Source organism: Cupriavidus sp. FW305-27 (genome assembly GCF_058787995.1).
On record NZ_JBYTAG010000014.1, the window covers coordinates 1 to 53,360 of the forward strand.

Sequence of the window (53,360 nt, forward strand, 5' to 3'; positions counted from 1 at the left end):
GGGCTGAGCCCCGTGCAATACAGGACTCAGCCCTTGGCGGCCTAACTTACCCGTCCAACTTTACGGGGTCAGTTCACCTGCGCGGGCCATTTGCTTTTGGGGGGGGGCGCTATCCGTGCGGGGGTCGCGGCAGATCGGCCAGCAACTGGCGCCACCCGTCGGTGGCGCGCGCAAGCCAGTCCTTCACATTTTCCGCGCGGTTCGACAGCCCCAGGTGAGTGCCGGCTTCGCGCAGCGCGTCCAGCGGTGCGGTGGTGTCGATTGCCTGCGCACCGCTTTGCTTGCTCAGCTTCTCGCCGGTTTCGTTGACCACCACTGGCACGTGCAGGTACGCCGGCGTGGGCAGGCCCAGCAGGTGCTGCAGGTGGATCTGGCGCGGCGTGGAGTCGAGCAGGTCGGCGCCGCGCACGATATGCGTGATGCCCTGCAAGCCGTCATCCACCACTACCGCCAGTTGATACGCCCACAGCCCGTCCGCGCGGCGCAGCACGAAGTCGCCCAGCTCGGTTTCCAGGTCCTGGCACTGGCGGCCCTGCCAGCGGTCGTCGAAGCACAGGGTGGCGGCCGGGCCGTCCGGCACGCGCACGCGCCAGGCGCGCGGCAGCTTGCCGTTCAGGCCGTGGCGGCAGGTGCCGGGATAGCCCAGGGTCTGGTGCCGCTCGCGCACGTGCACCAGTGAGTCGGCGATCTCCTTGCGCGAACAGCCGCACGGGTAGAGCTGCCCGGCGGCGTCGAGGCGGCGCAGCGCATCGGCATAGAACGGCTCACGCCGGCTCTGCCATACCGGCGGCTCGTCCGGCGCCATGCCCAGGCGTTCCAGCGTGAGCAGGATGTCGTCGTCCGCGCCGCGCACGCAGCGCGGCATGTCGATGTCCTCGATGCGCACCAGCCACTGGCCGCCGTGCGCGCGCGCGTCCAGCCAGCTCGCCAGCGCGGTGACCAGCGAGCCCATATGCAGCGGCCCGGTGGGCGAGGGGGCGAAGCGGCCGCGATAGCCGGTCGCGGCAACCGTCGTTGCTGCCGTCGTTGCTGTCACTGCCATGAGACCTGCCCTCAGCCGGCGAAGTCGGGTTGCTGCAGCAGTGCCTGCGCCAGGCGCGGGTCTTCCAGCTTGCTGGCCCACCACTGCAGCGCCTTGCCGCGGTTGCTGGTGCGCCAGGCTACCTTGAAGTTGCCGGGCGCGCGCACCTCGACGGTCTCGCGCGCCTGCAGCACGCCGCTTTCGATATGGGGTTGCGCCATCGGCGCCGGCAGCCAGCCGCAGCCCAGCCCACGGATCTGTGCCTCGAGCTTGTCGCGCATGGTGGGCACCACCAGCACGTCTTGCCCGGCCAGCACGCCATGGGTACGCGCCGGCAGGTTGCGCGAGGTGTCGCCCACCGCGACGATGCGGTGCCTGGCGATCTGGATGGTGGTGAGCGGGCCTTCCTCGGTGGCCAGCGGATGGTGCGCGGCAACCGCGAACACGAACGGCATCGAGCCCAGTGGCCGGATCTGGAAGCCCTGCGTGCTGGGCGCATCGTAGGCGCCGCCGATCACCAGGTCGGCGCGGTTGTTGACCAGCGCATCCCAGGCGCCGCCCAGCACTTCCTTGGAAAAGCGCAGCCGGGTGGCGGTGTTCTCGGCGTAGAAGTCGTGGATCACCGGCAGCAGCGCGCGGAAGTTGATCAGGTCGTCGACCACGATGGTGAGGGTAGCCTCCCAGCCGGTGGCCAGGCGCTTGACGCGCCGTGCCAGGTCATCGGCGGCATGCAGCAGGTGGCGGCCCTCATCGAGCAGGGCGCGTCCGGCCGGCGTCAGCTCGGCGCGGTGGCGGCGCCGGTCGAACAGCAGCACGTCCAGGTCTTCTTCCAGCTTGCGCACCACGTAGGTCAGCGCGGAAGGGACCTTGCCCATCTCGTGGGCGGCGGCGGCAAAGCTGCCCTTGCGTTCGATGGCGTCGAGGACTTCGAGGGATTCTAGCGAGAGGGCCATGTTCAGAAATTCTGAATGACTGCTTCTAAGTCGATCCCCGTAAATATACGCCTCAAGCCCTAAACTTCCTAGCATCAAAGCGAAAACGTATGCCGCGACACGGTTACCAAGCCAGTGCTTGCGGGCAAACAGGCTCAAGGAGGGCCATCAAAATGATTGAAATCAGAAAGTCTGCAGAGCGTGGTTACGCCGATCATGGCTGGCTGAAGTCCTTTCATTCGTTCTCGTTCGCCGACTACTATGACCCGCGGCATGTGCAGTTTGGGCCACTGCGAGTGATCAACGAGGACCGCGTCGCGCCGGGCATGGGCTTTGGCACGCACGGCCACCGCGACATGGAGATCATCAGCTACGTGCTTGAGGGCGAACTGGCCCACAAGGACAGCATCGGCAACGGCAGCGTGATCCGCCCTGGCGATGTGCAGCGCATGAGCGCCGGCACCGGCGTGCGCCATTCGGAGTACAACCACGCCGCGCACGACACCACCCACTTCCTGCAGATCTGGATCATGCCGGCCGAGAACGGCATCGAGCCCGGCTACGAGGAAAAGCATTTCGACGCAGCCGACAAGCGTGGCAAGCTGCGCCTGGTGGCCAGCGCCGATGGTGCCGAGGGCTCGGTGGTGGTCCACCAGGACGTGCGCCTGTACGCCGGCCTGTTCGATGGCGACGAGGCTGCCACGCTGGCGCTTGCGCCGGGCCGCCGCGCCTATATCCACGTGGCGCGCGGTCGGGTGACGGTCAACGGCAAGGCGCTTGAAGCCGGCGACGCGGCGAAGCTGGAAGCCGAGGGCGAGGTCGCGCTGTCCGGCGGCGATGGCGCCGAAGTGCTGGTGTTCGACCTGCCCTGAGCATCGTTCATTGCCGCATGCGAGAGCCCGCCTTCGGCGGGCTTTTGCTTTTTGCATTGCGCGCCGGGCTCCGGCAGGTACCGCTGTGCTATCTTCTCGCTATGCATTGCGCCTGCGCCGGCACATCGCCGGCAAGCCCGGAAGGGCCAGGCGTGCCCTTGGAACACCCCGTACCAAGATGACCTTTGTTTCCATTCTCCTGGCGCTGATCGCTGAACAATTCCGCGCCCTGGGCCGCAACAACCCGATCCACGAGATCGTGCGCGCACTCGGCGACCGCGCGGAACACGCCTTCGACACCGGCCGCCCGCGCGATGCCGCGCTGGCCTGGCTGACCGTGGTCCTGCCGCTGACCCTGGCGGTGATCGTGGTGCACTACCTGCTGGCCTCGATCAGCGTGGCGCTGACGCTCGCCTGGAATGTGCTGGTGCTGTACATGACGCTGGGCTTTCGCCAGTTCAGCCACTACTTCACCGACATCCACGAGGCCCTCAACCGCGATGACGTCCATACCGCGCGCACGCTGCTGCACGAGTGGACCGGCCTGGACACCGTCGAGATGCCGGTCTCCGAGATCGTGCGGCACACGCTGGAGGCGGCCATCATCGCCGTGCACCGGCATGTGTTCGGCGTGTTCTTCTGGTTCCTGGTGCCGGTCGGCCCCGGCGGGGTGGTGCTGTACCGCACCGCCGAATACCTGAGCCGCCACTGGAACCTGCCCTCGACCGAGCGCAGCCCCGCGCTGGGCCGCTTTGCGGCGCGCGCCTTCTATTTGCTGGACTGGATTCCGTCGCGGCTGACGGCGATCGGCTTTGCCATCGTCGGCAACTTCGAGGACGCGGTCTACGCCTGGCGCAACCATGCGCGCAAGTGGAACGATGCCGTCAACGGCATCCTGCTTGCCAGTGGGGGCGGGGCGCTGGGCGTGCGCCTGGGCACGCCGCTGGCCGAGGATGATTCCACCGTGGTGCTGCGCGCCAGCGTGGCTGGTCCGGCCGTGGACTATGCGCCCGGCATGGAAGAGGAAAACGGCGGCCCGGAACCGGTGCCGCCCGAATTCGGCACCGAGCCCGGCGTGCGCACGCTGCAGTCGGCCGTGGGCCTGGTATGGCGCGCGGTGGTGCTTTGGATGCTGCTGCTGGCGATGCTGTCGCTGGCGCTCTGGGTCGGCTGACCAGCGTTAAAAAGGGGGCGGCGCGCTAGTCGCGGGCCGCGCCGCAGCGCCAGCAGGCCCCGAACTGGGCCTCGTGCCATTCCAGGCAGTGGCGGCATTGCCAGCTCGGCCCCGGCGCCGGGTTGGCGGCGGCATTGAGCACCGCCCACGCCTGCGCTTCCATCTCGTCATCGACCAGCCACACCTGTGGCGCACTCTCCCGGAACGGGATCTCGCCGGTCGCGCCGGCCAGCCAGGTATTGCGCAATTCCGCCCGGATGCCGGCCGCCCGCAGGACGTTCCGGCAATGGGCTGCATGGACGAGGGAAGTGGCGGACAGCAGCAGTTTCATGGCAGCGCACCGGGTAACCCAGGTGCGCTTACCTTACCACGGCTTCTGCTGGTTGGATTCGTGCAGCAACTGCATGTAGAGCTGGTGGCGGCGCTCGGAGATCGCTCCCGAGGCGACCGCGGCCAGCACGCCGCAGCCGGGCTCGTTGACGTGGTGGCAGTTGTAGAAGCGGCACCCGGTCAGCAGCGGGCGGAACTCCGGGAAGGCGCGCTCCAGCATGCCCTCGCTCAGGTGGTACAGGCCGAATTCCTGGAAGCCCGGCGAATCGATCAGCGCACCCTGATGGCCGTCCACGGTGCCCCATTCGGCCGGCAGGTGATAGAGCCGCGTGAAGGTGGTGGTGTGCTTGCCGGAGTCGAGCTTGGCCGAGATCTCGCGGGTCTGTGCATCCACGCCCGGGATCAGCAGGTTCAGCAGCGACGACTTGCCCATGCCCGATTGCCCGATCAGGATGCTGGCCAGCCCCGCCAGGCGCGGCTTGAGCGCGGCCAGCGCCTGCGCCGGGTCGGCGCGCACCGACAGCTCCAGCGTGTCGTAGCCCAGCCCGCGGTACAGCGCCAGGCGCCCTCGCGCTTCTTCGAGCCGGTCGGGCAGGTCGGTCTTGTTGAGCACGATCAGCGGCCGGATCTCCATGGCCTCGGCCGACACCAGCGCGCGGCCGAGCAGGTCTTCGGAGAAGCCCGGCTCGGTTGCCAGCACGATCACGACCTGGTCGATATTGGCGGCCAGCAGCTTGGACTTGAACTGGTCGGAGCGGTGCAGCAGGTTCTTGCGCGGCGAGGCCGCGGTGATCACGCACTGGTCGGCGGCGGCGCGTTCCACGCTGACATGGTCGCCCACCGCGCAGTCGCTCTTCTTGCCGCGCGGGAAGGCATGCATGCGCGTGCCGTCGCCCAGCTCGACCACGTAGTGGCGGCCATGGGCGGCGATGATCAGCGCGGATTCGGTGGCCGTGCCGGCATGGCTGCCGCCGCCGGCGTTGCGGTGACGCGTGGCGCGGCTCATGCGTGCGCCAGCAGGCGGTCGATCCGCTGCGCGGCGGGCGGATGCGAGTAGTAGAAGGCGCTGTAGAGCGGATCCGGCGTCAGCGTCGAGGCGTTGTCCTTGTACAGCTTCACCAGCGCCGACACCAGGTTGCCGGCATCGGTCTGGTCGGCGGCAAAGGCGTCGGCCTCGAACTCATGGCGGCGCGACGACAGGCTCGACAGCGGCCCCAGCAGGAAGGTGAACACCGGCAGCGCCAGGAAGAACAGCACCAGCGCCAGCGCGTTGTTGGACACGCCCAGGTTGGGCACCACGCCCAGCCCGGTGTAGAACCAGCTGCGCGTGGCCAGCCAGCCCAGCAGCGCCAGGAACACCAGGCTCAGCGCAAAGGTGACGACGATGCGCTTGGTCACGTGGCGGCGCTTGAAGTGGCCCAGCTCATGTGCCAGCACCGCCTCGATCTCGTCGCCCGACAGGCGCTCCAGCAGCGTGTCGAAGAAGACAATGCGCTTGGCCGCGCCGAAGCCGGTGAAATACGCATTGCCGTGGGCGCTGCGCTTGCTGCCGTCCATCACGAACAGGCCCTTGCTGGCAAAGCCGCAGCGCTTCATCAGGGCCTCGATGCGCTGGCGCAGCGATTCGTCGGTGAGCGGCTCGAACTTGTTGAACAGCGGTGCGATAAAGGTCGGGAACACCACCAGCAGGAACAGGTTGAAGGCCATCCACACCAGCCAGGTCCAGACCCACCACAGCGAGCCGGCGCGCTCCATCAGCCACAGCACCGCCAGCAGCAGCGGCAGGCCCAGCGCGCAGGCCACCACCAGCATCTTGGCCATGTCGGCCAGCCACAGGCCGAACGTCATCTTGTTGAAGCCGAAGCGCTGCTCGATGCCGAACTGGCCGTACAGCGAGAACGGCAGGTCCACCAGCCCGCCGATCAGCGCCACGCTGGCCACCAGCGCCACGCCATAGGCATAGCCTGGGCCGAAAGTGTCCAGCCAGGACTGGTTGAGCCACTGCAGCCCGCCCAGCATGGTGAAGCCGATCAGCACCGCGGCCCCGGCCAGCACCTCGAGCATCGACAGCCGGGTGCGGGCGATGGTGTAGTCCGCGGCCTTCTGGTGCGAGGCCAGGCTGATGGTGTCGGCAAAGCGCGGCGGCACCGCATTGCGGTGCTGCGCCACATGCCGGACCTGGCGGGCGGCCAGCCAGAGCCTGGTCAGCACCATCAGCACCAGGGCGGCGAGAAAGACAATCGTGAACATCGGCAAGAGCCTTGTTGTGGGTGCGGGCGCCCCGCATTGTGCGCGGCGGGCGTCCGTTGGAACCGCCGAGCCCCGGGGTGGGGCAGGCGGTGGTCCGGGATATCCGGAAAACACCCCGGCGCTGGTGCGCAAACGGCCATTCCGGACGGATATGCGAGAATTATAAATTGTTCGCGCCCGCCCCCGCCGCGGCCGCTTCCCTGAAATCCCTATCTTCCGCAGTCCCGATGACAAGCCAAGCCACCGCCAAATCCGTCAAAAGCGAAAACAACCTGATCTGGCTGGACATGGAAATGACCGGCCTGCAGCCGGATACCGATCGCATCATCGAAATCGCGATCGTCGTTACCGACTCCGAACTCAATATCCTGGCGGAAGGCCCGGTGCTGGTGATCCACCAGAGCGACGCCGTGCTCGATGGCATGGACAACTGGAACAAGGGCACCCACGGCCGCTCGGGCCTGATCGACAAGGTCAAGGCATCGACCCTGACCGAAGAGCAGGCCGAGGCCGAGCTGCTGGCCTTCCTCAAGCGCTGGGTGCCGGCCAGCAAGTCGCCGATGTGCGGCAACTCGATCTGCCAGGACCGCCGCTTCATGGCGCGCTACATGCCCAAGCTGGAGGCCTTCTTCCACTACCGCAACCTGGACGTGTCCACGCTGAAGGAGTTGTGCAAGCGCTGGGAGCCGGCCATCCACAAGGGCTTTATCAAGCGCCAGCTGCATACGGCGCTGGCCGACATCCTGGAATCGGTCGAAGAACTGCGCTACTACCGCACGCACTTTATCCGGCACACCGCGCCGGGCGCCGCACCGGCAGCGGACGCGCCGGCCGCCGACACGCCCGCGCAATAAGCGGGGCCGGCTGCTCCCGGAACAACAACCCACTGCAAGCGACGGGCCGCCCGCACGGGGCGGCCGCCGCCGGGGCGCGTCCCGCCCGCCTGCCCATGCTTGAGCGCATCGTCTCCATCATCACGCCGGTCATCCTGATCATCCTGGTCGGGTGGCTGTACGGGCGCAAGGCCCATCCGGACATGGCCGGCATCAACCGCGCCACGCTGGACGTGATCGCACCGCTGCTGGTGGTGTCGGCCTTCGTCAGCAAGGATTTCGTGCTGGCCGACCAGCTGGTGCTGCTGGGCTGCGCGGTGGCGGTGGTGCTGGGCTCCGGCGTGCTGGCGTGGGCGCTGGCGCGGCTGCTGAAGGCCGATCCGCGCACCTTCGTGCCGCCGATGATGTTCAACAACTGCGGCAACATGGGGCTGCCGCTGTCGGTATTTGCCTTCGGTCCGGCGGGGCTGGCGCCGGCGGTGGCGCTGTTCGCGGCATCGAACCTGATGCACTTCACCATCGGCATGAAGATCGTCAACCGCCATGCGTCGATGGGGCAGATCGCGCGCAACCCCATGGTGCTGGCCACCGTGGCGGGCGTGGCGCTGGCGCTGGCGCGGCCATGGTTCACGCTGCCGGATCCGGTATACCAGTCGGTCAAGCTGCTGGGCGACGCCACCGTGCCGCTGATGCTGTTTGCGCTGGGCGTGCGCATGAAGGACGTGAGCCTGCGCAACTGGGGCATGGGCCTGGTCGGCGCCGCGGCCTGCCCGCTGACGGGAATCGCGGTGGCGCTGCTGCTGGCGCAGTGGGTGCCGCTGACCGAATTGCAGCGCGGCCTGCTCTTTGTGTTTGCCGCGCTGCCGCCGGCGGTGCTGAACTTCCTGGTGGCGGACCATTTCCGGCAGGAGCCGGACCAGGTGGCGTCGATCGTGCTGCTGGGCAACATCGCCGCGGTGGTGTTCGTGCCGGTGGGGTTGTACCTGGGCTTGCGCTGAGGCGCGGGGAAGGGGAGCCCGCAGGCGCGCGCCTGCGGGGATTGGCGATTACGCCGCGGGCTTGGCCCGCACGGCGTTCTTCGGGCGCCAGGCCTTGACCACGGCCTCATCGGTTTCCATGTAGGGGCCGCCGATCAGGTCGATGCAATACGGCACCGCAGCAAAGATCCCTTGCGCCACGGCCTTGCCATCGGCATCGCGCAGGCCCTCCAGGGTCTCGCGGATGGCGCGCGGCTGGCCGGGCAGGTTGACGATCAGCGCGGCGCGGCTGGCGGTCTCGCGGATCACCGCCACCTGGCGCGACAGGATCGCGGTCGGCACGAAATGCAGGCTGACCTGGCGCATCTGCTCGCCGAAGCCGGGCATTTCCTTGGTGCCCACGGCCAGCGTGGCCTCGGGCGTCACGTCGCGGCGCGCCGGGCCGGTGCCGCCGGTGGTCAGCACCAGGTCGCAGCCGGCCACGTCGACCAGGTCGATCAGGGTGCGCGAGATCTGCGCCTGCTCGTCCGGGATCAGCCGCTCCACCGCCTGCCAGGGCGTGGTCAGCGTGCGCCCGAACCACTCGCGCAGCGCCGGGATGCCTTCGTCCTGGTAGGTGCCGGCCGAGGCGCGGTCCGAGATCGAAACGAAGCCGACAACGAGTTCATCGGGATGGTTGCGGACTACCGGCTGCGTGGTCTGGGTCATGCCTCGGGCTCCGGGGTAGGGGGTTGGTCCGCGGCGGCGCCGGCCTTGCCGTCCTTCGCATCCAGCGCCGTCTTGATCGCCTGGAACAGCTCGCGGAAATAGCGCGGCGGCTTGCCTTGCTCCTTTTCCTTGCGCGCGTTGCGGATGGTATTGCGCAGCGCCTGCACGTCGATGCCGGGGTGCTCGGCGAGGAAGCGCGTCAGCGCCGCGTCGTCGGCCAGCAGCAGCTCGCGCCAGCGCTCGATCAGGTGCATGCGGGCGGTTTCGGCCTTGCTGGTGCCCTTGAAGCCCTCCAGCGCTTGCCGGATCACCTCGACCTCTTCATCGTCGAGGCCGCGCATGATCTTGCCCACGAACTGCATCTGGCGGCGCTTGCCTTCGTGGCTGTTGATGCGGCGGGCCTGGTGGATGGCGTCGGCGAGCGCTTCGGGCATGGGCACGCGCGCCAGGCGGTCCTTGGCCAGGGCTTCGAGCTCGGCGCCAAGGTCCTGCAGGGCGGTCATTTCGCGCTTGCGCTGCGACTTGCTTTTCGGTTCGTCGTCTTCCGGTTCGGGCGCAAAGCCTCCGGGAAAGCGCGAGCCATTCGGATTACGGGAATTTCGCGTCATGCCCGGCATTTTATCTTGCTATGATTGCCGCTTGGACTTTTGATGACACCCGCCCAGCATGGACCAGATCGCAGAACAGACCGCGCACTTCACCTACACCCAGGCCCAGCTCAGCGAGATGGCCGCCGATGTGCTGCGCGTTGCACGCGAACTTGGGGCGACCGACGCCGCCACCGAGATCTCCGAAGGCAGCGGCCTGTCGGTATCGGTACGCAAGGGGCAGGTGGAAACCATCGAGCAGAACCGCGACAAGGTGGTCGGGGTCACGGTCATGATCGGCAAGCGCCGCGGCAATGCCAGCACCTCGGACTTCTCGCCGGCCGCGCTGCGCGCCACCGCCGAGGCCGCCTACAACATCGCCCGCTTCACGGCCGAGGACGATTGCGCCGGCCTGGCCGAGGAAGAACTGCTGGAACGCGCGCCGCAGGACCTGGAACTGTTCCACCCGTGGGCGCTGGACGCCGAGCGCGCCATCGACATTGCCACCCGCGCCGAGGCCGCCGCCTTCGCGGTGTCGCCGCGCATCCGCAACAGCGACGGCGCCAGCGTGTCGGCGCAGCATTCGCAGTTCGTGCTGGCGACCACGCGCGGCTTCTCGGGCGGCTACCCGTATTCGCGCCATTTCATCTCGTGCGCGCCGATCGCCGGCAGCGGCAGCGGCATGCAGCGCGATGACTGGTACTCGTCCAAGCGCTCGCCGCTGGCGCTGGCCGCGCCCGAGGACATCGGCCGCTACGCCGCCGAGCGCGCGCTGGCGCGGCTGCAGGCGCGCCAGCTGTCCACGCGCCGCTGCCCGGTGCTGTTCGAGGCGCCGCTTGCCGCGGGGCTGCTGGGCGCCTTCGTGCAGGCGGTGTCGGGCGGCGCGCTGTACCGCAAATCCACGTTCCTGTGCGATTCGCTGGGCCAGGCCGTGTTTGCGCCGCATATCCAGATCCATGAGCAGCCGCACACCCCCGGCGCCATGGGCAGCGCCCCGTTCGACGAGGAAGGCGTGCGCACCCGTGCCCGCGACGTGGTCCGCGACGGCGTGGTGCAGGGCTATTTCCTGTCGACCTATTCCGCGCGCAAGCTCGGCATGCAGACCACCGGCAACGCCGGCGGCTCGCACAACCTGACACTGACCAGCTCGCTGACCGAGCCCGGCGACGACTTCCCGGCGATGCTGCGCAAGCTCGGCACCGGCCTGCTGGTGACCGAGCTGATGGGGCAGGGCGTCAACTACGTGACCGGCGACTATTCGCGCGGCGCCTCGGGCTACTGGGTCGAGAACGGCGTGATCCAGTACCCGGTGGAGGAAATCACCATCGCCGGCAATATGGCCGAGATGTTCCAGCAGATCGTCGCCATCGGCGCGGACTCGCTGGTGCGCGGCACCAAGGAAACCGGCTCGATCCTGCTCGAGCAGATGACGATTGCCGGCACCTGAGCGGCGCGCGCCACCCAAAAAAAAGCAGGCCTGACGGCCTGCTTTTTTATTGCCCGCGCAACGGCTTACGACTCGTCCGACGGCGGCCGCTCGTACGTGACGAACGCATAGTCGAAGCCATTGGCCTCCGAATGATGCGTCTCGCGCGCGGTCTCCACCCATTGGGTGCGGTCGATTGCCGGGAAGAAGGCATCGCCTTCCACATCCGCATCGATCTCGGTCACCACCAGCCGGTCCGCGCATGGCATGGCCTCGGCGTAGAGCTGCGCGCCGCCGATCAGGAAGATCTGCTCCGCGCCCACGCACAGGCGCTGGGCATCTTCCAGCGAGGCCGCCACCTCGGCGCCCTCGATGCGCAGGTCCGGGTTGCGGCTGACCACGATATTGCGGCGCCCCGGCAGCGGGCGGCCGATCGAGTCCCAGGTCTTGCGGCCCATGATCACGGGCGCGCCCATGGTGGTACGCTTGAAGTGCGCCAGGTCTTCCGGCAGGCGCCACGGCAGCGTGTTGTCGCGGCCGATGGTGTTGTTGCGGGCGCGGGCGACGACCAGTGTCAGCAGCGTCATACGGCCACCGGTGCCTTGATGGCGGCGTGCGACTGGTAGCCGGCCAGTTCAAAGTCTTCGTAGCGGTAGTCGAAGATGCTGTCGGGCTTGCGCAGGATCTTCAGCTGCGGCAGCGCCAGCGGCTCGCGCGCCAGCTGGGTCTGCACCTGCTCGAAATGGTTGTTGTACAGGTGGCAGTCGCCGCCGGTCCAGACGAAGTCGCCCACTTCCAGCCCGGTCTGCTGCGCCATCATGTGGGTCAGCAGCGCATAGCTGGCGATATTGAACGGCACGCCCAGGAAGATATCGGCGCTGCGCTGGTAGAGCTGGCACGACAGCCGGCCATCGGCCACGTAGAACTGGAAGAACGCGTGGCAGGGCGGCAGCTTCATGCGCGGGATGTCGGCCACGTTCCAGGCCGACACGATCAGGCGGCGCGAATCCGGATTGGCGCGGATCTGCGCCACCAGGTCGGTGATCTGGTCGATATGTCGGCCGTCCGGCGTCGGCCACGAGCGCCATTGCGAGCCGTAGACCGGGCCCAGTTCGCCGTTCTCGTCGGCCCACTCGTCCCAGATGGTGACGCCGTGCTCCTGCAGCCAGCGCACGTTGGTCGAGCCCTGCAGGAACCACAGCAGTTCATAGATGATCGACTTCAGGTGCAGCTTCTTGGTGGTCACCACCGGGAAGCCTGCGCGCAGGTCGAAGCGCATCTGGTAGCCGAACACCGAGCGCGTGCCGGTGCCGGTGCGGTCGGCCTTGTCGGTGCCATGCTCGTACACATGGCGCATGAAGTCGAGGTACTGTTTCATCGGCGCGGGGCGGGATCGGGAGTGACGCGGGCACTGGTCCCGCAAAGCTGGCATTTTAAAGCAAAAGGGCCATCCCTCAGGATGGCCCTTCAGCGGCATGGCCGGGGCGGGTGCCCCGGCCATGCCTGGCACGGCTTGCCGCCTTAGTGGCTGCCGGCCGGTTGCTGCACGCGGCGCTTCTGCACCAGGTAGCCGGCGCCCAGCACGCCGCCGACGATCAGCACGTACAGGCCCCAGTTGACCACCGGGTTGGCTTCGAAGAACGCCTTGATCATCGGCTCGTGCACGATCATCTTGACTGCCGTGAACGCCAGCACGCCTGCGCCCAGGTAGATGATGATCGGGAAGCGGCTCATCAGCTTGAGCACCAGGCTCGAGCCCCACACCACGATCGGGATGCTGATCAGCAGGCCCAGCACCACCAGCAGGAAGCTGCCGTGCGCGGCGCCGGCCACGGCCAGCACGTTGTCCACGCCCATCACCGCGTCGGCGATGATGATGGTCTTCATTGCGCCCCACAGGGTCGAGGCGCCCGAGCCGTGCCCCTCGCCGTCGCCTTCGTCGGACAGCAGCTTGTAGGCAATCCACACCAGCGCCAGGCCGCCGATCAGCATCAGCCCCGGAATCTTCAGCAGCCAGACCACCCCGATCGTCATGGCCGAGCGCACCACCACGGCGCCGACGGTACCCCAGATGATGGCCTTCTTCTGCAGGTGGGCGGGCAGGTTGCGCGCCGCCAGGGCGATCACGATGGCATTGTCTCCAGCCAGCACCAGGTCAATGACGACGATGGACAGCAGTGCCGTCAGGAACTGCATCGTGAACAGATCGGTAAACCACTCCATGAACTCTCCTCAGGGTACAAATCAGCGCAAGTGCGCGTATCGGGTTCGCCTGGTTTCACGTAGCACGGGAGCGTGGGGGCGCCTTTGCAAACCATGAAGTCCAGGTTGCAAAGGTCTTGCTCGACCACTGGCGCGGTATGCACGCCGGTAGTCAGCACAACCGGGGACAAGGGTCCCGGAATGACGATTGTGCTAAGGGCATGGGCCCCGGAGCTACTCCCCTTTGAGGGACACGACCCGTTTCGGGGCCGCGCTGGGCGGGATTATAAACGAACTGCAAGGGATATGCCCCATTAGGAAAGATACTGACTCAAAGTTCTTGATGTGCTGCGTGCGGCGCATCCGGCGATCGGCGGTGCGCGATCCGCCGGATGGGCCTATCCTTTAGGTTCGGCTTCGCCCGATGCGTCCCGGACGGCACAGGGAGGCGTTGCGGAGACCGGCGCGCACGACATGCACAGCGCGGCCTTGGGGAATACGCAGTGAAGCAGTGACCATTCGCGACCACACAAGGAAACGACATGCCGGCTGTCCCGAATCCGCCGAATACCCCCTTCCAGAAAAAAGCCCCGCAGACACCTCTCCCACCCCTGAACCACCACAACGGCCATGCGGCCGCACCGCCCGCCCTGGTCGCGCTGGCCAATGGCCGCGCGCACCGGCAGCCGCCCCAGCCGGAGTTCGTGCAGCAGTACCGCGAGGACAGCGGCGCGCTGCGCGAGCAGGTGCTGGCCGGGCTGCGTGCCGGGCAGGCCGCCATCAGCCCCAAGTTCTTCTACGACGTGCTGGGCTCGCGCCTGTTCGAAGCCATCACCGACCTGCCAGAGTACTACCCGACCCGCACCGAGGCCGCGATCTTTGCCAGCGCGGCGCCCGCCATCGCCGCGCGTGCCGGCAGCGGCTGCGTGCTGGTGGACCTGGGTGCGGGCAATTGCGAAAAGGCTGCCAGGCTCTTTGGCACCCTGCGCCCGGCGCAGTACGTGGCGCTGGATATCTCCATAGAGTTCCTGCGCGCGACGCTGTCGTCGCTGCAGCAGCAGCATCCCGACATCCCGATGCTGGGCCTGGGCGCCGACCTGTGTGCGCCGTTCGATCTGCCCGCCAACGTCAGGCGCGGCAGGCGGCTGTTCTTCTATCCGGGCTCGAGCATCGGCAATTTCGCCCCGGTCGAGGCCCTGGCGTTGCTGCAGCGCATGCGCGGCGCGGCCGGGCGCGGCGACGGCGTGCTGATCGGGGTCGACCTGCACAAGGACGAAGCCACGCTGGTGTCTGCCTATGACGATGCGCTGGGCGTCACCGCCGCGTTCAACCGCAACGTGCTGCGCAACGTGAACCGCATCGTCGGCACGGATTTCTCGCTGGACGACTGGCGCCATGTGGCGAGCTTCGACCGCGCGGCCTCGCGCATCCAGATGCACCTGCAGGCGTGCTGCGACGTGCGCGTGCAGTGGCAGGGCGGCGCGCGCGAGTTTGCCGCCGGCGAACGGATTCATACCGAGGACTCCTACAAGTACCGCCCGGAGGACTTCACGCTCTTGCTGGAAGCCGCCGGGTTTGACGACCCGGTGTACTGGACCGACCCGAGCGGCTGGTTCGCCGTGTTCCACGCGCGCGGCTGATCCGCCCGCGCGGGCGCCATCCGGCGGGGATGGCAGGTAGTGTCATAATGACCGCGGCCGGCCTGGCGTGCGAGCGCCGGGCCAGCAGTTGCCTGCTTCGGTCACTGCCTGTCCACTGTTCACTCCCCTGCACGGACTTTCCCGATGAGCGGCTTTCCCATGCTTCCCGATCTCTACTTCACCGGCGGCAAGGCGACCTGGTCCGACCCGCGCCGGCTGCCGCGCGAAGGGCTGGCGCAGGCGCTGGTCGATGCGCGCAACCGCACGCTGGCGTGGCTGGCACCGTTCGGGCAGACGCGCCGCGCCTGGGACGTGCCGCATCAGTACGATGCCGATCCGCCGTTGTGGACGCTCGGGCACGTGGCCTGGCATGCGGAGTGGTGGTGCCTGCGCGGCGTGCGCCAGGTGGACCGCGGCGGCGTGCCGGTGCCGGTGGCATCTGAGCCGTCGCTGCTGGACGGCGCCGACGAGTGGTTCGACCCGGACCGCATCGGCCCCGACGAGCGCTGGGAGGTCACGCTGCCCGACGTCGCGGTGGTCAAGCGCTACGCCGGCCACGTGCTCGACGGCGTGCTGCGCCGGATTGCGCTGCTGGCCGACGACAGCGACCTGACCCTGTACCCGTACCGCCGCGCGCTGCTGCATGAGGATGCCCAGGGCGAAGGCGTGGCCGCGCTGTTGCAGGCGCTGGGCATGGCTCCCGCGGAGGCCATCGGCGCCGGTCCGGTGCAGCCTGCGGGGCATGGCGGCACCCTGCATTTCCCGGGCGGTCGCTTCACGCTCGGCTGGAGCGATCCCGACGGCTTTGCCTGGCCCGATGAGCTGCCGCCGCAGCCCACCTACGTGCCCGCGTTTGAAATGGACATGGCGCCGGTCAGCAACGCGCAGTTTCTCGAGTTCGTCGAGGACGGCGGCTACGAGCACCCGGCGTGGTGGTCGGCAGCGGGGCGCCAGTGGCTGATGACGCAGGAACGCTCGGCGCCGCGCTACTGGTCGCGCCATCCGGAATCGCGCGCCTGGATGGTGGAGCGCTTCGGAACGCGGCGCACGCTCAATCCGGATGAGGCGGTGCGCCATGTCACGCTGTACGAGGCGCAAGCGTGGTGCGTGTGGGCGGGGCGGCGCCTGCCGGCGGAATCGGAATGGGAGCTTGCCGCGACGCAGAACCGCGGCCTGCAGTGGGGGACGCTGCGTGAGTGGACTGCCACGCCCTATGAGCCGTACGCCGGGTTTGCCGCCGCGCCGTCAGACAGCGAGGTGGTGGGGCGCTTCGGCACGCACCAGGCGGTGCGCGGTGTGTCGTTCGCCAGCCCCGCGCGGCTGCGCCATGTGCGGGCAAGGTGGGCGCGGTTGCCGGAGGACGACCTGTCCTTCATCGGCTTTCGCACCTGCGCGCCGTAGCGGGCTGTACGCGACAACAAAAAAGAGCACCCGAGGGTGCCCTTTCTTCTGCCTGGCAGGTGCGCTTAGCGCACCACTGCATCAACGCTCGTAGCGCGAACGGCTGTTGCGGTTGCCGCTGCCATTGCCGCCGAAACTGCGATTGCCGTCACGGTTGCCGTCGCGGTTGCCGAAGCTGCGGCCGTCGCCGTTGCCACCGGTGTTGCCACGATAGCCGCCGCCAGTGCGGTCGCCGAAGCCACCACGGTTGTTGTCGCCAAAGCTGCGGGGGGCGGCGCCGTCGCGGTTGCCGAAACCACCGCGGTTGTCGTCGCCGAAGCTGCGGCCACCTTCGCGGTTGCCGAAGCCACGCGCACCGTCGTTGGCGCCGCGGTAGCCGGCGCCCTGGCCGCCCTGGCCCTGGCCACGGTAGCCGCCTTCACGATTGCCGAAGCCGCCGCGGTTGTCGTCACCGAACGGGCGTGCGCCTTCCGGGCGGTTGCCGAAGCCGCGGCTCTCGCCGCTGAACTTGCGCTCGCCGAAGCCGGTGCGGCTTTCGCCGCCGCCGAACTTGCGGTCGCCGAAGCTGCGTTCGCCGCCACGGTAGCCGCCGCCATTGCCGCGGAAGTCACCACGGCCGCCACCCGGCTTGCCGCCGAAGTTGGAACGCGGCTTGGGCGAACGGCGCGGCTCCAGGCCTTCGATCACCGAAGCGTCGATGCGCTGGTTGGTGAAGCGCTCGATGCGCTTCCACTGGAACATGTCGTTGTGGTTCACCAGGTTGATGGCGGTGCCCGAGCGGCCCGCGCGGCCGGTACGGCCGATGCGGTGCACGTAGTCCTCGGCCTGCTTGGGCAGGTCGAAGTTCACCACGTGGGTGATATCGGGCACGTCGATGCCGCGCGCGGCCACGTCGGTGGCCACCAGCACGCGCAGGTTGCCGCGGCGCAGCGCGGTCAGGGTGCGGTTGCGCGCGCCCTGGGTCATGTCGCCGTGCAGCGCGCCGGCCGAAAAGCCGGTGTCGGACAGGCGCTCGGCCAGCGAATCGGCATCGCGCTTGGTCGCGGTGAAGACGATGGCTTGCTTGAGCGTCGCGTCGCGCAGCAGGTGGTCCAGCAGGCGTTCCTTGTGCGACATGTCGTCGGTGAAGTGCAGGCGCTGCTCGATATGGCTCTGGTCGGCGCGGGCCGCGGCGATCTCGATGCGCTGCGGGTCGCGCAGCTGGCGCGAGGCCAGCTGGGCAATGCGCGCATCCAGCGTGGCCGAGAACATCAGCGTCTGGCGCGTGGCCGGGGTGGCATTGACGATGGCGTCGATGTCGTCGGCAAAGCCCATGTCGAGCATGCGGTCGGCTTCGTCGAACACCAGCATCTGCAGGGCCGACAGGTCGATGCGGCCGGCGTCGATATGGTCGAGCAGGCGGCCCGGCGTGGCCACCAGGATGTCAGGCATCTTGGCCAGCGCGGCCAGCTGCTTGGGGTAGGGCATGCCGCCCAGGATGCTGGCGCAGACGATGCGGCGCAGGTTGCGGCCGTACTTGGCGGCGGCCTCGGTCACCTGCAGGGCCAGTTCGCGCGTCGGGGTCAGCACCAGCAGTGCGGGCTGCGCCGGCGACGGGCGGGGGCGCTTGCCCTTCATGCGCTTGGCGGGCTCGGTCGCGCGCTGCGGCGCCGGCATTTCGCTGATGCGCTGGATCGCGGGCAGCATGAACGCGGCGGTCTTGCCCGAGCCGGTCTGGCTCGAGACCAGCAGGTCGCGGCCGGCCAGGAAGGCCGGGATGGCCTGGGCCTGCACCGGCGTGGGCGTGTTGTAGTTCAGTTCGGAGAGGGCGCGCAGGATGGCCGCATCGAGGCCAAGCGTGGCGAAACCGCTTTCCACGGCCGGGGCTTCTTCAACTGCCGGGCTGGGGTTGAGCAGGGCGTCGAGCTTGTCGAGCGGGCTCTGGGCAGCGTCGGAAGTGATCGAAGCGTCGGTCGCGGAGGCAATAGCTTGCTCCGCACGAATGTCGTGCTGGGTCATGTCGGAATGGTCAAATAAATGCATGGCACCCCGGCAAAGCAAAATGGGGTGGGCGCAGTGCAAAGTCTTAAAAAGGCTTCGGCGCCAATCGGTGAGGCCGTTACGACAGACACAGCTGGCAGTACGGCGGCAGGCAGGGCGGTGGCTGGTCCCGCTAGGCGGTCCGGCCGTATCCCTGGCAGGCAAACAGCTCAGGTTTCAGGCTGTTCAACAGGATCGGAGACGAGGCGACGTCAGGTGAGCGGTGCGTTCTGCTGGGCGGCTGGGGCCATGAAGTGATGACTAGGCGTCCGGCAGCGAGGAAACAGAGCTTGGGAGGGCAGCGGATTCGCCGCGGCAGGAAGCCGGGCGTTTGGCGGATCTCACAGTTGCGAAACTCACGGCGCGGATTATAGCAGAGTACGGAATTTTTGTTGCACTGCGAAAACGTAACCGGATATGTCAGGCGCTCGTCACCTTCCGGACGCGCCCCGCGCCACGCTGGTTGAAAGGCGAAAACCCCCGCCTATACTGGAGGCGCGAGCACACAGGATGCCCGCACGGGGCGGACGAAAACGCTCCCGCTTGACCTCCTGCAGCGGCATTGGGCCGCTGTTCGCGGCGAGCACTGCGGTCATTGACTCCACGCGCCAGACTTCCTGCGACTCTCCGGGTGGTCCGGATGGGCGTCCGCTTCATGCATCATGGGCGGAATCATGGGAAGCCTGCCTGGAACAGAATGACCGAACTGCTGACCGCGTGACCCAGGTGGTCCGGGCCCGTCCGCATCCAAAGCCCGCCAGCGATGGCGGGCTTTTCATTTGGCGGTTGTGGTTGCGGTTCAGTCTTCTGCATCCTTGCCAGCGGCCTTGCGCGGCAGCCGCCCTAGCGGCTGCTCCTGCGGCATCACATGGCGGTTGCCCGGCAATCCGCCCGGGTAGTCGACGATGCGCGCGGTGTCCTGGCGCCGCAGGCCATGCCATGCCTGGCCGCCGGCGGTACGCCCGCCGCCCAGGATGGCGGTCATGGCCTGCCGGTCGAGATCCATGCTGTCGGGCAAATCCTTGATGACGATCACTGCCATGGCTGTCTCCGGTCAAGCGGCGCCACGGCCATGCGGCCGCGGGACCGCTTCAGTATAGGCGAGGCGGTCCGCGGTATTGCCCGCGGGGCCGCCGCGCGGTGCGCTCAGACTGCGGCGAAATTGCCGGCCCATTGCGAGGGGTTGACGTTGACGCGCACCGGGCCGAAGTCGGGGCCGACGATGCTGTTGTTGAGCGTGTTGACGTTGATGCTCTGCAGCTGCGCGATGTTCTGGTTGACGTTGACGGTGACGTTGGCCAGCGGGCCGACGCTGCCGACACCGCGGCTGAGCCACGAGTTGCCGCCGCGTACGGCGCACAGCGAGGCACGGTCGAGTTCTTTGCTCAGGGCGAGATCGCGGACGAGGATCGATGACATGGTGGTGCTCCTTTGAGTCAGGTGCCGGGGGCTGCTGGCGCGGAGATTGCAGCATCTGCGCGCCAGCAGTGGCCAGGGCGTATCAGCCGAAGATGTTGTTGGTGGCGTTCTGGTTGGTGTGCACGTCGGACTTGACGTGGTCCAGGAAGGCCGAGCCGTTGCCGTTCAGGTTGGTCACGGTCTGCATCTGCGCGATGCTTTGCGTGGCGTTGATGCTGTTGTCCAGCGACAGCCTGATCGGCGTGTAGACGGCGGCGAAGGGCAGGTAGGCCAGGCCGCCGCGCACGGCGTGCATGCGCTTGCTGTCGAGGGTTTCGGCGGCGGGCAGGTCCTTGATGGTCAGCGTGGTCATGATGGTCTCCGGTATCGGTCAGTGCGTGGGTGTGGGTGGCTGGGGCGCGTGGGCTCAGCCGTAGATGTTGTTGCTGGCGTTCTGGTTGGTATCCACATGCGAACGGACATGGTCCAGGAAGGCCGAGCCGTTGCCGTTCATGTTGGTGACGGTCTGCATCTGGGCGATTTCCTGCACGGCCTTGATGCTGCTGTCGAACGACAGCTTCACCGGGCTGTAGACCGCGGCGAACGGCATGTAGGCCAGGCCGCCGCGTACGGCGTGCATGCCCTTGCGGTCCAGGGTTTCGGTGGAGGACAGGTCCTTGATGGTCAGCGTGGTCATGATGGTCTCCGGTAGAGGAAGGTACTGCCTTGGGTCTGGTTTCGAGCATCGGGTTGGTGTCGCGCTCGGGAGGTACTAACGCAGGGACTGTGCCAATGCCGTTGCCGGTCCCGACCAGTCACGCGCAACTGCCTGAAAACACGGGCGATTTATTTTCGATGTCGGCTTGCGGGCACTGGCTGCGGGCGCTGCCGCATGCCACGGGTGACGGGCCGCGGCCAACAGGCGGCGTGCCGGTGTTGGCGCGGCCGCGACAGTGGCGCGCCAAAGGCGATGCGATTGGCAGGGGGCGCCCGCGCGCGGCGTTGCACGCCGGCTTCGCATGGTTTGCGCATGCCTTGGGTGCGCACTAGTATCCATCTCGAAGGCAGGCATATCCGCATCGTGGGATGCGCCGTGCCAGCAACCATGTCGGGGCATCCGGTGGCCAGTCTCAAAGAACTGATCCGCAAGTTCCAGAACGGCGGTCTCTCCGACGACGAGTTTGTTGCGTCGTTCGAAACGGCGCTGGCGCAGGATCCCACCACGCCCAGCCAGGCCGCGCGCGTGGTCATCGAGGAAAACACGCGCTTCCCGTTCCCGCCCGCGGTCTATGCCGAAGTCATGCGGCGCATCGAGCGCCGCGGCGCCACGCAGTACGACGGCGCCACCGAGGCCACGCGCCTGGCCGGCACGCAGACGGGCTCGCTGTATGCGACCTCGCCCGAGCCGGGCACGCTGCCGCAGGCGGCGCATACCAAGGGCGTGGGCGATACGCTGAACGGCCGCTTCGTGCTGGAAGAATGCCTGGGCGTGGGCGGCATGGGCACGGTCTACAAGGCGCTCGACCTGCGCAAGCTGGAAGCCTCGGACCGCAAGCCCTATATCGCCATCAAGGTGCTGAACCTGCAGTTCAGCGGGCACCCCAAGTCGCTGATGGCGCTGCAGCGCGAGGCGCGCAAGGCGCAGACGCTGGCGCACCGGAATATCGTCACCGTCTATGACTTCGACCGCGACGGGCCGGTGGTCTTCCTGACCATGGAATACCTGTCAGGCTCTTCGCTCAACCATGTGCTCAAGGCCCCGGGCTTCACCGGCATGCCGATGGCGCGCGCCATGTCGATCATCAACGGCATGGGCAATGCGCTGGCATACGCGCACGAGCGCGGCTTCGTGCACTGCGACTTCAAGCCCGCCAACGTCTTCCTGACCGCCAACGGCGAGGTCAAGGTGATCGACTTCGGCATCGCGCGCGGCTTCCTGCCGCCGGCCGACGAGTCCGACCGGACCGTGTTCGATCCCGGCTCGCTGGGTGGCATGACGCCAGCCTACGCCAGCCCGGAGATGTTCGACCATTGCGAGCCCGACCCGCGCGACGACATCTTTGCGCTGGCCTGCGTGACCTATGAACTGCTGACCGGCAAGCATCCCTACCAGCGGCTCTCGGCCAACCAGGCGCGCGATGCCGGGCTCAAGCCGGCGCAGCCGCCGCAGTTGAGCCGCACGCAGTGGAAGACCCTGCGCGAGGCGCTGTCGCTCGACCGCGAGACACGCACGCCCACCGTCGCGCGCTTCCTGCATGGCATGAGCGCGGTGCCGGTGGTGTCCACGCGGCGCCCCTCGCCGCTGATGGCAGGCGGCGCGCTGGCCGTGCTGGCGGGCGTGTCGGCGATCGGCTACTACGCCTGGCATTCGCAGCGCCAGGCCGAAGCACCGGCTGGCGATGCGCGCGTCGAGGCCCCGGCTACACCGGTGCCCGCAGCGCCGGTCATCCCGCCCGCACCGGCTGCCCGCCCGGCGGTGCTGTCGATGGCCGACGTCACGAAGATGCTGGCCGCGGTGCCGTGCTCGCTGCTCACCGCCACCCAGCAGGCGCAGACGTTGCGTGTGCGTGGCTTCCTGGCCGAGAGCGTCGGCGCCGTGCGGCTGCGCGAGCAGCTCAGCGCGTTGCCGGGCGTCAAGGAGCTCAAGGGCGTGTCGATCGACACCCAGCCGCTGGCCGCCGACAAGTGCGACGTGGCCACCCTGATCGCGCCGTACTGGTCGGGCCACCGCGAAGGGGGCACGGCTTCGTCGCTGCGGCTGCGCGGCCAGGGCACGCAGCTGACCGAAGGGTCACCGCTGGTGCTGGATCTGCGCACGCCGGCGCGCGACTCCTATGTCTATGTCGATTACTTCGCGGCCGACGGCAAGGTGGCGCACATGGTGCCGAGCGCGCGCGTGCCCGCCCACCAGGCGCCGCCCAGCCATGGCGCCACGGTTGGCGACGGTGGCGACTGGATCATCTCCGGGCCGTTCGGCACCGAGCTGGTGGTGTTGCTGACCACGCCCGCGCCGCTGTTCGATGGCCGGCGCGCCGAGGTCGAGCTGCACAAGGACTACCTGAAGGCACTGGAAAAGCCGCTGGCGCAGATGGCGCGCACCTATGGCCGGGACCGCATCAGCGCGGACCTGGTGCAGATCTCCACGCGCGCGCGCTGATTGCCGCCAGCCGGCCGGCTTGCCGCTTGGCAATTGCGCCAGCCGCTACTTCATGTCGCGCGCCACGCGAAAGCCGTTCTGCGACTGCCGCACGCTGGGGCTGTACTTGAAGCGCGTGGACGACACCATGTAGCTCGCCCCCTCGCGCCAGGAGCCGCCGCGGATCACGCGTGCGCCGCAGGCGTTCTCGTTCCATACGCGCCCGTCGGCGGGCGCGCCCTTGTATGAGCTGTGCCAGCAATCGGCCACCCATTCCCACACGCTGCCGTTGACGTCGTGCAGGCCGTACGGGTTGGCCGCGAATGTCCCGACCGCGGCCGGCGCATCCTGGCTCCATGGGTCGCCGCAGTCCTTGCAGTTGGCATTGCCCTTGCGCATCTGGTCGCCCCACCAGTAGGCACTGGCGGTGCCGCCGCGCGCTGCGTATTCCCATTCGGCCTCGGTGGGCAGCCGGTAGGACTTGCCGGTGGTCTTGCTGAGCCAGGCCACGTACTGCTGCGCGTCGTCCCAGCTGACGTCGCGCACCGGCGCGTTCTTCGCGCTGTCGGCGACGGTGGGGACGCGCTGGCAGCCGCCGGCGTCGGCGCAGGCATTCCATTGCTCGACCGTGACCTCATAGCGGCCGATGGCAAACGGCTGGCCGATGGTGACGTGGTGCGGGGGCTTCTCGGCGGGATCGCTGGCACTGCTGCCCATGGTGAAGCTGCCCGCCGGCAGGGGGACCAGCACCGGGCAGGCCGGGCAATCGCGGATCTCGCCGGTGCGCAATGTGGCGCTGACCGCGCCGCCCGCCGCCGCGCCCGGGCGCAGCGATGCCGTTGCCGGTGGCGCAGCAGGTGGCGCAGCAGGTGGCGCAGCAGGTGACGCAGCGGGCGGCGATGCCGGACGCGCTGCCGCGGCCGGTGCCGGCGGCCGCGTGACCTGGCCCCCGGCAGAGGTGCCGGAGCGGGGCGGCGGTGCGGGCGCCTGGGCCTTGGGTGCGGAGGCGGACGCCGCCAGCCGCTCCAGGCGCGCCCTGGCCAGCACCGCGAAGCGTCCGTTGGGGTACTGCTTCAGGTAGGCCTCGTAGTCGCCGGCATAATTGCTGTTCTTGATCGATTCCCAGAAGCTCAGCTCGTACTGCTCCTCGGTGTTCTTGGGCATGATGCCGGCGAGCAGCAGCGGTTCCGTGGCCGCGGGGCCGGCGGCAGCGGCGGCCGCCTGCGCAGGCAGCGGCGCGGCGGCGAGCATGGCGGCCATGGCGGCCGTGCGTACGACTGGTAGATTGCGCCACATCTTCACACCTCGCTGGAGCCGCGGCGATCCCGCTGCATGCCGGTAGCTGCCGGCATATGCGTCGGGGGCGCATTGTGGTGTTGCCGAGACGTCGACCGGCTTGCTTCAAGATAGCACAGCGCGTGTGTCTCCGGCGGGGCATTGGCACGCAACCGCGACGCGCCGGGTTCGCTTTTTCCGTGCTTGCGACCTAACCTGAATGACGAATCGCCGAGCGCTGACCAACAAGCAACAAGAATGGGCTTTCGGGACAACGTGATCGGGTTTCGGACTGTTATCCGGGAGGCGCCGCGTATGTCCAGACGATTCCTGTTCCGCCTGCTGGCGGTTGCCGCCCTCGCCGCGGCCCCGTCGCTGTCGCTGTCGACGGCAGCCCCGCCCAATGCCGAGGCCTACATCATCTGGCCGCACGATGGCACGGTCATCAGCGGCGGCAAGTTCTGGGTGCGCATGGGCCTGCGCAATATGGGCGTGTGCCCCAAGGGCGTCGAGTCGCCGCGCTGCGGGCACCACCACCTGCTGGTCGACACCGAGCTGCCGCCGCTGGACAAGGAAATCCCTTCGGACAAGAACCACCTGCACTTCGGCGCGGGCGAGACCGACGCGCGCATTGAGTTGCCGCCCGGCAAGCACACGCTGCAATTGCTGATGGGCGATGCCAAGCACGTGCCGTTCGAGCCGCCGATCTATTCGAAGAAGATCACGATCACGGTGAAATAGCGGGGCAGCGCGCGCCGCGGAAGCCGAACCTAGGCCGATCAGCAAACAGGGAGAGCACCATGTCCAGACTACTTGCCGCGGCTGTCTTTGCCGCCAGCCTGCTGCTGTCAGCGGTGGTGCAGGGTGGTTCGACGCCGGCGCCGCCCAACGCCTACCTGTATATCGGCTGGCCCAACGACGGGCAGACGATGCCCGCGGGCAAGCCATTCAAGGTCTGGTTCGGGTTGCGCAATATGGGGGTGGCGCCAAAGGACGTGAAGTATCCCAATACTGGGCACCATCACCTGCTTGTCGATGTGGACCTGCCGCCGATGGACAAGGAGATCCCCAATGACCGCAATCACCTGCATTTCGGGGCGGGGGAGACCGAGACCATGATCGAGCTGCCGCCCGGCAAGCATACGCTGCAGCTGCTGATGGGGGATGACAAGCACATTCCCACCAACCCGCCGGTTTATTCGAAGAGGATCACGATCTACGTGAAGTGATCCGGACCCTGCGGTGACGGCGGCGCGCAATGCGCCGTTTTTTTTGTGCGCTGGCGCCGCAAGTGTCGGTCGCCATCCAACATCGACGGGCAAGCTGTTGGCTGCGCGCCGCCAGTGCGCGCTGACGCAGGCTCGCCGCGCCTCCGCCGCCGGCGCTGGCGGCAAGAAAAATTCCCCGTGTTTACAGGCACTTCCGTGATCCGCGCGGCCATGGCGCCGGGGCTGGCACGCTCCCTGCGATTGTCCCTCCTGAGCGCGACACCAACCCGATGCTCGACCAACCACCAAGGCAACACCTTCCTCTACCCGGAGACCATCATGACCACGCTGACCATCACCGACCTGACCACCGTCGACACCCTGGACCGCAAGGGCATGCTCGCCGTTCGCGGCGGCCGCACCCTGCTCCCGTTCATGCCGGTGTACCACCCGCTCAACCTGTCGTTCGACCACAGCATCACCGCCGTGCAGGAAATCGCGCAGATGCAGACCGTCACCAATATGAATGGCAACGGCTCGGCCTTCCTGGACCACGTGAAGTCCGACGTGCACACCAACCAGAACGCCACCAACAACATCTACGGCTGAGCCCCTGCGCGCCAGCTAGCTGCTTCTTACCGATACCGGAGACCATCATGACCACGCTGACCATCAAAGACCTGTCCGCCACCGAAACCCTCGACAGCAAGCGCATGCATGCCGTGCGCGGCGGCCTGTCGTACCTGCCCTTTGCCGCCGTGTATGCGCCGATCAAGCTCGCGTTCGACAGCAGCATCACCGCCAAGCAGGAAATCGCGCAGTTGCAGTCCGTGACCAACCTGAACGGCAATGGCTCGGCCTTCCTCGACCATGTCCGTTCGCATGTGGATACCAACCAGAACGCCAGCAACAATATCTATCGTTGAGAAGCTTGTTGAGATGGCGCAGCGCCGCGGGGGCGTCCCCGCGGCGCTTTTGTTGAGCCCTTGCATATCGGGGTTGGAGCGCGCGCCAGCGCGCACCACAATACAGACAGACTTCGCGGCCCCGGCAGGCCTTGGGGTATCTCCAGCGCATCCCGCCCGCCGCCGTCGCACGCAGGAACCCATCGTGCCTGAATCCATCACTGCCTCGCCCGCGGTTGCGTCAACCGCCGCGCCGCACCGTACCGCCTGGCTGGCCGCGCTGGCCGCCTGCGCGGCATTGCTGGCAGGCTGCGCCGATTTCCGGCCGCCGGTGTACCAGCGCCCGGAAACCCCGGCCAAGGCCGAATGGACGCGCCAGGAATCGATCACGGTATCGCCGGCCGAAACGGTGCAGCCCAACTGGTGGCTGGGCTTCAAGGATCCTTACCTGAACAGGCTGATCGACCAGGCGCTTTCCGGCAACTACGACATCAAGGTGCTGGCGGCGCGCATCCGCGTGGCCAACGCGCAGATCGGCGAGGCCCGTGCCGGCGGGCTGCCGGTGATCGATATCGGCGCCGGTGCGAGCTTCGAGAAGAGCACCGGGCAGAAGTCCACCTGGACCTATAACGCCGGCGCCCAGCTGAACTGGGACATCGACATCTGGGGCAAGGTCGAGAAGGGCGTGCAGGCGCAGACCGCCGAGTTCCGCGCCACCGAGGCCGACTGGCGCGCCGGCTACCTGACGCTGGTGTCCAATGTATCGACCACTTACTTCCAGATCCTGCAGTTCGACGAGCAGATCGAGCAGCAGGCGCGCACCGTGGCCAAGAACGGGCAGATCCTGTCGACCTACCAGGCCATGTACCAGAACGGCCTGGTGCCAAAGATCCGGGTGATGCAGCAGCAGGCGGAAATCAACCGCCTGAACAAGGACCTGCTGGAGCTGCGCCGTTCGCGCGATGTGGCTGAAAACGCGCTGGCCACGCTGGTCGGTGTGCCCGCGGGCAATCTCAAGGTGCCGGCGGGGCGCCTGCAGGACCGCGTGCAGCCGCCCGCGGTGCCGGCCGGGCTGCCGTCGCAACTGCTGGCGCGCCGCCCGGACGTGGTGGCGGCGGAATACCGCGTGCTGGCCGCGTACAACATCGTTGGCCAGGCCCGTTTGGCGCAGTTGCCCACCATCAGCCTGACCGCGCGCGGCGGCACCGCCAGCTTTGCGCTGAGCGACCTGCTCAAGTCATTCACCTTCGGCTTCATGCCCAGCATCAACCTGCCGATGCTCGACCCGAGCGTGCGCGCGCGCGTGAAGACCACCGAGGCGCAGGTGGGCGTGGCGGAAAACGAATATGGCCGCACCGTGATGACCGCGTTCGAAGAGGTGGAGAGCGCACTGGTCAATGTCGACGCGCACAAGAAGCAGCGCATCGAGCTGCAGCAGCAGGTTGAGCAGCTGCGCGTCGTGTCCGCGCAGATCGAGGCGCAACTGAAGGAGGGCGTGGTCTCGCAGCTGGAAGTGTTCGAGACCGAGCGCTCGCTGCTGGCCGCGCAACTGCAGTTGTTGGCGGTCCACCAACAGATCCTGGCCGACACCGTCACCCTGTACAAGGCGCTTGGCGGTGGCTGGCCCGATACCGACGTGCGCAACGCGGCGTCGAATCCGCCGCAGTAAGTGCTGCCAACGGTGCTGTAGGGCGGTTCAGGTGATGCCGGCGCCTGCAACGCGTTGCGCAACGCGCCCATAGCCCTGGCCACTGCCCCGCTGCATGTGCCGCTGCCGCGCCAACCGCGCGTTCCGCGTCCCGATTGACTAGCCTTTGCCGTCGCCTACTATGTTCTTAGTCGCTTCATCCCCTGGCCTGCCGCCGCGGCAGCCGCGCTGTTGGCTTGCTGGAAACATGGCTCCTGACGAAGCACTGATCATGGAAATGCCGGTGAAAATGGCCCAGGGATTCACGCGGGAATTCTCTCAGGATCTGGCGCAGGAATTCGATGTGTTCCTGACGCCCGTGTCGCGCCCGGAGCTGGGCGAGATCCGCATCGACGAAGACCTGTTCGCCGTCGGACGCAGCGAACTGCCGTTCGCCGCCTACCCCGAAGACCTGGCCGCACCGCTGTCGCGCCGGCATGCGCGCATCTTCGCCGAGCATGGCGCGGTCTATGTGGCGGATCTCGGCAGCAAGAACGGCACGCGCGTGAACGGCGCGGCGGTGGCGCGCCAGCCGGCGCAGCTCAGCGATGGCGATGAGGTGGCCTTCGGGCCGGCGCTGTCGTTCCGGGTCCGGCTGTCGCCGCGCGCGGCGCAGCCCGAGCCGCCGCGGGTAGCGGTGACGTTGGTGCCCGAGCGCGGCGATGTCGGGCTGCAGCCGCTGCACGTGGACGGCTTCCCCTACCTGATCAGCAAGGCCGACGACGCCTTCGCGCGCTACCGCGACAGCTATCCGCAGCAGGTCAACTACCTGTCGCGGCGCCACGCGCACGTGTACCTCAAGGGTGGCGTGCCATTCGTTGAGGACCTGGGCAGCACCAACGGCACCTTCGTCAACGGCAAGCGCCTGGCCGACCACGGCGTGCCGCTGGACGACGGCGACCTGATCGCCTTTGGCGGCAACCACTTTGTCTACAAGGTGCAGGTCCAGCACACCGGCGACGGCGATGCCACCGCGACGCATTCGATGCTGCAGCCAGTCGCTGCGCCCGACACGCCGCCCGCATCCCAGGCTTCGCCCGTGCGCGACGAGGATGACCGCACTACCTTTGTCGGTGCCGCCGATTCCTTCCTCGACATCTTCTGCGTCGACTATGCCGCGCAGCAGGACGACGAGGTCAACGCCGAGGCCGAGGCACAGGCCGCGGCGGCCACGGCCGCGCACGACGGCGCGCAGGCACGCCGCAAGCGCGGGCGTGCCGCGCTGCTGCTGGCCGAAGGTGCCAGGCAGTTCGGCCTGAACGATTCCGTACGCACGCGGCGCGCGGCGCGATGGGGCGGCGCGTTGCTGTTGCTCGCGCTGCTGGCGGGGGCGGCCGTGTACTGGCGCGGTGCGCCGGAGCGCGAAGTGCAGGCGCTGTTTGCCGCAGGCGATCACGCGCGCGCGGCGCAGGCCGCCGACAACTACCTGGCGCGTCATCCCGGCGATGCCCAGGTGCAGGCCATCGGCACCGAGGCACTGATGCGTGCCGACGTGCCCGCTTTCGCCGCCAGGCTGAAGGCCGGTGATTTCAGCGGCGCCGATGCCGTGCTGGCCCGGATGCGCAAGCTCAGCGCGCACAATGCCGATGCGCGGCCGCTGGTGGCGGAACTCGACTGGATTGGCCGGCTCGAACGCTTCACCGCGCAGCGCGGCGCCGACACGCCGATCCGCCTCTACACCGACGAGGCGCCGATCCGGCAACTGCTGGCGTACTGGAACCAGGACACCACCGCGCACCAGCGCGCGCTCGGGCGCATCGCGGCCGATGTGCCGGCGTTCCGCGATCTCTACGCCGATGCGCTCAGCGACGTGCGTCGCCTGCAGAACGACGCCTCGGTCTACCTGGCGGCGATCGACCGGCTGAACACCACCATTGCCGCCGAACTCGGCCGCGACCGCCCGGAGGCATTGCAGCCCGTCATCGCCGAGTACCGCGAGAAGTATCCGCGCCTGGCCGGGCTGGACCGCGTGCAGTCAGACCTGGACCGCTACACCGCGCTGATGCAGGCACTGCGCGCGCGCCGGCCCGGGCCGCTGGTGGCGCGCCTTGCCGAGAGCCGCTTCGCCACGCCGCCGTTCCAGGCGCAGTTCAACCAACTGGCCGCGCGCCTGCCGCCGCCGGAGATGGTGCGCCAGTATGCCGGTGCGGCCAGGGCGTGGCAGCAGGGCGACAGCGCCGCAGCGCTCGCGGGGATCAAGCAGATCAGCGGCGGCCCCTGGGCCGAGGACCTGGCGCGCGACCTGTCGCACAAGCAGAAGGTGGCGGCGCAGTACGCCGAGCTGCAGTCCGCGCGCGGCAGCAAGGGCTATGAGGACCGGCTGCTGGGCTTCTACGCCATGCTCGATGCCGCCGATGACGGCCACTTCGCCAAGGCGGTCGAGGCCGACGTCAACGGCGTGCGCGACAGTGCCCTGCGGCGCGCGCGGGAACTGATGGGCAGCGCCGTCGCCGCATGGAAGCAATACCGCAGCAATGGCGTGATCGGCAGCGAGCAGCGGCTCGAGCCCGGCATCTCGCCCAGGTTCCGCGCGCAGGCCCGGTTGCTGTCGCAGGCACAGGATGACGCGCGCCAGGGCATGCGCATCTTCACGCAACTGCGCGCGGGCGAAAGCGCCGACCTGGCGCAACTCGCCAAGATCGAGGAAGAGATCCGCGCCGAGGCCGACCAGCAGCGGCACGCGCTGCGCGAGTTGCGCACCGTGCTCGATCCCGCCGTGCTCAAGACCAAGCTGGAGCTGATCGGCGGTGAAGACACCGGCAAGGCGCCGGAGCCGGCCGCGGCTGCCGCGGCGCCACAGCAAGCGGGGCAGCCATGAAGGACGATGCCCGCCAGGGCGGCCTCAAGCCACTCTCCGAGGCGCTGGAAGACCACAGCGCCGAGGGCATCGGCCTGCTGAGTGCCGAGCCGTCGCGCCTGGGGCTGCTGACCATCGTCACGACTTTCACGCTGGTGTTGTGCGGGCTGGTGTGGTCCTTCGTCGGGCATGCCGATGTCATTGTCACGGCGCAGGGCACGCTGGCGCCGGAATCCGAGGTGCGCCGCTTCTATGCCCCGGTGGACGGCGAGTTGGCCGACCTCTACGTGGCCGAGGGGCAACCGGTGTCCAAGGACGACGTGCTGGCGCGCCTGAATGCGCGCGGCGCGATCGAGGCCGCGGCCAACGCGCTGGAAGCGCAGCTCAAGCTGGAAGACTCCGAGCGCGAATGGAAGCAGTTCCCCGACAAGAAGGCGCTGATGGAACGCCGCGCGGCGGCGCTCAAGCAGCAGATCGACGTGGCCACGCGCCAGCACGAGACCCGCATCGCCGAAGGCACCACGCGGCTTGCCGAACAGCAGCGCGCGCAGTTGCAGGAAGCGCGCAGCAACCTCGAGAACGCCCGGCGCGCGCGCGAATTCGCGCGCCAGGAGCAGGACCGATACGCGCGCCTGCTGGCGTTGCCGGGTGGCGGTGGCGTTTCGCAGTCGCAGGTGGATGCCAAGCGCGCCGCGGCGCAGGACGCGGAGAACAACCTGCGCGTGGCGCAGTCGCGGCTGACGGAGCTGGACGCACGCCTGGGCCGCGAGCTTACCCAGGCCAGTTCCCAGCTAGAAAGCAGCGGCCAGGACCTGGCCGGGCTGCGCGTGCAGTACGACGCGGCGCTGCGCGAGATCGCCAACACCGAGGACAAGCTGCGCCTGCAGGTGCAGACCGCGCGCCTGGTGGCGGACGCGGCAGCGCGCATCCGCTTCGAGAACATCGACAAGGACAACTTCCTGCTGATCCTGGCGCCGGTGTCGGGCGTGATCACCGATGTCACCTCCACCCAGCGCGGCGACAAGGTGCAGGCCAACACGCCGCTGGGCGGTATTGCCCCCAAGGATGCGCGCCCGGTGGTGAAGATCGTCATCGCCGAGCGTGACCGGGCCTTCCTGCGCGAGGGCCTGCCGGTCAAGCTCAAGTTCAGTGCCTTCCCGTACCAGCGCTACGGGATCATCGAGGGCACGCTGGAATTCATCTCGCCCGCGACCAAGCCGGGCGGACCCGACAAGCAGCCGGTCTACGAGGGCCGCGTGCGGCTGGCGCGCGACTACTACGCGGTGGCCGACAACAAGTATCCGCTGCGTTACGGCATGACCGCCACGGCAGAGATCGTGGTGCGCGAACGCCGCCTGATCGACCTGGGGCTTGACCCCTTCCGCGAGGTGGCCGGCTAGCGCAGCGGGGAGAGACTGGCGCAGAACATCGGGACAGCCCGGCGCGCAACCGCGCGGGCGTCAAAGGAGCCGAGAAAATGACTGGTATTGTGCGTATCGACGACGAGGTGCTTGGCTTCGAGGAGTTCGTGCGCTTGCTCAAGCTGACCGGACAGTTCGAAGGGCTGGTCGAGCAGATGGTGCGCGACAAGCTGACCGTGCACGCGGCAAAGCGGCAGGGCGTGGTGGTCACGCCGGAGGAGATCCAGGAACGCGCGGACCAGTTCCGCCGCGTGCAGGGCCTGCATCGCGCCGCAGACATGAATCACTACCTGGATGCGCTGAACATCAGCCTGGACGAATTCGAGGCCTTTGTCACCGACAGCCTGTACCAGGAGCGGATGATGGAGCAGGTGTGCAGCGAGGCCGCGGTGCAGGCGTACTTTGCGCTCAACTCGCCGCGCTTCGACAGCATCGAGGTCAGCCATATCGTGGTCGACAGCGAGGGCAAGGCCAAGGAGCTGATCTCGTACCTGCAGGATGATCCCGATGCCTTTGCCGAGATGGCGCGCGAGCATTCCATCGCCGACACGCGCGAGCGCGGAGGCGAGATCGGCAAGGTGCTGCGCGGCTCGCTCAAGACCGATATCGAGGCCAAGGTGTTCAATGCCGAGCCTGGCGACCTGCTGGGACCGTTTCCGTCGGCTGACCGTTCCTTCTTCGAAGTCTTCCTGGTGCGCGAAAAACACCCGGCCACCCTCGATAGCGAGGTGGCGGTGGAAGTGCGCCGCCTGCTGCGCGAAGACTGGCTGATGGCCAGGGCGCAGGAACATGTCATCGAAGCCCGCTAGCGCGAGCGGCGAGCCCGCCGCCCCGCCTGCCCCGGACCAGCCGCAGGCAGGATCGGCGCTGGCCGCCTTCCTCGCCACCGTCGAGATCCTGTCGGTGCTGGTGCCGGAGGAGCTGGCACGCCTGGCGGAAGCCGCGCAGGTGCTGACCTTCGGCTTTGGCGACACCGTCTGCAATGCCGGCGAAGCGGCGCCGGGCCTGTTTATCGTCAAGTCCGGCTCGGTGCGCGTGTTCAACGAGGAGCACGGCAAGGAAATCAGCATGGGCGTGCGCAAGGCCGGCGAGGTCTTTGCCGATATCGCGCTGCTGCGCGACTACCGGCATGAGTCGTCGGTGCGCGCCTCGGGCAAGACCGAACTGCTGCTGATCCCGCGCAGCGTGGGCGAGCCGGTGGTGGCCGGCAACCCGGCGGCGCTTGCGTTTATCACCAGCTATGTCGCGATCAGCTCGGCCGGCGGCTTTGTCGCGCGGCTGTTCGACCTGCGCGGCAAGCTCGACAAGCAGGAGCTGGAAGACGCCGTGCGCAGCGTCGGCGTCAAGCGCGTGGCGGCCGGCAAGGAGATCCTGAAGCAGGACGGCCGCGAAGACCGGCGCCTGTACGTGGTGCGCCAGGGCACGGTGCGCATCGTGCGCAGCGAAGAGGGCAGCGAGTACCCGCTGGCGACGCTGGGGCAGGGCGACATCTTCGGCGAGCGCGCCTGCGTGATGCGGCAGGAGCAGCTGGCCTCGGCCATTGCCGATACCGACGTGCGCCTGCTGGTGATTCCCGAGAAGACGGTGCAGCTGATTTTGGAGCGCAACCCGCGCCTGCGCGAGGTGCTGGAAGAGCGCATCCGCGTGCTGGACCGCGAGTTGCATCGGCAGAAGAAGCTGGCCGAACGGCGCAAGCGCCCGGTGCTGCTGGACCTGCATTCAAAGCCCGAGCTCGGCGAAAAGCTGATCCGCCGCTTCGCGCTGGTGGAGCAGGCCGAGGAGATGGATTGCGGCGCGGCCTGCCTGGCGATGATCTGCCGGCACTACGGCATCCCGATGACGCTGGGCAAGCTGCGCGAACTGGCCAATGTGACCACCCAGGGCGCCACGCTCGACAGCCTGGCGCGCGCCGGCGAAGCGCTCGGCTTCACCACGCGCGGGGTGCAGTGCACGCGGGATTCGCTGATGGGGTTCGAGCTTCCCTTCATCGTGCACTGGGAGGGGTACCACTACGTGGTGGTGTACGGGATCTCGTCGCGCTGGGTGTGGGTGGCCGACCCGGCCATCGGCTTCCGCAAGATGAGCGCCGAGGAGTTCGAGCGCGGCTGGAGCGGCACCTGCCTGCTGTTCACGCCGGGCGAGAGCATGACCCAGCTGTCGGTGTCGCGCTCGCCGTGGCTGCGCTTTATCGGCTACCTGGCGCCGTACAAGAGGATCCTGGCGCACCTGTTTCTGGCCACCTTCGTGATCCAGATGCTGGGGGTGGTCCCGCCGCTGATTATCCAGAACATCCTGGACGGCGTGGTGGTGCACCAGAACGTGGGGCTGCTGAACCTGCTGATCGCGGGGCTGATCATCTCCAACGTGTTCTCGCAGCTGATGTCTACGATTCGCGCGTATCTGGCCAACTTCATGGTGCGCAACATGGATTTCGCCATGATGTCGCACTTCTTCAAGCACACGCTGTCGCTGCCGCTGTCGTTCTTTGCCAAGCGCAAGACCGGGGACATCTTCGCGCGCTTCCAGGAGAACCAGACCATCCGCGCCTTCCTGACCGAGTCGACCGTGACCACGGCGCTGAACCTGCTGATGGTGTTTATCTACTTCACCATCATGTTTCTCTACAACGTCAAGCTGACGCTGCTGCTGATCGCCTTCGTGATCCCGATCGCGGCGCTGACGGTGGTGGTGACGCCCAAGGTCAAGACCTATGCGCGCGAGGTGTTCGCGGCATCGACCGATGCCAAGGCCTACCTGATGGAAACGCTGGGCGGCGCCGAGACCGTCAAGGGCATGGGCATCGAGCGCCCGGTGCGGCTGCGCTGGGAGCGCAAGTACGCCAAGGCGCTGGACGCGCAATACCGGGCACAGGCCTTCCACATCCTGGTGGGGCTGGTGAGCCAGCTGCTCAACGCCGCCACCACCATCGCGGTGCTGTGGGTGGGCGCGACGCTGGTGCTGGAGCGCGAGCTCACCATCGGCCAGCTGATCGCCTTCAATGCCTTCATGGGCAGCGTGCTGGCGCCGCTGATGGGGCTGGTGGCGTTGTGGGGCCAGCTCAACGATGCCGGCGTGGCGATGGAGCGCCTGGGCGACGTGCTCGACCTGGAGCCCGAGCAGAAGCCGCAGGACGTGCTGTCGCGCGTGATGCTGCCCGACCTGCAGGGCGAGATCGTGATGAAGGACCTGTACTTCCGCTACGGCGGCGAAGACACGCCCTATGTGCTGGAGAACATCAGCTTCGCCATCCGCCCTGGCGAGATGGTGGCCATCGTCGGGCGCAGCGGCTCAGGCAAGACTACGCTGGCCAAGCTGCTGGTGGGCTTCTACAAGCCTACCGAGGGCTCGATGACAGTGGACGGCTATGACCTGAACGTGATCGACGCGGCGTTCTACCGCGCGCAGGTGGGCTACGTGATGCAGTCCAACCTGCTGTTCTCGGGGACCATTGCCGAGAACATCGCCTGCGGCGACGACAGCCCGGACCGGCGCCGCATCGAGGAGGTGGCGCGCATGGCCGATGCCCACGCCTTTATCAGCAAGCTGCCGCTGGGCTACGAGCAGGTGGTGGGCGAGCGTGGTATCGGGCTTTCCGGCGGGCAGATCCAGCGCCTGTGCATTGCCCGCGCGCTGTACCACGACCCGCGCCTGCTGGTGTTCGACGAGGCCACCTCGGCGCTCGACACGCAGTCAGAGAGCAACATCCTGGCGAATATGCAGGAGATCCTGCGCGGGCGCACCGCGGTCATCATCGCGCACCGGCTCAGCACCATCATGCAGGCCGATAAGATCCTGGTGCTGTATGAAGGCGCCATCGTCGAGCAGGGCCGGCATGAGGAGCTGATCGAGCGCAAGGGCATGTATTTCCAACTGGTGCAGAAGCAACTGAGCGCAGCATGAAGCTATACAACCAGGGAGCCACCCCCGCCTCGGTCACGTCCCCGGTGTCGTTCGCCGGGCTGATCGAGAAGATCGAGATCCTGCGTTCCACGCTGCGCTGGTCGTCGCGGCTTGACCGGCCGGAGATTGAGAAGCTGCTCAAGCAGGTCACCACGCTGCGCGACGAGGTGATGGGGCTGTCGCACAAGGAGCGCTTCGTGCAGGCCGCGTCGGCCGAGGCGGCCCCGCCGCAGGAAGAAGTCGAGCGCATGCCGCGCGCGCGCCGGCAGGCACTGGTTGAGCGCAGCTTTATTTTCGAAGGGACCTTCGGCGACAACCCCAAGTTGCTGGAGGCACTGGAGATTGCCGAGAAGGCGGCGCCGACCGACCTGCCGGTGCTGATCGATGGAGAGAGCGGCACCGGCAAGGAGCTGATGGCCAAGGTGATCCATGCCAATGGCTCACGCACCGACAAGCCGTTTATCTCGGTCAACTGCGGCGCCATCCCCGACAGCCTGCTTGAATCCGAGCTGTTTGGCCACAAGAAGGGCGCCTTCACCGGCGCCAGCAATGACCGCCGCGGCAAGTTCGAGAGCGCGCATACCGGCACCATCTTCCTGGACGAGATCGGCGAGCTGCCGCTGACCGGGCAGGTCAAGCTGCTGCGCGTGCTGGAGGCGCACGAGATCCAGCGCGTGGGCTCGGACGAGGCGATCTCGGTCGATACGCGCATCGTCGCGGCGACCAACAAGGACCTGCGCCGCATGAGCCAGGCCGGCACCTTCCGCGAAGACCTGTTCTATCGCCTGAGCGTGATCCACGTCAGCCTGCCGTCGCTGCGCGAGCGGCGCGACGAGATCCCGCTGCTGGTGTCGTACTTCAGTGACGAGGCCGCCGGCATGCTCAAGCGCCGGCCACTCAAGCTGACGCCGCGGCTGCGCGACTTCCTGCTGCACTACGACTACCCGGGCAATATCCGCGAACTGCGCAACCTGATGTACCGGCTGAGCTGCCTGGCCGGCGACACCGCCGACCTGGCCCAACTGCCGCAGGACATCCGCCCCAGGCCCGCCGCACTGGCGGTGGTGGGCAATGGCCCCGCCGCTGCCGACATTGCCATGGCGACGTCCCTCAGCGAAGCCAAGCGCGCCGCCAGCGACGAGGCCGAGCGGGCCTTCCTCGAACGGGGCTTGCAGGAGGTCGGCGGCACCGTCGCCGAACTGGCGCGGCGCTTCGACATGAACCGCTCGCACCTGCAGATGCTGCTGAAGAAGCACGGCATCCACTCGAAGGATTTCCGCGCCAACCGGCAGGCCGAAGGCGGCAAGGGGTAGGGCGGCGAGGCTGCCGGCGGTCGTGCCTTCAGGCGTCCAGCTCGGGATTGACCAGGGTCTTGTCAGAGCCGTACGGGTCCGCCGCACGCAGCACCACCACCGACACGTTGTCGCGGCCGCCGGCATCGAGCGCCATCTGCACCAGCGTCGGCGCGGCCTGCGCAACGTCCTGCTGCGCCAGCACCGCCGCGATGTCGTCATCGTCGACCTCGTTGCTCAGGCCATCGCTGCACAGCAGGTAGACGTCGCCATCGGCGACCTCGGTCAGCAGCTGCTCCGGCGCCAGCGTCGGGGCCGCGCCGACGGCGCGTGTGATGGTGTTCTGCGCGGGATGGTGGCGCGCTTCTTCCGGGGTGATCAGCCCGCGCGCCAGCAGGCGCTCGACCTGGTTGTGGTCGCGCGTGAGGCGCGCGAACTGGCCGCCGCGCAGCCGGTACAGGCGGCTGTCGCCGGCCCACACGCAGGCGCAACGGCGATCGCCCGCCAGCATTACCACCACCGTGCTGCCGATGCAGCGCACGCCCAGGCGCGCCGCTTCATCGACCAGCGCCAGGTTCACGCCCTGCAGCGCCGCGCGCGTGGCGTCGACCCGGTCTTCCAGCCGGGGCTGCGGCGGCAGCGTGGCCAGCGCCTGGACCACCGCCTGGCTGGCGAAGTCTCCCACGGCATGGCCGCCCATGCCGTCGGCCACTGCCCACAGGTCCTGGCTGGGCAGATCCAGGCAAGCGTCCTCGTTGCGCTCGCGCACGCGCCCGACGTCCGTGCATGCGGCCGAGGTCCACTGGAAGTGCGAGTCGAAACCCAATCTTGTCTCCGGTCCGCGTCAAGCCCCGGACCAGCCGGGGCACTGCCACGGCGGCGCTGGCGCTCAGATCAGCATCAGATCAGCCTGCCGTCGTTCCTCGCGCCCTGGTCGCCCTGGACATTGATGTTGGCGTTTGGCGCGTTGTTGCGGATATCGATGTTCTGGAACTGGTTGTTCATCTGATCAGCATAGAAGCTGTAGTTGATCTCGTAAAAGTTGATCACCGTCCCGAGCGGCAGCGGAGACGAGGGCACGAACGGGCGGATCCACCCGAACACCCACTGCCCGCCGGCGCCGCGCACGCGGGCCATGGCGGCGGGAGCAAGTTCGCGGCAGCTGGCGAGGTCGTTGATTGCAAGGGTGGCCATGTTCGGTCTCCGGTGGATGTGGCGTGGCGCCGGGGGCGGTACCGGTATTGAGCAAGGCGCGTGCCACAGCATGGGTGTGGCAGCAGGTCGACTGGAAACCCAAGTCCGGCGCGGGCTGCAGGGCGGGGCGGGGACAATGGGGCCCACCCCGGCAGTCCAGCCACGTTGGCCTCGACCCGACACCCGGCCAGCCAGTGTCGGGATGGACCCACCACAGCGCAAGCATCGCGCGATCCCTGCCGCCAGCCCGCCCAGGCCGCGCGGCGCGGGGCGAATGGTGGCTGCCAGCCAACAGAGTTGCCGCCACGCGGTTGGCTGCCATCCGACACTCGATCCCATCCAAAACCCCCGGATTTCCGCCAAACCGTTGTCGGGCCGTGCCTCCCTGGTATTGGCATGGTTGATGCAGTTGGTCTGGCACGAAGCAGCAATGCCTGCAGCAACCAGACACACCGAGGCCAGCCATGAACATCCAGGAACAACAAGAACGCGCTACCGGCAGCGACGATCGTTTCGCGGACCCGCTGCCGCTCGGCGCCCACCTGGTCACCGAACGCCACGGCTACGCCCATCATGGGATCTACGCCGGCGCCGGCCGCGTCATCCACTACGCCGGTTTCGCGCGCTCCCTGCAGGCCGCGCCGGTTGAAGAAACTACCCTCGAAGCCTTCGCCGCCGGATTCGGCATCGCCGTCAGGCCGGAGCCCTGCGCCCGCTTCGCCGGCCGCCAGGCCGTCGAACGCGCCCGTTCCCGCGTGGGCGAAAACGCCTACCACTTGCTGACCAACAACTGTGAGCATTTCTGCTCCTGGTGCCTGTCCGGCGAAAGCCGCAGCGAGCAGGTGGAAACATGCATGCGCCGCCCGCGCGCCGCGCTGCACATCGGCTGGCTGCTGCTGGGCGCGCTGCTGCAAGCCCAACTGGGCGGCCTGAACCTGGACCTCGCCTGAACCGCGCGGCCATCACCGAATCAAGGAGCCTGCCATGTCCGGACTGATCGACTGGGAATTGCGCTGCAACCTGCGCGGACAAGCCTGCCACCGCAGCTGCGCCACTGCCGCCGCCAACTGCGCCCGCGGCCACCACCGGCCGGGGCGCCGCGCCCTGCGCCATGCCGGCCGGCCGATGCGCCTGCCGTCGTCCGGCCGCCTTGCCGGGCGAGGCCGCCGGGACGGGTCCGCCACTGCCGGCGAGCCGGGCCGGTGCGGATTTTGATATACTCCGGGCCGTCTCCAGGATCACCGCGCCCGCGGTTCCCGATCCTGACAGTCCTGTCCCTCGCCGTAGTTCAATGGATAGAACGAGCGCCTCCTAAGCGCTAGATACAGGTTCGATTCCTGTCGGCGGGACCACAGAATAGTTCGCGGCAGTTCGCTGAAGTCCTCCATCCCCAAGTAAATAAAGGCTTTCCGGCGAATCGACGTTCGCCAAAGTTCGCCTTCGCCCGTTGGCATCCGTCACTTTTTGGGGCATCCTTAGGGGCATCTTCAAATGCCCCTATTTTCGGTGCCCCTAACGCGATGCCCCGCACGGTCGAGCCATTAACCGATACCAAAATCCGCAACGCCAAGCCGCGCGACAAGGCCTATAAGGTTTTCGACGGCGGGGGCCTCTATATCGAGGTAATGCCTGACGGGCGAAAGCTATGGCGGTTCAAGTACGTGCGGCCATCCGGCAGCGAGAGCCGCCTGGGCTTTGGCGTGTACCCGGGGGTGACCCTGGCGCAAGCCCGCACCCAGCGCGAAGCCGCGCGCGCCATCGTTGCCGACGGGCGCGACCCGGGCGCCGTGAAGCAGGAAGAACGCCGCGCCGCGCGCATCGCCGCCGGCAACTCGTTCGAGGCGGTGGCCAGGGACTGGTACGCCACGCAGAAGGGCAACTGGAACGAGGTCTACGCCGGCAAGGTGCTGGCCTCGCTCGAGAACGACGTTTTCCCGGTGCTGGGCAGCACGCCCATCGCCGACATCAGGGCGCCGGCCGTCCTGGATCTGCTCAGGAAGGTCGAGGCCCGAGGCGTGCGCGACACCACGAAGCGTCTCCTGCAGCGCATGCGTGCGGTGTTCCAGTACGGGATCATCTACGGCGTGTGCGACCGCAACCCGGCCGCCGACATCGACAGCGCCGCGGCTCTGAAGTCAGAGCCGGTCCAGCACCAGGCCCGTGTCTCCCCGATCGAGCTGCCGCAGCTGCTGCGCGACATTGATGCGTACGAGGGCGATGCCGTGACCCGCCTGGGGCTGCAGTTTATGACGCTGACCTTCGTGCGCACCACCGAGATGATCCAGGCGCGCTGGGGTGAGATCGACGAGGCGAAGGCAGAATGGCGCATACCGGCCGACCGGATGAAGATGCGCGACCCGCACATAGTGCCGCTGTCCACCCAAGCGCTGGCCGTGCTGACCGAGCTGCGCGAAATCACCGGCCACCGCGACTTCCTTTTCTACAGCCCGCGGGGCAAGGCCGGCCACATCAGCAACAACACGATGCTCTATGCGCTGTACCGCATGGGGTACCACTCGCGCATGACGGGACACGGCTTTCGAGGGGTGGCCTCAACGGCGCTCAATGAGCTAGGGTTTCGGCCTGACGTGATTGAGCGTCAGCTGGCGCACGTCGAACGGAACAAGGTGCGCGCGGCTTACAACCATGCGCAATACCTGGCAGAACGGCGGGAGATGATGCAGGCGTGGGCAGATCACCTGGCAGTGCTAACCACAGACAGCGAATCGAAAAAATGAACAAGCCGACCACCTTTTTCCATATCACGCACCTGCCCTTGCGTTCCGGGTCGATTATCGAGTCAGGAAATTTTGGCCGCATCATTAACGCCTATCGCACCGACAAGGGCGATCCGTGGGCGATATCGCGTGAGCTTGTTTTCGAGATGGTACGGAAGGAGTCATGGCCTCATCTGCCCAGCAGGTTGAACTGTTCATTTCTCTTTACGACCATCGATGATGCTCACCGGGGGATGGAAGCGTTTTCGAACGGCTTCGTGTTTGGCCATCGAATCTACCGTGCCGAGCTCGTTGACCCGAACGCGCCGTCCCACATAGCCGACTTCAACCTCGTCGGCCTGCCGCAGGGCACAGAGTTTCTGCAACCGATGATTTATCGGGCTCGCCAGTATTGGGCCGGCGAGCGGGTAGAGATGCCTGAATTCCTTACGACCTCTGCGATCAGGATCTTGGATGTGGTCGAGGGCGATCCCGCTAACTTCATGCCTTCGCCGACACCTAAGGCATGAACCTTTGGGGCTGGGTACTGGCTGCGATGTAGAGAGGGTGCTTCGGGCTGCCATCCTTGTTTAGGCCTAGGTGGTGGAGCAGATTCCCGCGCCCGCACATCCGAATGATCCGCAGCACCTCGGCCGCGCGCGCAGGCGCCGACTTGTGAGCACCCCAGGCGCAAATGACCATTGAGCAACGATCGATCGCGTCCATGATGGCACCCTCGTTGCGGTCGGGCCGGCCGCCCAGCGGAGCGGGGTGGGTCAACAATCGGTCCGGATCCGTCGAGCGCAGCGGGAACAGGTTGACCACCTCCAGTCGGCCGTACTTGCCAGCCAGTGCCCGTTGCATGCACCTGGTGATCGTCGGGTCGTTGACCTGGTGGTCTGCGGTCGACGGGTTGAGCATGATGAAGCCAAGGGCTGGGGCACTGCGGTCCCACTCGCGCCAGAGGCGATAGCGATACTGCTCGCAGTCGGAGAGGATGCAGCCGGCTTGGCCGTCGAGGGTCTGGGTGGTCATGTGCTTCATGCTACGATTCTCCAAAACAGCGGGGGGCTACCATGGGCATTGAGAGCTACAAGGACTACACCGTTCGTGGCTTTGCGAAGCAACTGTCGGATGGTTCGTTCGAAGCCTTTGGCACCGTGCAACAGGACCATCTCGTTCTGGAGGCGTCTGAGCCTCTGGGCTACTACGCAACATTCGACTTTGCCGTCGCGGCAGGCATCGCATGGGCGAAAGCGTGGGTCGATGATCAACGCTGAACCCTCCAAAACTTCACCACCCACACCCAAGGATTCGCCTCCCAGGCACCGGCGCCGTTGATGTGGTCCCACAGTTGCGCATACCGCTTCAGGTGAGTGTCGCAGTGCAGGCAGTCCGTGTCCGGTAGCGCGCCGCCGCCGGCACTGAAGGCGGTGTATAGGCGGGTTCCGCCACACCAGCGGCAGATAGAGTGATCGGGGTCTTCCCGCTCAGACTCCACGGGCTCGACGCCTTCGGCCATAGCATCTGTCTCGCTGCAGTCCTGTAGCCGCTCGACGCGCACACCGGTGATTTCCAGCGTGATGCGCGACGCCCAGCGCGGCATGAAGCGTGCATGCCGATAGCGGCCGGACTCCGGAGGGCCGTCATGAGGCGGTGTGCTGGTGTGCTCCCAGTTCCGGCGTGCAAGGTCTGCCTCGTACTGGACAGGCGCCCATGGCTTCTGATATCCCGCTTCTAGACACATCTCGGCCATCCGACCTCCGCTATAGGCATCGAGATCGCTGGTTGAGCGCCATGCCTCGCGCACGTATAGCCTGTCACCAGGCTTGCCATATGGGCAATGGATCGTGATGTCATGCAGCTTGGGTAGCAGCAGACCGTCGAGCGGCTTGGCCAGCCAGGCGCCCATGAGGTTTCCTTGATCGCTCACTTCCGGTTGCGGATCCACGATGCGCCGCGTCTGCGTCTTCTGGCCGTCCAGGATGGCGCGCACCATGGCGCCGCTGAAGAGGATGGGGCGTTCTTTCGTCATGCTAGGATCCTGTCCAAAATAAGGGAGACTGATATGCCGACACCGGATGATGGCGATGTGATTCGTGCGCTCGGAACGGTCGCGTTGCGCTCCGCATACGTTGAAGAGGCGATCGACGATTGCCTCGAGCAGTTCATCGCCAGGGGTAGAGCCAAAGAGCGCCTAAGAAAGCAATCCGCGCGCGACAAGGCGAAATTGCTCCGGCGACTGATAAGCGGAACTCCGTTTAATGAAGAGCTCGAATATCTCCCGTCGTTGCTCGACGCCGCGATCGAACGCTTGGAAGAGCGGAATACCGTTATCCATGGCAGGATGTACGCCGATCCAGCCGGAGGGATCATCAGGCGTTCGGCGCGGCATGGAGTGCCGGATGTGCAGGCAAGCTCTGCCGAGCTATATGACTTGGCGGATCGGATCAATGAGTTGCTCCCCGGCCTGTTGCATGCCTCGAAGTTCCGGCTTGGCAGGCACCTTGATCGGAGAGACGACGTATGAGTCATGCCGCTTCCGCCTGCTGTGCTACAGACAGTGCGATAGCTACGGGCCGCACCCACACCGGCGTGGCCGACAGCATGAACGTTTCGCCGGTCTCGGCCAGCAGCAGGGTGGTGCCCATCACCTCGGCGATAGCCTGGGCGGCATCTGGCGGTACCGCGTTGCCGATGCGCTCATCTCATTGATCCTTGATCGATGCGAGGAATGTGGCCATCGGCCCGAACTTCACCCAGCGCGACAGCGGCTGGTGCGGGTGCTTCGCCGCGGCCTGGTTGATCTCGTGCGCCAGCTTCTCGAGCTGGGCCAACTGCAGCGTCATGACGGCGTGCGCCTGGCGGCAGATCGCCAGCGATTCCTCGGCGTCGCCGGCGGCGCGCTGGGCCGTCATCAGCTGCCGGCGCAGCTCGGCGTTCTCGCGTGCCAGGGCGGTCGAGTCGGCCGCCGGCGCCGCCACTGTTCCCACCACGGAAAGGGCGTGCATCAGTGCCCCCCGCGCGTGGCTTCGATCTGCGTTTCGACCCACTTTTGAACCTCTTCCTCGATCCAGCCGCTGGCACGGCCCAGCTTGATCGGCGAGGGGAACGTGTGTTCCTTGATCCGCTCGTAGATCGCGGTCTTGCCCAGGCCAACACGCTGGCTGACCTCCGGCAGCCGGATGATCCGGCGTTGGGGTTCGGTGTTCACGAGAAGTGCCTCCCATGCAGTTCGTCCAGCTTGTCGACCTGGTTGCCGGTGAGCTTCGTCACTTGGCCGGCGTGCATGTGCTCGGCCAGCTTGCGCACGAAGCCCTGTTCCCAGGCGCTGAGGTCTTTGGTGCCCAGCAGCCCTTCCAGCCGCTGGATCATCACCGTGGTGCTCACCATCACGCGGCCTCCAAGACGGTTCCGACCTGGTGGTCCTCGATCCAATACGCGGTGATGGAATCCGGCAGCGCCCCGGGCGGCGCCTTGAGGCTCATGAAGATCAGCGCGGTGTCGATCTCGCCGGCTGCGGCCAGGTCGTCCAGCCACCAGAAGAGCCGGTCGCGCTCGGTGCCGATCAGCACGTCCGCCCGGTCCAGGACCAGCAGTCGCATGCCAGTGAGGCGCGAGATTGCCTCGGCCAACAGCGCGTCGGCGCGCCACTTCTCAGATTCGGAGAACAGGGCATAGGGCCGGCCACCGTCGCCGGTGATCGCCATATCGGCGCCGATGCCGATGCGCATCCATTCGGACTCAACGGCTGCGGCAGCCAGGCGCTCGTTGATGGGGTCCAGTGCCTCGGACAGCAGCTCAGCGGGGATGCCGCTGGGCCCGAACGCCTCGGCCAGGGCTTCCCACGCGACCACGTCGGCGTGGTGCTGGGCGGCCTTGGCCGTCTGCTCGGCTGCCTGGCCGATGGCGCGGCGTGCTGCGCGCGCGGCTTCCAGCTCTTCGCCGACCTTGCCGATGGCGGACTGGAGAATCGTCAGCTCGTTCTCGATCTTGGCGCGCAGCCCGCCGTCGTCATTGGCCGCATCAGCCGCGGCGTCCTTGCGCAGCAGATCGAGCTGCTTGGCTGCGGCGTCCGCCGCGTCGCGCTCGGTGGTGCGGCTCTTTACCGCGTTTTCCAGCACCTTCAGGCTGCGCTCGTACTCGGGCAGACGGGCGGCAGCCTCCGGATCGGCCTGGGTCGGCTCATACTTTGCCAGCTGGCCGGCCAGGAACAGCAGCATGGCGCCGCATTCGGGGCATGAGCAGGGGATGCCAGCCACCTTGCCACCGGCGGCCGCACGCAGCGCTTCCACTTTGGGACGGAAGGCGTCCAGTTCGGCCTGTGCACGCTCTACCGATTCGCGGGCCTTGGAGAGATGGTCGGCTTTAGCTGACAGGTCCGAGATCTGGCGATCGCGGTGCGCGCGCTGGCGCGCCGCGGCGTCGATCTCGCCCAGCTGGCGCTGCAGGTCGCCCGCGGATCCGCTGGCTTCGGTAATGTCGGCTTCGCACTCGGCGATCGTCGCGGCCAAGTCTTCGGCGGCCGGGCCGCCGGCGGGCACCGGCGCGACCCAGTCTGCGGCCTTGACGCTGCCATAGGTCTCGTTGGTGATGGCCCGCCACGCCCCCTTGGCGGCGGTGGCCTTCATCTGCGCTTCCTTGGCGGCCGCTTCGAAGCCGGCGCGCACCATCGGCAGCACGGCTTCGGCCTTCTTCGTATCGCAGCCGCGCGCCACCAGGCGCTCGCGCACCTGGTCGGTGCCGATCTTGATGCCCATCAGGTCGAATAGGAACGAGCGGCGTTCCTTGACGTCCAGGTGCGCGAAGCGCTGGGCGTCCAGCACGAACGGCAACCGCGGGTCAGCCTGGATGCCCTGCGTGACCTTGCCCGAGGGCAGGGCGACGCAGTTGGACTGCGGGCCCACAGAAACCACAATCGATCCCGATTCGGTTCCATCGTGCAGCAGCTGGCCGTATTCCTTCTTCAGGCTGACGCGCACGCTCTCGGCGGCCAGCGCCATGCGTACGGCTTCCTGGATGCTGGACTTGCCGGCGCCGTTCGGGCCGCAGATCAGCGCCACCGGCGTGGCCGGGCTGATGTCGGCCGCGCGGATGCCGAGGAAGTTGCGGGCGTGGATGTGGGTGATTTTCATGCCGCTTCCCCTTCGGTGTGCTTTTCGTGCCAGGCCTTCCAGCCCTTTACCCACTGAATGCACAGCTGGCCGGCCATCACCGGGCAGTCGCTTTCCGGCTGGCCTTCCGCGGCGGCTGCATAGCCTGCCTCGTAGGCCGCGTCGAGTTCGTCCTGCAGCGGCTGGTGCTCGATGCCAATCACCTTGGTCTCGCCATCGATAACGCCATCGTCAGGGCCAGGGTCGCCGGGCATGCCGTCGCCGTCCCCGTCGGTGTATTCCTTGCCGAGGTCCAGGCCGCGCTGGTCGGACTCGCCGCGGACTTCATCCATGCCGCCCGTGTATGCCTCAGCGTTGGCGCTCAGCACCAGCAGCACGGCCTGGCCTTGCGCTTCCGCGAGCTCGTGCAGCGCGGCGACGGACTTGCCGATCTTGATCAGCGCTTGGGCGCCGTCCTTGATGGTGATCTTGTCCAGGTCGCCCTGGACGACGGTGCGGCCATTGGCGGCGATCAGGTGCGTGGCCATCTTCACCGACGCATCGACGCGGCTACGCAGGCGATCGAGGATGTCGTCCTGCTTCTTCTGCGAGAGCTTCACCCAGGTGTCGGGCATCATCTTCAGTTCCAGCACCAGCGCGGACAGCAGGTCCTTGCCGACGGTGGTGGCGGTCATGTTCAGGGTTTCGCGCATTTCGGGGGAGTGGCTCATTTCGGTGTCCTGTGGTGGTCGTTGGGCAGGGCGGCGCGCTCGGCCGCCCCTTCGCAGAAACGGGTTCAGTCAGCGTTGATCGGCGCGCGGGGCCGGCGCGGCGGCTGGGCGGCGGGCTCGTCCGGCGGTGCCAGTTCGCGCATGCGACGCGCGGCAACCTGGTTCAGCGTCGCCTTTTGCTTCTCGTCCGGGATCTGCTTGATCAGGCTGCGTGCGTAGTCCAGGTCTTCGATGCTTTGGGCCTGCAGCAGCTCGCGGTTCACGTCCTGGAACGTGGGGGCGTCGTCGGCGTCGGCGTCAGGGTTGTCGCCCGGTTCCGGCTCACCCGCCGGCGCATCGGTGGTTTCGATGTCCGCTTTTTCGACCTCAGATGAGGCGGTCTGGGCCGGCGCGGCTTTGCGCTCGACGACCTCGGCTGGCTGAGCGGGCTGAGCGGCGGCCGCGCGGGCGCCACCGCGCAGCTCGTCGACCGAGGCAGTGGCCACGGTGTACGAACCGTCCGGGTGCAGGTCGATGATGTCCTGGGCTTCCTCGACCGACTGCAGGCCCATCAGCAGCTCAGGCGCGTAGAGCTTCCCGAAGAAGCTGGCGGTGCGGTAGCGCAGCATGACCTCGTCCATGGTCTGCCACTTGCTGCCGTTCTTGGTGTACCAGCCTTCCTTGACGGCCATCTCGATCGAGACAGACGGCGACTCGATGCGCTCGCCGGTTTCCTTCTCGATGGCCCAGGCCACGCAGACCTTGTCGAGGATGGTCACCTTCTTCGCGACCACGTTGCGGTTGCCGTTCTCCCACACCGTCTCGACGCGCTCGACGGTCTTCTCGCCCAGCACCTTGATGTCGAAGCGCAGCGGCGAGAAGCGGCCGCAGCCGTTCACCGCGGCGATGATCCACTGCGACGACCAGGACGGCCGGCCTTCGACGATGTAGAGGTTCTGCATGACCATCAGGGGGTCAGCGCCCATGCGCTGCGCCATGTTCAGCGCGACGACGGCGTTGGCCAGCGCGTTCGGGTTCTCGCGCGATTCCTTGACGTTGCCGTACTTGTCCAGCTTCTCGATCACCTTCCGGTAGGCCGCGGGGACCAGGGTGGACGATGCGAGGAGATTGGCGGCGCGCTGCATGAGTTCGAAGGACTGCGAAGTGCCGAAGCCCATGGTCACGACGGGGGCGGCTTCGCGCACGGCGGGGGCGCGCATTTTTTCGAGGGTTGCGGTTGCGGTCATGGTGGTGGTCTCTTTCAAAGTTTCGAAATTTCGAAATTTGTGGTCAGGACTTGTAGGGGCAGGTGGCGTGCCGCGGGCAGTACTTCGCCGAGCACAGGACGGATTTGCCGTTGCCGTAGAAGGCGCCGGAATGGATGAGGCGGGAGGCGTGCTGCAGCAGGCCGGGCTGCTCTTCGGTGCCCAGCAGCGCCGAGCGCGGGGACTCAATCTCACCGGTACCGACGCGCTGCGCCGCCGGCGTCTTGCCGGTGTTCAAGCCCACGATCTGCGCCGGCGCCGTGATGGGGATGCCCAGGGCGTGTTCGGCCAGCAGTTCGTAGACGCCCAGCTGCGGGCCGTGGCCGGCGGTGACAGCGATGCCGTCCGCGCCGACAGCGCGCCCGCCGGTCTTCAGGTCAGATATCCCGGCGCCGGCGGCGGTGGTGCGCACGCGGTCGGTGGTGCCGGTCAGCGCGAGGCCCAGCTCGGGGATCTCCAGGCGCTCGCAGGACACTTCCACGCCCACGTAGTGCTGGCGTGGCGCGATCTCGGCGCAGTAGCGGGCGTGCAGGGCCAGGCCAATGCGCTCGGCATCGGCCGGGTTGGTTTCGTCCCAGTCGACCTCGGCGTTCTTGTCGCGGATCGTGTCGACCAGCGCGCCGGCGGCATCGTCGGCCGTGATGGGCGCGCCGTCGAGCGTGGCCTGGTCGAACATACCGGTGCTGGCGTGCACGGCGGTGCCCAAGTGCGCGGCGGCGCCCGACGGCATGCGCATGCCCAGGATGTGCTTGGCTTCCCAGCGGGCCGGGCAGTCGAAGAGTTCTGCCAGCGAGCTGGCGCGGATGGTGACGATATTCATGGCGGTGGCCTCAGTGGATGCGGATCAGCTCGGGTTCACCGCTGGCGAGCCAGCGGCCGGTGGGTCGGAAGCCCGCCGCGCGCTGCTCGCGCAACCAGGCCTCCCAGGTGATTTCGGGGTTCATGTGGTCTTCCGGAACGAGGTGGGGTGGACCAGGACCGGCTCGTCCGTCGCTGCGGCGTAGACGCAGAACAGGGCGGCCAGAGCGGCGGTGGAGACGAGCCACAGACAGATCAGCTGGCCAATGGCGCGGGCGAGGGTGGGGCGGCGCTTCATGGCGACACCACGATGCTGACCACCGTCGCTGCCAGAACGACCAGCGGCGGTGCCACGCAGATGACCAGCGCGGTCAGGAAGAAGTCGCGGCTCACGATTGCACCCCGGTGGCTCTCGCAATGACGGCCTCGCGCTCGTGTGCGCGGGTGATGCCTTCGCCGTCGACGCAGTCGCGTGCGTTGCGCTCGCCCCAGACCATCTTCTGGCTGGTCGACATCAGGTTGAGAGCGTTGCGGATGATCAGGTGGGCGGCCTGCAGCTCGCGCAGCAGCTCAGCGCGAGCGCTGTCGGCGACGGCCTGACGGATAGCGGCTTGGGTCGGGGTCATGGCGGACCTCAGTCCAGACCGTAGGCGCGGACCACGACGACGTAGTCGAGGTCGTCCCAGTAGCGGCCGACGACCGCCGGCGTGCGGTGCGGGTCGATCAGGTTCTTGCGATCGAGCGCAGCGGCGTAGACCTTGTCTTCGTCGGCGCCGCGAAACTCGAAGTGCGGATTGCCGTACATCGTCCGGCTGATCTCGCGCACGGCCGGCATGGCATGGCCACCCACGCGCTGCTGTGCTTCGTACGCGCGCTGATAGGCGGCTGCAGGGGGAAGGGCGTTTGGCATCTCTGTCTCCAGCGAACCGCTGCGAACGTCAGCGGCGTGAAAACAGAATAGCAAAACGCTATTCGTATAGCAATAGCAAAATGCTGCTGGTGGATAGCATGTTGCGTCCGTGGGTAAGGCTTTGGAAGTTCCTTCGGGGCGCTCGGACGCAAAAAAGCCGCCTCAAGGGCGGCTATTGGGAAGGGGGCCGTGTGGCGCGGGCAACAAAAAGCCCGCCGGGAGGCGGGCTAGTTTTTGCAAGGTTGCAAGGGAATGGGCTACTTCCCGCTGCGGCCAGTCAAAAACACGACTGCGAGACCAGTTAGGGATGCAGTAGCTATAGTTGCGCCTGCCCAGGGTTGCCCGCTAATCGCGACGTACGAGCCGCCGATGACACCCGCCAGGCCGATTGCCAAAGCAAAGACCTGGCCAAGGATTCGCTCGACAAACACGAACGTGTTGATACGCAGAGATTGCTTGCGCCGTGTTTCGGCCTCGATCTGTGTTTGACTGATAACCCAATCAACGGCCTCAGGCTTGAACGCGTGGAGCCGTTCCAAGGCAGCGACCGGGATGATTGGACTATCGGTCTCGTGCTGCTGAACTGTAAGTTCCCCGTTTTTCTGCGACACCTTAGCGGTGGTAGACCTGTTCCCCATGATTGGCTATTGTTTTTTTTAGGCTTTTTCCAACCTTAGTTGCATCACCACGAAGGGCCTGCGCATCACGCGAGAACCCCTTTCTGCCTGGCTTCTGGTACTCGACAGCGGGCGAGATAACCAGGACTTGCCTCATGCCGACCAGGAAACGCTTGAGGTGCTTATCCATTTTCGACTCCTATCTATGAGCACTGCATCGCCGACCAACCCACAAGCCGGGGAAGAATTTGGCGACAGCCCAACTGGTTGATCACTTCCTTGTGCTGCACTGCAAAGTGTGACCACCACGATGCGTCGAAGTTTAGCATCGTTATTAACGTTTTGTATGCGCACACGAATGTCTACGAGCGTTGGCGAACGTCGACGGAAGTTACTTCGGCGGGGCCTACCGCCAAGTTTCTACGTAGAAACTGGAGTGAAGTTAGATTGCAAAAGTGAAATTTTCAGCACATTACGGCGTGTGACAAACTGTCACTTTCCGGGTATCCACGCCTACATTCCCAACGTTGGGAACTGTTCTGTGGCTAGTCCGGCCGCCAGGCCGACGACTTCACAATGCCCGCGACGTACTGCAGCCGCTCGATCTGGTCCTGCGGGATGCGCACCATGCCGTGCCGCTCGTTGACCGACGACAGGTGCACAACGCCGTCGCGGACGTAGGCCAGTTCCTTGACCATAACGCGGCCGTCCTGCGACTTCACCAGGACCTCGTCGCCATTAGTGACTGCATGATTCGGCTCGACCACCACGAACTCGTTGTGTTTCACCCGCGGCCGCATGGAGTCACCGTTGCAGCGCAGGCCATATGCGTCCCGGTCCGTGGTGGGAAACACCAGGAAGCCATCACCGTGGCCTACCGGGTATTCGATGTCTGAGAAGTGCCCGTTGTCGCCGAGCTGTGCCATGCCAACCACTGGAATGCGCTTGTAGCTGCTTGTTGGGATAGGGACGACGTCGAAGGGCAGGCTGGGCTCGTCGAGCTCCGCTTCCTGGAGGTTCGACAGCCGCGGATCGCCTTTGCCATTGATCAGCCAGGCCGGGCTGTACCCGTAGGCCTCCTGCAGCTTGACCGCGTGGTGAAGGCCCAGCTTGGGTGCATCGGGCTCCAGCCATGCTCGGACAACAGGCGGTTCCACCGCAAGAAGCTGCGCCAGCGCGCCAACATCCAGATGCTGCTCGGCCATCACGATAGCGATGCGGTCGGAGGGTCGTTCGCCTGCTGCGACGCTGTCCTGGATAGTAGGAATCCGGTCAGCAACGTGCTCTGACGCCAGCCGTATCTCCTGCGCAAGTCGATGGCTAAACGCATCGACGGAAATGCCGAGGCCGCGCGCGAAATTGCTGGCCGCCTTGATGTTCAATGCGCGCCGCGCGTTCAGGTATTGCCAGACCATGCCCTGGCTTCCGATCTCGAATCGGCGGCCGAACTCTTCCTGGCTGTGCTTGGCGTTGGCCTCGAAGAGCTCTTTGAGCCGTGCTGCATCTTCAAGTTGCCACTTTTCCAGGGTGCCGGTGGTAGCTGCGATTCGCGGTGGCGTTCCGGCCAGCAAGCGGCTGCCAGGTGCTGCGGCGGAGGCGGTCTCTTCATCGGTGTGGGTCTGGTCCATATAACCCACAGGCAGGCCTAGAGCGTCCTCAATCTTCCGAGCCGTCTTGCTTCCCATCCCTCGGCCATCAGCCTCGTTCTTGATCTGGCTGACGTAGGCCGCGGGTACACCTGTCCGATCCGCGAACGCGCGGATGGATGCATGCGTCGCAAGGAGCGTCAACAAATTGTTGCGCCGGATGTCCTTGATTTCCATGCCGGCATTACATAGCAACCTGCTATCCAACGGAAGACGCAAGATGCTATTGCTGTATGAATAGCATTTTGCTATTGTTGAGGTATCTATCTCAGGACGCTGGTCGAAGAACATGGATGCCAAAACCTTTCTAGCGAAATTCGGTACCGAGGAAGCGACGCGTGTAGCACTCGCTGCTGGGACGAACTACCAGTACTTCAGCCAAATCGCGTACGGGCACAGGCGCCCATCCGTCGGCCTAGCCGACAGGCTTGTAACTGCATCCGGCGGTCGTTTGAGCTTCGAACTGCTGATGCGTGCGAAGCGCCATAAGCACGACGGATCCGACGCCGAAGACCATCCCAAGGCTGCCTGATGAAGCCCGCAATCCACGCATCGGACTGCGCAGTCCACAACGAGCCAGCATATCCGGCCGGCCCGTGCACGTGCGGGGTCCAGGCTAGAGCTGAGCGTAGATGGTTTGCATGGCTGAATCGCCTCGCTTGTAACCAGGTCGCGCGGTCTGTACGGAACCTGAGGTGGCGAGCATCGAAAGTATTTCGTCGGTCCGCAAAAGCTTCCAGCCAAGTTCGTGCGACTGAGAGCCGCCTGCCGTCTGATAGCAACGAAGAAGAGCATGACCATGCCGATCGATGCCATAGGCGTGCGGCTCGACCGTGCGAGACCAACCGTCGTATGTGAGTTGGATGACACGCCGGTTGTTGATCGCGGAGATCAGTTCCTGGTGAAACCTGTGATAGCTCATGCATCCCCCTGATGTGGGCAGTTGAGAAGGTCAGATGTCTTGATTGTTCCACATCTGAGGGGATGCACCTTTTATTAGCGGCGCGGCTCGACCGCGC

59 protein-coding genes, 1 tRNA gene and 1 pseudogene are annotated in these 53,360 nt (G+C 66.9%); 26 read left to right on the forward strand and 35 right to left on the reverse strand.

The window, feature by feature from the left end:
- Window positions 1-109: 109 nt before the first annotated feature.
- Together gluQRS and AC3WRI_RS08970 are read right to left on the reverse strand one after the other, a co-directional pair.
- Entirely contained in the window at window positions 110-1,042 is a 933-nt protein-coding gene (gene gluQRS / locus AC3WRI_RS08965) for a tRNA glutamyl-Q(34) synthetase GluQRS (protein WP_010813622.1), read from the reverse strand.
- A gap of 11 nt (window positions 1,043-1,053) precedes the next feature.
- Complete coding sequence (locus AC3WRI_RS08970) at window positions 1,054-1,974, reverse strand: LysR family transcriptional regulator (RefSeq protein ID WP_010813621.1); 921 nt, start codon at window positions 1,972-1,974, stop codon at window positions 1,054-1,056.
- A gap of 152 nt (window positions 1,975-2,126) precedes the next feature.
- Between AC3WRI_RS08970 and AC3WRI_RS08975 the strand changes: the two genes are divergently transcribed.
- Window positions 2,127-2,825, forward strand: a complete 699-nt coding sequence (locus tag AC3WRI_RS08975; RefSeq protein ID WP_058696653.1) for a pirin family protein — start codon at window positions 2,127-2,129, stop codon at window positions 2,823-2,825.
- Window positions 2,826-3,003: 178 nt separating this feature from the next.
- On the forward strand, window positions 3,004-3,999 hold the full coding sequence (locus AC3WRI_RS08980; protein WP_492293140.1) for a CobD/CbiB family protein: 996 nt from the start codon (window positions 3,004-3,006) through the stop codon (window positions 3,997-3,999).
- A 25-nt stretch (window positions 4,000-4,024) separates the two neighbouring features.
- Here AC3WRI_RS08980 and AC3WRI_RS08985 read toward each other — a convergent pair whose 3' ends face one another.
- Genes AC3WRI_RS08985 through AC3WRI_RS08995 form a run of 3 tightly spaced genes read right to left on the reverse strand, consistent with a single transcriptional unit; the run spans window position 4,025 to window position 6,579 of the window.
- Window positions 4,025-4,330 carry a putative signal transducing protein gene (locus tag AC3WRI_RS08985; RefSeq protein WP_010813618.1) on the reverse strand — a complete coding sequence of 102 codons (306 nt, stop codon included), beginning with the start codon at window positions 4,328-4,330 and terminating at the stop codon, window positions 4,025-4,027.
- A 33-nt stretch (window positions 4,331-4,363) separates the two neighbouring features.
- Window positions 4,364-5,335, reverse strand: coding sequence for a ribosome small subunit-dependent GTPase A (gene rsgA / locus AC3WRI_RS08990; RefSeq protein WP_010813617.1), 972 nt, complete (start codon window positions 5,333-5,335; stop codon window positions 4,364-4,366).
- Entirely contained in the window at window positions 5,332-6,579 is a 1,248-nt protein-coding gene (locus AC3WRI_RS08995) for a M48 family metallopeptidase (protein ID WP_010813616.1), read from the reverse strand. The genes rsgA and AC3WRI_RS08995 overlap by 4 nt, the downstream gene beginning before the upstream one ends.
- 227 nt (window positions 6,580-6,806) lie before the next feature.
- On the opposite strand from AC3WRI_RS08995, the gene orn reads away from it, so the two are divergent.
- Window positions 6,807-7,433, forward strand: coding sequence for an oligoribonuclease (gene orn / locus AC3WRI_RS09000; protein WP_058696652.1), 627 nt, complete (start codon window positions 6,807-6,809; stop codon window positions 7,431-7,433).
- 95 nt (window positions 7,434-7,528) lie between these two features.
- A complete protein-coding gene (locus AC3WRI_RS09005; RefSeq protein ID WP_492293141.1) occupies window positions 7,529-8,410 on the forward strand; it encodes an AEC family transporter in 882 nt (293 codons plus the stop codon).
- 48 nt (window positions 8,411-8,458) lie between these two features.
- On the opposite strand, the gene mog is transcribed toward AC3WRI_RS09005, so the two are convergent.
- Window positions 8,459-9,097 (reverse strand): molybdopterin adenylyltransferase, encoded by a 639-nt coding sequence (gene mog, locus AC3WRI_RS09010; RefSeq protein WP_010813613.1) that lies wholly within the window; start codon window positions 9,095-9,097, stop codon window positions 8,459-8,461.
- Complete coding sequence (gene yjgA, locus AC3WRI_RS09015) at window positions 9,094-9,714, reverse strand: ribosome biogenesis factor YjgA (RefSeq protein WP_010813612.1); 621 nt, start codon at window positions 9,712-9,714, stop codon at window positions 9,094-9,096. Before yjgA ends, mog begins: the two co-directional genes overlap by 4 nt.
- A gap of 49 nt (window positions 9,715-9,763) precedes the next feature.
- Here yjgA and pmbA point away from each other — a divergent pair, with 49 nt between their 5' ends.
- Complete coding sequence (gene pmbA / locus AC3WRI_RS09020) at window positions 9,764-11,131, forward strand: metalloprotease PmbA (RefSeq protein WP_010813611.1); 1,368 nt, start codon at window positions 9,764-9,766, stop codon at window positions 11,129-11,131.
- Window positions 11,132-11,196: 65 nt separating this feature from the next.
- On the opposite strand, the gene AC3WRI_RS09025 is transcribed toward pmbA, so the two are convergent.
- The 3 genes from AC3WRI_RS09025 to AC3WRI_RS09035 all read right to left on the reverse strand — a co-directional run bounded on the left by AC3WRI_RS09025 (window position 11,197) and on the right by AC3WRI_RS09035 (window position 13,333).
- The gene (locus tag AC3WRI_RS09025) at window positions 11,197-11,697 is read right to left on the reverse strand and encodes a dihydrofolate reductase (protein WP_010813610.1); all 501 of its coding nucleotides are present in this window, start codon (window positions 11,695-11,697) and stop codon (window positions 11,197-11,199) included.
- Window positions 11,694-12,488: a thymidylate synthase gene (locus AC3WRI_RS09030; RefSeq protein WP_010813609.1), complete on the reverse strand. Its 795-nt coding sequence runs from the start codon at window positions 12,486-12,488 to the stop codon at window positions 11,694-11,696. Before AC3WRI_RS09030 ends, AC3WRI_RS09025 begins: the two co-directional genes overlap by 4 nt.
- Window positions 12,489-12,631: 143 nt before the next feature.
- Window positions 12,632-13,333: a TerC family protein gene (locus tag AC3WRI_RS09035; RefSeq protein ID WP_010813608.1), complete on the reverse strand. Its 702-nt coding sequence runs from the start codon at window positions 13,331-13,333 to the stop codon at window positions 12,632-12,634.
- 521 nt (window positions 13,334-13,854) lie between these two features.
- Here AC3WRI_RS09035 and egtD point away from each other — a divergent pair.
- Window positions 13,855-14,952: an L-histidine N(alpha)-methyltransferase gene (gene egtD / locus AC3WRI_RS09040; protein ID WP_492293143.1), complete on the forward strand. Its 1,098-nt coding sequence runs from the start codon at window positions 13,855-13,857 to the stop codon at window positions 14,950-14,952.
- Window positions 14,953-15,096: 144 nt separating this feature from the next.
- On the forward strand, window positions 15,097-16,353 hold the full coding sequence (locus AC3WRI_RS09045) for an SUMF1/EgtB/PvdO family nonheme iron enzyme (RefSeq protein WP_010813606.1): 1,257 nt from the start codon (window positions 15,097-15,099) through the stop codon (window positions 16,351-16,353).
- A gap of 81 nt (window positions 16,354-16,434) precedes the next feature.
- On the opposite strand, the gene AC3WRI_RS09050 is transcribed toward AC3WRI_RS09045, so the two are convergent.
- The 5 genes from AC3WRI_RS09050 to AC3WRI_RS09070 all read right to left on the reverse strand — a co-directional run bounded on the left by AC3WRI_RS09050 (window position 16,435) and on the right by AC3WRI_RS09070 (window position 20,467).
- On the reverse strand, window positions 16,435-18,351 hold the full coding sequence (locus tag AC3WRI_RS09050; RefSeq protein ID WP_010813605.1) for a DEAD/DEAH box helicase: 1,917 nt from the start codon (window positions 18,349-18,351) through the stop codon (window positions 16,435-16,437).
- Window positions 18,352-19,171: 820 nt separating this feature from the next.
- Window positions 19,172-19,414: a hypothetical protein gene (locus AC3WRI_RS09055; RefSeq protein WP_011615789.1), complete on the reverse strand. Its 243-nt coding sequence runs from the start codon at window positions 19,412-19,414 to the stop codon at window positions 19,172-19,174.
- A 104-nt stretch (window positions 19,415-19,518) separates the two neighbouring features.
- On the reverse strand, window positions 19,519-19,791 hold the full coding sequence (locus tag AC3WRI_RS09060) for a hypothetical protein (RefSeq protein WP_011615788.1): 273 nt from the start codon (window positions 19,789-19,791) through the stop codon (window positions 19,519-19,521).
- A gap of 82 nt (window positions 19,792-19,873) precedes the next feature.
- Window positions 19,874-20,143, reverse strand: coding sequence for a hypothetical protein (locus AC3WRI_RS09065; protein ID WP_011615787.1), 270 nt, complete (start codon window positions 20,141-20,143; stop codon window positions 19,874-19,876).
- Window positions 20,144-20,197: 54 nt separating this feature from the next.
- Window positions 20,198-20,467: a hypothetical protein gene (locus tag AC3WRI_RS09070; protein ID WP_011615786.1), complete on the reverse strand. Its 270-nt coding sequence runs from the start codon at window positions 20,465-20,467 to the stop codon at window positions 20,198-20,200.
- A gap of 408 nt (window positions 20,468-20,875) precedes the next feature.
- Between AC3WRI_RS09070 and AC3WRI_RS09075 the strand changes: the two genes are divergently transcribed.
- On the forward strand, window positions 20,876-22,927 hold the full coding sequence (locus AC3WRI_RS09075) for a serine/threonine protein kinase (RefSeq protein WP_011615785.1): 2,052 nt from the start codon (window positions 20,876-20,878) through the stop codon (window positions 22,925-22,927).
- 45 nt (window positions 22,928-22,972) lie between these two features.
- On the opposite strand, the gene AC3WRI_RS09080 is transcribed toward AC3WRI_RS09075, so the two are convergent.
- Window positions 22,973-24,202, reverse strand: coding sequence for a formylglycine-generating enzyme family protein (locus AC3WRI_RS09080; protein ID WP_492293145.1), 1,230 nt, complete (start codon window positions 24,200-24,202; stop codon window positions 22,973-22,975).
- Between the two features lie 294 nt (window positions 24,203-24,496).
- On the opposite strand from AC3WRI_RS09080, the gene AC3WRI_RS09085 reads away from it, so the two are divergent.
- From AC3WRI_RS09085 to AC3WRI_RS09130, 10 genes are all read left to right on the forward strand, one after another.
- Window positions 24,497-24,922 carry a DUF4399 domain-containing protein gene (locus AC3WRI_RS09085; protein WP_011615783.1) on the forward strand — a complete coding sequence of 142 codons (426 nt, stop codon included), beginning with the start codon at window positions 24,497-24,499 and terminating at the stop codon, window positions 24,920-24,922.
- 59 nt (window positions 24,923-24,981) lie between these two features.
- Entirely contained in the window at window positions 24,982-25,410 is a 429-nt protein-coding gene (locus AC3WRI_RS09090) for a DUF4399 domain-containing protein (protein ID WP_011615782.1), read from the forward strand.
- A gap of 318 nt (window positions 25,411-25,728) precedes the next feature.
- Complete coding sequence (locus AC3WRI_RS09095; RefSeq protein ID WP_011615781.1) at window positions 25,729-25,998, forward strand: hypothetical protein; 270 nt, start codon at window positions 25,729-25,731, stop codon at window positions 25,996-25,998.
- Between the two features lie 47 nt (window positions 25,999-26,045).
- Window positions 26,046-26,315, forward strand: coding sequence for a hypothetical protein (locus AC3WRI_RS09100; protein WP_011615780.1), 270 nt, complete (start codon window positions 26,046-26,048; stop codon window positions 26,313-26,315).
- Between the two features lie 184 nt (window positions 26,316-26,499).
- On the forward strand, window positions 26,500-27,963 hold the full coding sequence (locus AC3WRI_RS09105; protein ID WP_492293147.1) for an efflux transporter outer membrane subunit: 1,464 nt from the start codon (window positions 26,500-26,502) through the stop codon (window positions 27,961-27,963).
- 226 nt (window positions 27,964-28,189) lie between these two features.
- Window positions 28,190-30,799, forward strand: coding sequence for an FHA domain-containing protein (locus tag AC3WRI_RS09110; RefSeq protein WP_492293149.1), 2,610 nt, complete (start codon window positions 28,190-28,192; stop codon window positions 30,797-30,799).
- Window positions 30,796-32,178: a beta-barrel domain-containing protein gene (locus AC3WRI_RS09115; protein ID WP_011615777.1), complete on the forward strand. Its 1,383-nt coding sequence runs from the start codon at window positions 30,796-30,798 to the stop codon at window positions 32,176-32,178. The genes AC3WRI_RS09110 and AC3WRI_RS09115 overlap by 4 nt, the downstream gene beginning before the upstream one ends.
- Before the next feature lie 77 nt (window positions 32,179-32,255).
- Window positions 32,256-33,008 (forward strand): peptidylprolyl isomerase, encoded by a 753-nt coding sequence (locus tag AC3WRI_RS09120; RefSeq protein WP_011615776.1) that lies wholly within the window; start codon window positions 32,256-32,258, stop codon window positions 33,006-33,008.
- Window positions 32,989-36,099, forward strand: coding sequence for a peptidase domain-containing ABC transporter (locus tag AC3WRI_RS09125; protein ID WP_492293151.1), 3,111 nt, complete (start codon window positions 32,989-32,991; stop codon window positions 36,097-36,099). Before AC3WRI_RS09120 ends, AC3WRI_RS09125 begins: the two co-directional genes overlap by 20 nt.
- Window positions 36,096-37,412, forward strand: coding sequence for a sigma-54 interaction domain-containing protein (locus AC3WRI_RS09130; protein WP_011615774.1), 1,317 nt, complete (start codon window positions 36,096-36,098; stop codon window positions 37,410-37,412). Before AC3WRI_RS09125 ends, AC3WRI_RS09130 begins: the two co-directional genes overlap by 4 nt.
- A gap of 28 nt (window positions 37,413-37,440) precedes the next feature.
- Here the strand turns inward: AC3WRI_RS09130 and AC3WRI_RS09135 are convergent, their stop codons facing one another.
- Together AC3WRI_RS09135 and AC3WRI_RS09140 are read right to left on the reverse strand one after the other, a co-directional pair.
- Window positions 37,441-38,217, reverse strand: coding sequence for a PP2C family protein-serine/threonine phosphatase (locus AC3WRI_RS09135; RefSeq protein WP_011615773.1), 777 nt, complete (start codon window positions 38,215-38,217; stop codon window positions 37,441-37,443).
- 74 nt (window positions 38,218-38,291) lie between these two features.
- Window positions 38,292-38,585 (reverse strand): hypothetical protein, encoded by a 294-nt coding sequence (locus tag AC3WRI_RS09140; RefSeq protein WP_011615772.1) that lies wholly within the window; start codon window positions 38,583-38,585, stop codon window positions 38,292-38,294.
- 464 nt (window positions 38,586-39,049) lie between these two features.
- On the opposite strand from AC3WRI_RS09140, the gene AC3WRI_RS09145 reads away from it, so the two are divergent.
- The 5 genes from AC3WRI_RS09145 to AC3WRI_RS09165 all read left to right on the forward strand — a co-directional run bounded on the left by AC3WRI_RS09145 (window position 39,050) and on the right by AC3WRI_RS09165 (window position 41,832).
- Entirely contained in the window at window positions 39,050-39,535 is a 486-nt protein-coding gene (locus tag AC3WRI_RS09145) for a lecithin retinol acyltransferase family protein (RefSeq protein ID WP_011615771.1), read from the forward strand.
- Between the two features lie 34 nt (window positions 39,536-39,569).
- On the forward strand, window positions 39,570-39,800 hold the full coding sequence (locus AC3WRI_RS09150) for a hypothetical protein (protein WP_492293152.1): 231 nt from the start codon (window positions 39,570-39,572) through the stop codon (window positions 39,798-39,800).
- Window positions 39,801-39,862: 62 nt separating this feature from the next.
- Window positions 39,863-39,937: transfer RNA gene (locus tag AC3WRI_RS09155), tRNA-Arg, on the forward strand.
- 168 nt (window positions 39,938-40,105) lie between these two features.
- On the forward strand, window positions 40,106-41,323 hold the full coding sequence (locus AC3WRI_RS09160) for a tyrosine-type recombinase/integrase (protein WP_492293154.1): 1,218 nt from the start codon (window positions 40,106-40,108) through the stop codon (window positions 41,321-41,323).
- Window positions 41,320-41,832, forward strand: coding sequence for a DUF2441 domain-containing protein (locus AC3WRI_RS09165; RefSeq protein WP_492293155.1), 513 nt, complete (start codon window positions 41,320-41,322; stop codon window positions 41,830-41,832). Before AC3WRI_RS09160 ends, AC3WRI_RS09165 begins: the two co-directional genes overlap by 4 nt.
- On the opposite strand, the gene AC3WRI_RS09170 is transcribed toward AC3WRI_RS09165, so the two are convergent.
- On the reverse strand, window positions 41,822-42,346 hold the full coding sequence (locus AC3WRI_RS09170; protein WP_492293156.1) for a DUF1643 domain-containing protein: 525 nt from the start codon (window positions 42,344-42,346) through the stop codon (window positions 41,822-41,824). The two genes, AC3WRI_RS09165 and AC3WRI_RS09170, sit on opposite strands and share 11 nt — an antisense overlap.
- Window positions 42,347-42,378: 32 nt before the next feature.
- Here AC3WRI_RS09170 and AC3WRI_RS09175 point away from each other — a divergent pair, with 32 nt between their 5' ends.
- Complete coding sequence (locus AC3WRI_RS09175; protein ID WP_042886280.1) at window positions 42,379-42,582, forward strand: hypothetical protein; 204 nt, start codon at window positions 42,379-42,381, stop codon at window positions 42,580-42,582.
- Here the strand turns inward: AC3WRI_RS09175 and AC3WRI_RS09180 are convergent.
- A complete protein-coding gene (locus AC3WRI_RS09180) occupies window positions 42,573-43,337 on the reverse strand; it encodes a hypothetical protein (RefSeq protein ID WP_492293158.1) in 765 nt (254 codons plus the stop codon). The two genes, AC3WRI_RS09175 and AC3WRI_RS09180, sit on opposite strands and share 10 nt — an antisense overlap.
- A 33-nt stretch (window positions 43,338-43,370) precedes the next feature.
- Here AC3WRI_RS09180 and AC3WRI_RS09185 point away from each other — a divergent pair, with 33 nt between their 5' ends.
- Window positions 43,371-43,832 carry a hypothetical protein gene (locus tag AC3WRI_RS09185; protein WP_492293160.1) on the forward strand — a complete coding sequence of 154 codons (462 nt, stop codon included), beginning with the start codon at window positions 43,371-43,373 and terminating at the stop codon, window positions 43,830-43,832.
- Between the two features lies 1 nt (window position 43,833).
- On the opposite strand, the pseudogene AC3WRI_RS09190 reads toward AC3WRI_RS09185, so the two are convergent.
- The 14 genes and pseudogenes from AC3WRI_RS09190 to AC3WRI_RS09255 form a co-directional block, all read right to left on the reverse strand.
- Window positions 43,834-44,007: pseudogene (locus tag AC3WRI_RS09190) on the reverse strand (DNA cytosine methyltransferase); the annotation flags it as partial.
- Window positions 44,008-44,010: 3 nt separating this feature from the next.
- The gene (locus AC3WRI_RS09195; protein WP_492293162.1) at window positions 44,011-44,313 is read right to left on the reverse strand and encodes a hypothetical protein; all 303 of its coding nucleotides are present in this window, start codon (window positions 44,311-44,313) and stop codon (window positions 44,011-44,013) included.
- Window positions 44,313-44,516 (reverse strand): helix-turn-helix transcriptional regulator, encoded by a 204-nt coding sequence (locus AC3WRI_RS09200; RefSeq protein ID WP_492293164.1) that lies wholly within the window; start codon window positions 44,514-44,516, stop codon window positions 44,313-44,315. The genes AC3WRI_RS09195 and AC3WRI_RS09200 overlap by 1 nt, the downstream gene beginning before the upstream one ends.
- Window positions 44,513-44,695, reverse strand: a complete 183-nt coding sequence (locus AC3WRI_RS09205; RefSeq protein WP_492293166.1) for a hypothetical protein — start codon at window positions 44,693-44,695, stop codon at window positions 44,513-44,515. The genes AC3WRI_RS09200 and AC3WRI_RS09205 overlap by 4 nt, the downstream gene beginning before the upstream one ends.
- Window positions 44,695-46,437, reverse strand: a complete 1,743-nt coding sequence (locus tag AC3WRI_RS09210) for an AAA family ATPase (protein WP_492293168.1) — start codon at window positions 46,435-46,437, stop codon at window positions 44,695-44,697. Before AC3WRI_RS09210 ends, AC3WRI_RS09205 begins: the two co-directional genes overlap by 1 nt.
- Window positions 46,434-47,126, reverse strand: a complete 693-nt coding sequence (locus tag AC3WRI_RS09215; RefSeq protein WP_492293169.1) for a cell division protein FtsK — start codon at window positions 47,124-47,126, stop codon at window positions 46,434-46,436. The genes AC3WRI_RS09210 and AC3WRI_RS09215 overlap by 4 nt, the downstream gene beginning before the upstream one ends.
- 65 nt (window positions 47,127-47,191) lie before the next feature.
- On the reverse strand, window positions 47,192-48,352 hold the full coding sequence (locus AC3WRI_RS09220; RefSeq protein WP_492293170.1) for a hypothetical protein: 1,161 nt from the start codon (window positions 48,350-48,352) through the stop codon (window positions 47,192-47,194).
- A 43-nt stretch (window positions 48,353-48,395) separates the two neighbouring features.
- Window positions 48,396-49,190, reverse strand: coding sequence for a RecB family exonuclease (locus AC3WRI_RS09225; protein ID WP_492293172.1), 795 nt, complete (start codon window positions 49,188-49,190; stop codon window positions 48,396-48,398).
- A gap of 120 nt (window positions 49,191-49,310) precedes the next feature.
- Window positions 49,311-49,466 carry a hypothetical protein gene (locus tag AC3WRI_RS09230; protein WP_492293173.1) on the reverse strand — a complete coding sequence of 52 codons (156 nt, stop codon included), beginning with the start codon at window positions 49,464-49,466 and terminating at the stop codon, window positions 49,311-49,313.
- Between the two features lie 91 nt (window positions 49,467-49,557).
- A complete protein-coding gene (locus tag AC3WRI_RS09235) occupies window positions 49,558-49,794 on the reverse strand; it encodes a hypothetical protein (protein ID WP_492293175.1) in 237 nt (78 codons plus the stop codon).
- A gap of 8 nt (window positions 49,795-49,802) precedes the next feature.
- Window positions 49,803-50,078 (reverse strand): hypothetical protein, encoded by a 276-nt coding sequence (locus AC3WRI_RS09240; protein ID WP_492293177.1) that lies wholly within the window; start codon window positions 50,076-50,078, stop codon window positions 49,803-49,805.
- Between the two features lie 257 nt (window positions 50,079-50,335).
- Window positions 50,336-50,689, reverse strand: coding sequence for a hypothetical protein (locus AC3WRI_RS09245; protein ID WP_492293179.1), 354 nt, complete (start codon window positions 50,687-50,689; stop codon window positions 50,336-50,338).
- A gap of 1 nt (window position 50,690) precedes the next feature.
- On the reverse strand, window positions 50,691-50,885 hold the full coding sequence (locus tag AC3WRI_RS09250; RefSeq protein WP_492293180.1) for a hypothetical protein: 195 nt from the start codon (window positions 50,883-50,885) through the stop codon (window positions 50,691-50,693).
- Between the two features lie 355 nt (window positions 50,886-51,240).
- Window positions 51,241-52,518 (reverse strand): LexA family transcriptional regulator, encoded by a 1,278-nt coding sequence (locus tag AC3WRI_RS09255; protein WP_492293181.1) that lies wholly within the window; start codon window positions 52,516-52,518, stop codon window positions 51,241-51,243.
- 112 nt (window positions 52,519-52,630) lie between these two features.
- Here AC3WRI_RS09255 and AC3WRI_RS09260 point away from each other — a divergent pair, with 112 nt between their 5' ends.
- Entirely contained in the window at window positions 52,631-52,873 is a 243-nt protein-coding gene (locus AC3WRI_RS09260; RefSeq protein WP_492293183.1) for a transcriptional regulator, read from the forward strand.
- An 84-nt stretch (window positions 52,874-52,957) separates the two neighbouring features.
- On the opposite strand, the gene AC3WRI_RS09265 is transcribed toward AC3WRI_RS09260, so the two are convergent.
- A complete protein-coding gene (locus AC3WRI_RS09265) occupies window positions 52,958-53,263 on the reverse strand; it encodes a hypothetical protein (RefSeq protein WP_492293185.1) in 306 nt (101 codons plus the stop codon).
- Between the last annotated feature and the right edge of the window lie 97 nt (window positions 53,264-53,360).

Bases quoted from the DNA above. Each gene is read 5' to 3' on its own strand.
- AC3WRI_RS09205 (WP_492293166.1), bottom strand. From the start codon at position 44,695: ATGGTGAGCACCACGGTGATGATCCAGCGGCTGGAAGGGCTGCTGGGC.
- AC3WRI_RS09055 (WP_011615789.1), bottom strand. From the start codon at position 19,414: ATGGCAGTGATCGTCATCAAGGATTTGCCCGACAGCATGGATCTCGAC.
- AC3WRI_RS09070 (WP_011615786.1), bottom strand. From the start codon at position 20,467: ATGACCACGCTGACCATCAAGGACCTGTCCTCCACCGAAACCCTGGAC.
- egtD (WP_492293143.1), top strand. From the start codon at position 13,855: ATGCCGGCTGTCCCGAATCCGCCGAATACCCCCTTCCAGAAAAAAGCC.
- AC3WRI_RS09230 (WP_492293173.1), bottom strand. From the start codon at position 49,466: ATGAAGCGCCGCCCCACCCTCGCCCGCGCCATTGGCCAGCTGATCTGT.
- AC3WRI_RS08985 (WP_010813618.1), bottom strand. From the start codon at position 4,330: ATGAAACTGCTGCTGTCCGCCACTTCCCTCGTCCATGCAGCCCATTGC.
- rsgA (WP_010813617.1), bottom strand. From the start codon at position 5,335: ATGAGCCGCGCCACGCGTCACCGCAACGCCGGCGGCGGCAGCCATGCC.
- AC3WRI_RS09075 (WP_011615785.1), top strand. From the start codon at position 20,876: ATGTCGGGGCATCCGGTGGCCAGTCTCAAAGAACTGATCCGCAAGTTC.
- AC3WRI_RS09150 (WP_492293152.1), top strand. From the start codon at position 39,570: ATGTCCGGACTGATCGACTGGGAATTGCGCTGCAACCTGCGCGGACAA.
- mog (WP_010813613.1), bottom strand. From the start codon at position 9,097: ATGACCCAGACCACGCAGCCGGTAGTCCGCAACCATCCCGATGAACTC.
- AC3WRI_RS09265 (WP_492293185.1), bottom strand. From the start codon at position 53,263: ATGAGCTATCACAGGTTTCACCAGGAACTGATCTCCGCGATCAACAAC.
- AC3WRI_RS08975 (WP_058696653.1), top strand. From the start codon at position 2,127: ATGATTGAAATCAGAAAGTCTGCAGAGCGTGGTTACGCCGATCATGGC.
- AC3WRI_RS09085 (WP_011615783.1), top strand. From the start codon at position 24,497: ATGTCCAGACGATTCCTGTTCCGCCTGCTGGCGGTTGCCGCCCTCGCC.
- pmbA (WP_010813611.1), top strand. From the start codon at position 9,764: ATGGACCAGATCGCAGAACAGACCGCGCACTTCACCTACACCCAGGCC.
- orn (WP_058696652.1), top strand. From the start codon at position 6,807: ATGACAAGCCAAGCCACCGCCAAATCCGTCAAAAGCGAAAACAACCTG.
- AC3WRI_RS09170 (WP_492293156.1), bottom strand. From the start codon at position 42,346: ATGAAGCACATGACCACCCAGACCCTCGACGGCCAAGCCGGCTGCATC.
- AC3WRI_RS09185 (WP_492293160.1), top strand. From the start codon at position 43,371: ATGCCGACACCGGATGATGGCGATGTGATTCGTGCGCTCGGAACGGTC.
- AC3WRI_RS09165 (WP_492293155.1), top strand. From the start codon at position 41,320: ATGAACAAGCCGACCACCTTTTTCCATATCACGCACCTGCCCTTGCGT.
- AC3WRI_RS09115 (WP_011615777.1), top strand. From the start codon at position 30,796: ATGAAGGACGATGCCCGCCAGGGCGGCCTCAAGCCACTCTCCGAGGCG.
- AC3WRI_RS09180 (WP_492293158.1), bottom strand. From the start codon at position 43,337: ATGACGAAAGAACGCCCCATCCTCTTCAGCGGCGCCATGGTGCGCGCC.
- AC3WRI_RS09195 (WP_492293162.1), bottom strand. From the start codon at position 44,313: ATGCACGCCCTTTCCGTGGTGGGAACAGTGGCGGCGCCGGCGGCCGAC.
- AC3WRI_RS09235 (WP_492293175.1), bottom strand. From the start codon at position 49,794: ATGACCCCGACCCAAGCCGCTATCCGTCAGGCCGTCGCCGACAGCGCT.
- AC3WRI_RS09035 (WP_010813608.1), bottom strand. From the start codon at position 13,333: ATGGAGTGGTTTACCGATCTGTTCACGATGCAGTTCCTGACGGCACTG.
- gluQRS (WP_010813622.1), bottom strand. From the start codon at position 1,042: ATGGCAGTGACAGCAACGACGGCAGCAACGACGGTTGCCGCGACCGGC.
- AC3WRI_RS09125 (WP_492293151.1), top strand. From the start codon at position 32,989: ATGTCATCGAAGCCCGCTAGCGCGAGCGGCGAGCCCGCCGCCCCGCCT.
- AC3WRI_RS09225 (WP_492293172.1), bottom strand. From the start codon at position 49,190: ATGAATATCGTCACCATCCGCGCCAGCTCGCTGGCAGAACTCTTCGAC.
- AC3WRI_RS08980 (WP_492293140.1), top strand. From the start codon at position 3,004: ATGACCTTTGTTTCCATTCTCCTGGCGCTGATCGCTGAACAATTCCGC.
- AC3WRI_RS09215 (WP_492293169.1), bottom strand. From the start codon at position 47,126: ATGAGCCACTCCCCCGAAATGCGCGAAACCCTGAACATGACCGCCACC.
- AC3WRI_RS09005 (WP_492293141.1), top strand. From the start codon at position 7,529: ATGCTTGAGCGCATCGTCTCCATCATCACGCCGGTCATCCTGATCATC.
- AC3WRI_RS09030 (WP_010813609.1), bottom strand. From the start codon at position 12,488: ATGAAACAGTACCTCGACTTCATGCGCCATGTGTACGAGCATGGCACC.
- AC3WRI_RS09130 (WP_011615774.1), top strand. From the start codon at position 36,096: ATGAAGCTATACAACCAGGGAGCCACCCCCGCCTCGGTCACGTCCCCG.
- AC3WRI_RS09060 (WP_011615788.1), bottom strand. From the start codon at position 19,791: ATGTCATCGATCCTCGTCCGCGATCTCGCCCTGAGCAAAGAACTCGAC.
- AC3WRI_RS09025 (WP_010813610.1), bottom strand. From the start codon at position 11,697: ATGACGCTGCTGACACTGGTCGTCGCCCGCGCCCGCAACAACACCATC.
- AC3WRI_RS09095 (WP_011615781.1), top strand. From the start codon at position 25,729: ATGACCACGCTGACCATCACCGACCTGACCACCGTCGACACCCTGGAC.
- AC3WRI_RS09120 (WP_011615776.1), top strand. From the start codon at position 32,256: ATGACTGGTATTGTGCGTATCGACGACGAGGTGCTTGGCTTCGAGGAG.
- AC3WRI_RS09175 (WP_042886280.1), top strand. From the start codon at position 42,379: ATGGGCATTGAGAGCTACAAGGACTACACCGTTCGTGGCTTTGCGAAG.
- AC3WRI_RS09080 (WP_492293145.1), bottom strand. From the start codon at position 24,202: ATGTGGCGCAATCTACCAGTCGTACGCACGGCCGCCATGGCCGCCATG.
- AC3WRI_RS09240 (WP_492293177.1), bottom strand. From the start codon at position 50,078: ATGCCAAACGCCCTTCCCCCTGCAGCCGCCTATCAGCGCGCGTACGAA.
- AC3WRI_RS09250 (WP_492293180.1), bottom strand. From the start codon at position 50,885: ATGGATAAGCACCTCAAGCGTTTCCTGGTCGGCATGAGGCAAGTCCTG.
- AC3WRI_RS09045 (WP_010813606.1), top strand. From the start codon at position 15,097: ATGAGCGGCTTTCCCATGCTTCCCGATCTCTACTTCACCGGCGGCAAG.
- AC3WRI_RS09210 (WP_492293168.1), bottom strand. From the start codon at position 46,437: ATGAAAATCACCCACATCCACGCCCGCAACTTCCTCGGCATCCGCGCG.
- AC3WRI_RS09140 (WP_011615772.1), bottom strand. From the start codon at position 38,585: ATGGCCACCCTTGCAATCAACGACCTCGCCAGCTGCCGCGAACTTGCT.
- AC3WRI_RS09110 (WP_492293149.1), top strand. From the start codon at position 28,190: ATGGCTCCTGACGAAGCACTGATCATGGAAATGCCGGTGAAAATGGCC.
- AC3WRI_RS09145 (WP_011615771.1), top strand. From the start codon at position 39,050: ATGAACATCCAGGAACAACAAGAACGCGCTACCGGCAGCGACGATCGT.
- AC3WRI_RS08970 (WP_010813621.1), bottom strand. From the start codon at position 1,974: ATGGCCCTCTCGCTAGAATCCCTCGAAGTCCTCGACGCCATCGAACGC.
- AC3WRI_RS09100 (WP_011615780.1), top strand. From the start codon at position 26,046: ATGACCACGCTGACCATCAAAGACCTGTCCGCCACCGAAACCCTCGAC.
- AC3WRI_RS09160 (WP_492293154.1), top strand. From the start codon at position 40,106: ATGCCCCGCACGGTCGAGCCATTAACCGATACCAAAATCCGCAACGCC.
- AC3WRI_RS09255 (WP_492293181.1), bottom strand. From the start codon at position 52,518: ATGGAAATCAAGGACATCCGGCGCAACAATTTGTTGACGCTCCTTGCG.
- AC3WRI_RS08995 (WP_010813616.1), bottom strand. From the start codon at position 6,579: ATGTTCACGATTGTCTTTCTCGCCGCCCTGGTGCTGATGGTGCTGACC.
- yjgA (WP_010813612.1), bottom strand. From the start codon at position 9,714: ATGCCGGGCATGACGCGAAATTCCCGTAATCCGAATGGCTCGCGCTTT.
- AC3WRI_RS09065 (WP_011615787.1), bottom strand. From the start codon at position 20,143: ATGACCACGCTGACCATCAAGGACCTGCCCGCCGCCGAAACCCTCGAC.
- AC3WRI_RS09050 (WP_010813605.1), bottom strand. From the start codon at position 18,351: ATGACCCAGCACGACATTCGTGCGGAGCAAGCTATTGCCTCCGCGACC.
- AC3WRI_RS09260 (WP_492293183.1), top strand. From the start codon at position 52,631: ATGGATGCCAAAACCTTTCTAGCGAAATTCGGTACCGAGGAAGCGACG.
- AC3WRI_RS09220 (WP_492293170.1), bottom strand. From the start codon at position 48,352: ATGACCGCAACCGCAACCCTCGAAAAAATGCGCGCCCCCGCCGTGCGC.
- AC3WRI_RS09090 (WP_011615782.1), top strand. From the start codon at position 24,982: ATGTCCAGACTACTTGCCGCGGCTGTCTTTGCCGCCAGCCTGCTGCTG.